Source organism: Ruminiclostridium hungatei, from assembly GCF_002051585.1.
Taxonomy (GTDB): Bacteria; Bacillota; Clostridia; order Acetivibrionales; family DSM-1351; genus Ruminiclostridium; species Ruminiclostridium hungatei.
Window position 1 is genome coordinate 57,672 of record NZ_MZGX01000005.1, and the last position, 57,671, is coordinate 115,342.

43 protein-coding genes (2 of these 43 cut by a window edge) are annotated in these 57,671 nt (G+C 41.0%); 37 read left to right on the forward strand and 6 right to left on the reverse strand.

Going from position 1 to position 57,671, the window contains the following annotated elements:
* The 4 genes from CLHUN_RS04960 to CLHUN_RS04975 form a co-directional block, all read left to right on the forward strand.
* Window positions 1-171 carry the end of an SDR family NAD(P)-dependent oxidoreductase gene (locus tag CLHUN_RS04960; protein WP_080063466.1) on the forward strand. The gene continues 594 nt to the left of window position 1, outside the view, so 171 of the gene's 765 nt are visible here — the last part of the coding sequence; the start codon falls outside the window, past its left edge; its stop codon occupies window positions 169-171.
* A gap of 142 nt (window positions 172-313) precedes the next feature.
* Window positions 314-883, forward strand: a complete 570-nt coding sequence (locus tag CLHUN_RS04965) for a DUF4256 domain-containing protein (protein WP_080063467.1) — start codon at window positions 314-316, stop codon at window positions 881-883.
* Between the two features lie 277 nt (window positions 884-1,160).
* On the forward strand, window positions 1,161-1,340 hold the full coding sequence (locus tag CLHUN_RS04970) for a transcriptional regulator (RefSeq protein WP_080063468.1): 180 nt from the start codon (window positions 1,161-1,163) through the stop codon (window positions 1,338-1,340).
* 126 nt (window positions 1,341-1,466) lie between these two features.
* Window positions 1,467-2,069 carry a class I SAM-dependent methyltransferase gene (locus CLHUN_RS04975; protein ID WP_080063469.1) on the forward strand — a complete coding sequence of 201 codons (603 nt, stop codon included), beginning with the start codon at window positions 1,467-1,469 and terminating at the stop codon, window positions 2,067-2,069.
* Window positions 2,070-2,258: 189 nt separating this feature from the next.
* Here CLHUN_RS04975 and CLHUN_RS04980 read toward each other — a convergent pair whose 3' ends face one another.
* On the reverse strand, window positions 2,259-2,738 hold the full coding sequence (locus CLHUN_RS04980) for a glutathione peroxidase (protein WP_080063470.1): 480 nt from the start codon (window positions 2,736-2,738) through the stop codon (window positions 2,259-2,261).
* A gap of 206 nt (window positions 2,739-2,944) precedes the next feature.
* On the opposite strand from CLHUN_RS04980, the gene CLHUN_RS04985 reads away from it, so the two are divergent.
* From CLHUN_RS04985 to CLHUN_RS05130, 31 genes are all read left to right on the forward strand, one after another.
* Window positions 2,945-3,937, forward strand: coding sequence for a DUF4180 domain-containing protein (locus CLHUN_RS04985; protein WP_080063471.1), 993 nt, complete (start codon window positions 2,945-2,947; stop codon window positions 3,935-3,937).
* A 35-nt stretch (window positions 3,938-3,972) separates the two neighbouring features.
* On the forward strand, window positions 3,973-4,341 hold the full coding sequence (locus CLHUN_RS04990; RefSeq protein WP_080063472.1) for a DUF4180 domain-containing protein: 369 nt from the start codon (window positions 3,973-3,975) through the stop codon (window positions 4,339-4,341).
* A gap of 513 nt (window positions 4,342-4,854) precedes the next feature.
* Window positions 4,855-5,532, forward strand: coding sequence for a spermidine synthase (locus CLHUN_RS04995; protein ID WP_080063473.1), 678 nt, complete (start codon window positions 4,855-4,857; stop codon window positions 5,530-5,532).
* A gap of 262 nt (window positions 5,533-5,794) precedes the next feature.
* Entirely contained in the window at window positions 5,795-7,732 is a 1,938-nt protein-coding gene (locus CLHUN_RS05000; protein WP_080063474.1) for an ABC transporter ATP-binding protein, read from the forward strand.
* Window positions 7,733-7,774: 42 nt separating this feature from the next.
* Window positions 7,775-9,568: an ABC transporter ATP-binding protein gene (locus CLHUN_RS05005; protein WP_165755658.1), complete on the forward strand. Its 1,794-nt coding sequence runs from the start codon at window positions 7,775-7,777 to the stop codon at window positions 9,566-9,568.
* Window positions 9,569-9,634: 66 nt separating this feature from the next.
* The gene (gene asnB / locus CLHUN_RS05010) at window positions 9,635-11,503 is read left to right on the forward strand and encodes an asparagine synthase (glutamine-hydrolyzing) (RefSeq protein WP_080063476.1); all 1,869 of its coding nucleotides are present in this window, start codon (window positions 9,635-9,637) and stop codon (window positions 11,501-11,503) included.
* A 31-nt stretch (window positions 11,504-11,534) separates the two neighbouring features.
* On the forward strand, window positions 11,535-13,319 hold the full coding sequence (locus CLHUN_RS05015) for a non-ribosomal peptide synthetase (protein WP_080063477.1): 1,785 nt from the start codon (window positions 11,535-11,537) through the stop codon (window positions 13,317-13,319).
* Window positions 13,320-13,389: 70 nt separating this feature from the next.
* Entirely contained in the window at window positions 13,390-14,343 is a 954-nt protein-coding gene (locus CLHUN_RS05020; RefSeq protein ID WP_080063478.1) for a cysteine peptidase family C39 domain-containing protein, read from the forward strand.
* A gap of 53 nt (window positions 14,344-14,396) precedes the next feature.
* The gene (locus CLHUN_RS05025) at window positions 14,397-16,187 is read left to right on the forward strand and encodes a non-ribosomal peptide synthetase (protein ID WP_080063479.1); all 1,791 of its coding nucleotides are present in this window, start codon (window positions 14,397-14,399) and stop codon (window positions 16,185-16,187) included.
* Window positions 16,188-16,218: 31 nt separating this feature from the next.
* Window positions 16,219-17,148 carry a hypothetical protein gene (locus tag CLHUN_RS05030; protein ID WP_080063480.1) on the forward strand — a complete coding sequence of 310 codons (930 nt, stop codon included), beginning with the start codon at window positions 16,219-16,221 and terminating at the stop codon, window positions 17,146-17,148.
* Window positions 17,149-17,174: 26 nt separating this feature from the next.
* Window positions 17,175-18,653 (forward strand): class I adenylate-forming enzyme family protein, encoded by a 1,479-nt coding sequence (locus tag CLHUN_RS05035; RefSeq protein WP_080063481.1) that lies wholly within the window; start codon window positions 17,175-17,177, stop codon window positions 18,651-18,653.
* A gap of 58 nt (window positions 18,654-18,711) precedes the next feature.
* Window positions 18,712-18,948, forward strand: a complete 237-nt coding sequence (locus CLHUN_RS05040) for an acyl carrier protein (protein ID WP_080063482.1) — start codon at window positions 18,712-18,714, stop codon at window positions 18,946-18,948.
* 88 nt (window positions 18,949-19,036) lie between these two features.
* Window positions 19,037-19,267 (forward strand): acyl carrier protein, encoded by a 231-nt coding sequence (locus CLHUN_RS05045; RefSeq protein ID WP_080063483.1) that lies wholly within the window; start codon window positions 19,037-19,039, stop codon window positions 19,265-19,267.
* Between the two features lie 12 nt (window positions 19,268-19,279).
* Window positions 19,280-20,530, forward strand: coding sequence for a coproporphyrinogen-III oxidase family protein (locus CLHUN_RS05050; RefSeq protein WP_080063484.1), 1,251 nt, complete (start codon window positions 19,280-19,282; stop codon window positions 20,528-20,530).
* Between the two features lie 17 nt (window positions 20,531-20,547).
* Complete coding sequence (locus tag CLHUN_RS05055; RefSeq protein ID WP_080063485.1) at window positions 20,548-21,318, forward strand: SAM-dependent methyltransferase; 771 nt, start codon at window positions 20,548-20,550, stop codon at window positions 21,316-21,318.
* A gap of 34 nt (window positions 21,319-21,352) precedes the next feature.
* Window positions 21,353-22,753, forward strand: a complete 1,401-nt coding sequence (locus CLHUN_RS05060; protein WP_080063486.1) for a condensation domain-containing protein — start codon at window positions 21,353-21,355, stop codon at window positions 22,751-22,753.
* Between the two features lie 17 nt (window positions 22,754-22,770).
* Entirely contained in the window at window positions 22,771-24,402 is a 1,632-nt protein-coding gene (locus CLHUN_RS05065; protein WP_080063487.1) for a PhpK family radical SAM P-methyltransferase, read from the forward strand.
* A 37-nt stretch (window positions 24,403-24,439) separates the two neighbouring features.
* Window positions 24,440-35,596 carry a non-ribosomal peptide synthetase gene (locus CLHUN_RS05070; RefSeq protein ID WP_080063488.1) on the forward strand — a complete coding sequence of 3,719 codons (11,157 nt, stop codon included), beginning with the start codon at window positions 24,440-24,442 and terminating at the stop codon, window positions 35,594-35,596.
* Complete coding sequence (locus CLHUN_RS05075) at window positions 35,589-36,668, forward strand: oxidoreductase family protein (RefSeq protein ID WP_080063489.1); 1,080 nt, start codon at window positions 35,589-35,591, stop codon at window positions 36,666-36,668. Before CLHUN_RS05070 ends, CLHUN_RS05075 begins: the two co-directional genes overlap by 8 nt.
* A gap of 144 nt (window positions 36,669-36,812) precedes the next feature.
* Entirely contained in the window at window positions 36,813-38,207 is a 1,395-nt protein-coding gene (gene pabB / locus CLHUN_RS05080; RefSeq protein ID WP_340148324.1) for an aminodeoxychorismate synthase component I, read from the forward strand.
* 51 nt (window positions 38,208-38,258) lie between these two features.
* Entirely contained in the window at window positions 38,259-38,822 is a 564-nt protein-coding gene (locus CLHUN_RS05085) for an anthranilate synthase component II (RefSeq protein ID WP_080063490.1), read from the forward strand.
* Between the two features lie 74 nt (window positions 38,823-38,896).
* The gene (locus CLHUN_RS05090) at window positions 38,897-39,736 is read left to right on the forward strand and encodes an aminotransferase class IV (RefSeq protein WP_080063491.1); all 840 of its coding nucleotides are present in this window, start codon (window positions 38,897-38,899) and stop codon (window positions 39,734-39,736) included.
* Between the two features lie 415 nt (window positions 39,737-40,151).
* Window positions 40,152-41,135, forward strand: coding sequence for a hypothetical protein (locus tag CLHUN_RS05095; RefSeq protein WP_080063492.1), 984 nt, complete (start codon window positions 40,152-40,154; stop codon window positions 41,133-41,135).
* A 94-nt stretch (window positions 41,136-41,229) separates the two neighbouring features.
* Window positions 41,230-42,474, forward strand: a complete 1,245-nt coding sequence (locus CLHUN_RS05100; RefSeq protein ID WP_080063493.1) for an endo-1,4-beta-xylanase — start codon at window positions 41,230-41,232, stop codon at window positions 42,472-42,474.
* 104 nt (window positions 42,475-42,578) lie between these two features.
* On the forward strand, window positions 42,579-43,760 hold the full coding sequence (locus tag CLHUN_RS05105) for an inositol-3-phosphate synthase (protein WP_080063494.1): 1,182 nt from the start codon (window positions 42,579-42,581) through the stop codon (window positions 43,758-43,760).
* 269 nt (window positions 43,761-44,029) lie between these two features.
* Window positions 44,030-44,581, forward strand: coding sequence for an AAA family ATPase (locus CLHUN_RS05110; RefSeq protein WP_080063495.1), 552 nt, complete (start codon window positions 44,030-44,032; stop codon window positions 44,579-44,581).
* 508 nt (window positions 44,582-45,089) lie between these two features.
* Entirely contained in the window at window positions 45,090-46,511 is a 1,422-nt protein-coding gene (locus tag CLHUN_RS05115; RefSeq protein WP_080063496.1) for a radical SAM protein, read from the forward strand.
* Between the two features lie 45 nt (window positions 46,512-46,556).
* Window positions 46,557-47,762: a radical SAM protein gene (locus CLHUN_RS05120; RefSeq protein WP_165755659.1), complete on the forward strand. Its 1,206-nt coding sequence runs from the start codon at window positions 46,557-46,559 to the stop codon at window positions 47,760-47,762.
* Between the two features lie 32 nt (window positions 47,763-47,794).
* Window positions 47,795-47,935 carry a hypothetical protein gene (locus CLHUN_RS22040; RefSeq protein WP_165755660.1) on the forward strand — a complete coding sequence of 47 codons (141 nt, stop codon included), beginning with the start codon at window positions 47,795-47,797 and terminating at the stop codon, window positions 47,933-47,935.
* Window positions 47,936-48,022: 87 nt separating this feature from the next.
* The gene (locus tag CLHUN_RS05125; protein ID WP_080063498.1) at window positions 48,023-49,306 is read left to right on the forward strand and encodes an insulinase family protein; all 1,284 of its coding nucleotides are present in this window, start codon (window positions 48,023-48,025) and stop codon (window positions 49,304-49,306) included.
* A gap of 17 nt (window positions 49,307-49,323) precedes the next feature.
* Complete coding sequence (locus CLHUN_RS05130; RefSeq protein ID WP_133051086.1) at window positions 49,324-51,195, forward strand: ABC transporter ATP-binding protein; 1,872 nt, start codon at window positions 49,324-49,326, stop codon at window positions 51,193-51,195.
* A gap of 91 nt (window positions 51,196-51,286) precedes the next feature.
* On the opposite strand, the gene CLHUN_RS05135 is transcribed toward CLHUN_RS05130, so the two are convergent.
* The 3 genes from CLHUN_RS05135 to CLHUN_RS05145 all read right to left on the reverse strand — a co-directional run bounded on the left by CLHUN_RS05135 (window position 51,287) and on the right by CLHUN_RS05145 (window position 55,358).
* Complete coding sequence (locus tag CLHUN_RS05135; RefSeq protein WP_080063500.1) at window positions 51,287-52,294, reverse strand: radical SAM/SPASM domain-containing protein; 1,008 nt, start codon at window positions 52,292-52,294, stop codon at window positions 51,287-51,289.
* Window positions 52,295-52,326: 32 nt separating this feature from the next.
* Window positions 52,327-54,231 (reverse strand): sensor histidine kinase, encoded by a 1,905-nt coding sequence (locus tag CLHUN_RS05140; protein WP_133051087.1) that lies wholly within the window; start codon window positions 54,229-54,231, stop codon window positions 52,327-52,329.
* A 410-nt stretch (window positions 54,232-54,641) separates the two neighbouring features.
* A complete protein-coding gene (locus CLHUN_RS05145) occupies window positions 54,642-55,358 on the reverse strand; it encodes a hypothetical protein (protein WP_080063502.1) in 717 nt (238 codons plus the stop codon).
* A gap of 200 nt (window positions 55,359-55,558) precedes the next feature.
* On the opposite strand from CLHUN_RS05145, the gene CLHUN_RS05150 reads away from it, so the two are divergent.
* Window positions 55,559-56,311: a LytR/AlgR family response regulator transcription factor gene (locus tag CLHUN_RS05150; protein WP_165755661.1), complete on the forward strand. Its 753-nt coding sequence runs from the start codon at window positions 55,559-55,561 to the stop codon at window positions 56,309-56,311.
* Between the two features lie 30 nt (window positions 56,312-56,341).
* Window positions 56,342-56,518 carry a Nif11 family protein gene (locus CLHUN_RS21760; RefSeq protein ID WP_117387022.1) on the forward strand — a complete coding sequence of 59 codons (177 nt, stop codon included), beginning with the start codon at window positions 56,342-56,344 and terminating at the stop codon, window positions 56,516-56,518.
* Window positions 56,519-56,631: 113 nt separating this feature from the next.
* Here CLHUN_RS21760 and CLHUN_RS05155 read toward each other — a convergent pair whose 3' ends face one another.
* Both CLHUN_RS05155 and CLHUN_RS05160 read right to left on the reverse strand, forming a co-directional pair.
* A complete protein-coding gene (locus tag CLHUN_RS05155; protein ID WP_080063504.1) occupies window positions 56,632-56,958 on the reverse strand; it encodes a hypothetical protein in 327 nt (108 codons plus the stop codon).
* 23 nt (window positions 56,959-56,981) lie between these two features.
* Window positions 56,982-57,671, reverse strand: the 3' portion of a protein-coding gene (locus CLHUN_RS05160) for a hypothetical protein (RefSeq protein ID WP_080063505.1). 564 nt of this gene lie beyond the right edge of the window; the window shows 690 of its 1,254 coding nt (coding positions 565-1,254); the start codon falls outside the window, past its right edge; it ends in the stop codon at window positions 56,982-56,984.

Here is a 57,671-nt window from a genome sequence, read left to right on the forward strand (position 1 = left end):
GGTATTGTAACACCTGAAGAGGTTGCAGCAAAGGCACTGAAAGATGCCAGGAGAGGAAAAGACATGTCTGTTTGTACACTGTATGTCAAATATGAACATTTCCTGTCAAAACTGTTTCCTCAAAAGATAATAATGAATACATGGCTGCGCAAGATAAAAAAATATATGTGACACAGGTGCGGGGCATGGAATTTACATGTTTCCAGTGGATATATTCAGCCGGTTTGGCAAAGGATAAAGGGTATATATACTTTGAAAATATGAGAATCCAGACTGATAAGCAGCGGTTATGGTAATACAGGAGAATTAATTTATGAATAATGATAAAAGGGAGCTGCTCCCGGAACAACGCGAAGAAATACTCAGAATATTGAAGGGCCGTTTTGAGAAGAATATGGACCGCCACAAAGGACTTGAATGGGATCTGGTGCAAAAAGAGCTGGAGGCAAAGCCGGAAAAACTGTGGTCCCTTTATGAAATGGAGAGAACCGGCGGGGAACCTGATATTATCCATGATAAAGATAAAAATACTGACCGGTGCATTTTTGTTGATTGTTCCGCAGAAAGTCCAAAGGGCCGCAGAAGTGTCTGCTATGACCATGAAGCACTGGAGTCCAGGAAAGAGCACAAGCCGCAGGACAATGCCGTTGATATGGCTGCCCACATGGGCATAGAGCTTTTGACGGAGGAACAGTACAGGGAGCTTCAGAAATTTGGACAATTTGATATTAAAACTTCAAGTTGGGTGAAAACGCCTGATAATATCAGAAGGCTGGGAGGCGCCATCTTCTGTGACCGCCGCTATGACACGGTCTTTGTGTACCACAATGGGGCTGAATCCTACTATGCTGCCAGAGGGTTCCGAGGCCTGTTAAGGGTCTGAATTTTTAAAGGCTGCCAATAAATAATAAGTTCAGAAATTCAATTGACTTTTTGTTTTCAGATGTTACTTGAGGGGTAATATAAATATGAAAAGTTATAAAGTCAATTACGGTTGAAACCTTCGCCTTCCAGGCGAATATGTGCTTTTAAGCATTTTATTTAAAGGTTTCAACGGTTTGGGTTTTAAGGAGTCTGTACTTCAGGAGGCTTTATCCTCAAACCCAAACTATCGGCTTTCAGCCGATAGTAATTGACTTTTGGCAAAGGAGATAAAAAACATGAGTGCTAAGGAACAGGTGTTGGAAGTTATGAAGTCGGCAGGGAAACCTTTAAGTGCCGGAGAGGTTGAGAAATTATCAGGCCTGGAGCGCAAAGAGGTTGACAATGCATTTAAGGAATTGAAAAAGGAAAATTCCATCGTTTCTCCGGTTCGCTGCAAATGGGAGCCTGCAAAATAGATTTGGTTTAATGCCGCTGGCGCTTCATCAGGCTCAGGCGGCTTAATTTTTGTTCCGGCAGGGTAATAGTGGGAGTCTGAAAGCCGGGCGGCAACGGATTTTTAATTTTTTTGAAGGGAGAAATTAATGGGGAATACGGACAAGTTTGAAATGATAGCTGATATATATGACACTTCTGAAAGGATTCAAATCGCCAAGGTGGCTTCAAATGCCATTCGTAAATGCCTTACTGATGCCAAAGGCAAGACAGCCATTGACTTCGGGTGCGGAACAGGCTTGGTGGGAATGGAGCTTCTGGACGATTTTAAATCCATGCTTTTTCTGGATACGTCACAAAAAATGCTTAAGCAGATAGAGCAAAAGATTTCTGCGTATAATATACAGAACGCAGCAACATTATGCTTTGATTTTGAAAGGGACAGCCTTACGGGTTTAAAGGCCGACTATATTTTTATGGCTCAGGTTCTGCTTCACATTAAAGATATTGAGCCGGTTTTATCCAGATTATATGAGGTTCTGAGCCAGGGAGGGCATCTGCTTATCGTAGATTTCGACAAAAACGAGAAAATAGACTCGGATATGGTGCATAACGGCTTTGATCAAAGAGAGCTAAGTGAAACCATGACTGAAATAGGATACCGCAATGTTCAAACTGAGACTTTTTATACCGGCAGCAAGCTGTTTATGGGGCAGGATGCGGCTATGTTCATTCTGGATGCTGTCAAATAGAGCCGGAAGCAATTCAGGAAGCTCATAGAAAATTTACATGAGCTGAACGCAGCCTAGTGTTTTCCTATTGCAGCTTCATACCATTGCTCGAAAGCAGCTACTAACGAAATAGTACCATAATTTTCTATATATCGAAATAAAAGTTTATCGAAGAACCCGTGGAAACAATGAACCTGCTCCGTTGCAGGCTCACTCCGCCAGCAGCTTGACGATATGCTTCTCAATTGACTTGGGGCTTTTTACCGGTGCAAAGCGGGAGATTACCTCACCTTTTTTATTTATGAGAAATTTAGTGAAATTCCATTTGACATTGGTGCCGCCAATTCCGCCTTTTTGAGACTTGAGCAGGGAATAAAGGGGGCTTTCATTCTGTCCGTTCACTTCGATTTTGTCGAACTGCCGGAAGGTAATGCCAAAACGACCTGTGCAAAAGCTTCCTATTTCCTCGTTTGAACCGGGGGCCTGGTTGGCAAACTGATTACATGGAAAATCAAGAATTTCAAAGCCCTGGCTTTTATATTTATCATACAATTCCTGCAAGCCGCTGTATTGAGGCGTAAATCCACAGCCTGTGGCCGTGTTGACCACCAGCAACACTTTGCCCTTGTATTCGGACATGTTAACCTCGTTACCCTTCGCGTCTTTTACCATCAAATCATAAAGTTTCATTTTGTTCACCATTCTCCTTAGCCTTTAAATTTTTAAAACATATTTTATACAATTAAATTATATACAATTTAAATATGGCAGTCAAGCTATTTGTTTAAAGTATAGCCTGGAAATACTTGCTCACTCATTTTTTTGACGAATACATTTGACACTTTTGTTATCATATGTTACTGTTAACATATGATAACGAAAAATGAGGTGCGGCTATGTCAATCAATCACGCTATTTTGGGAATGCTTAGTTACAGGGAACTGACAGGATATGACTTGAAAAAGATAATTCAGGACTCTTCTTTCATGCACTGGTCCGGGAACAACAATCAAATATATAAATCTCTTACCGAGCTTCTGGCCAAGGGCATGGTGACCAATGTAGTCAGGCATCAGGAAAGTGCTCCCACGAAAAAGGTATATATGATAACCGATAGAGGACTTGCTGCTTTAAAAGAATGGGTGCTGTCCGAAGCTGAGCCCATGGAAATTAAAAAGCCATTTCTTGTGCAGCTTGCATGCTCCAGGCAGCTCAATACCGGTGAAATGAATATAATGCTTGATGGATATGAAAATCAGGTTAAAATGCAGTTGCTTATGGCACAAAAAGGCAAACAGGATATAACGGCAGGGGGAAATGCGCTGGAAGCAGCAATATGGAGTCTGATTAACGATAATATAAGAAGAACATTTGAAAATGAGCTGGGGTGGCTTCAGGACCTGCGAAAGGCCATAGCCCATATTCCCAATGAGAATGACGTCAAGGCTGACAAAGCCGGTGAGAATACGGCGGCAGAAACCAGCCATGGAGAAAAAGGCCATAAGAGTATGAAATATACCGTTAACAGCTATAAAGAAATAAGGTACGTTCATTTTAATGAACCGGAGACAAAGCTGGAAACTGAAAGAAATATTCTGGACGTAATCGGTGCACTGGTTGAAAATGATATACAGTTTGCACTGTTTGACAGTGAAGTACTTTCAAGGGATTTTCTTGAACTCAAAAAAGGCCTGGCCGGAGCATTGCTCCAGAAGTTTGCCATGTACCGGATTAAGTCTGCAATCGTTGTCAAAGGTATCGACGGCCTGGACAGTAAATTCATGGCTTCCATCTCCGAGAGTGCAAAGCATAATATCGTTAAAGTATTTACCGATACAGCCGATGCGGAGAAGTGGTTCTTAAGCCGGAAGCAAAATGAGGGACTATAAAGGAAAATTAAAAAAGTTGAGAGGAGGATCAAATAATGAATTATACCTTAACGGTAAAGAACGACCTTATTGTGAATATCAACAGCGCAGATATCCTGATAACCGATGCCCAGTCCGCTCTGGACCTTATGATGAATGTGAAATATGAGACGGGCTGCAGCCGGCTTGTGCTTGACAAGTCAGCAATAAGTGAAGAGTTCTTCAGACTCAGCAGCGGAATGGCAGGAGAAGTCCTTCAAAAATTTATAAATTATCATATGAAGCTTGCTGTAATAGGTGACTTTTCCAGGTACACAAGCAAGCCCTTGCATGATTTTATATATGAAAGCAACAGAGGCAGGGATATTTTCTTTGTGGACAATATGGAGCGAGCGGTAGAAAAGCTGGAGAATGCCGGAGTTTGAATAACAACGAAATACCATCTAATCGCAAAAAAACGTAAAAAAAGTAATTGTGGATAGGCTTGACAATTAAGGGATGTTTAGTTAAAATTGAAATGTCATTCCCAATTCACAGCAAATATGCAAGAAGTAGAAATATAGATAAATTTCAAAGAAAAACATAAAAAAGAGATGAGATACGTGTATTTTGATAATTTGGGGGTTGTTAAAGGCTGGTAGTGTACAGATGAACTATTGATTTATTAATCTGTACGAAGCTTTATAAATATCTTTAGAATGATGTAGCTTACCCCATTATCTGTATGCTGATGGGAGTGGGCTTTTTTATATGTAAAAATTCTGAATGTGCTGATCGTCGCCGGGTCGCGTTAGCATATGATGATGTTATAATTTATCTGGTGTAGCACATTTCTGTGTGAAATGGCGAAGCTATGTCCTCTTATTATTGGAGGCAAAACTGACGAGGCTTTTTTGGCAGTCAGCAATTATTGATAAAATGAAAGGATATTTTTTATAATGGCGGATGAGCGCAAAATAGTCTTTGAAAGAGAAGATGATGTCGGGAAATTACTGTTGTGGGAACATTTTATAAATGGTAAGAAGGAGTATGAACTCCTGATAAACGGAGTATTCATTATGGCCACATACAATTCCTTATCCTCTGAGCTGTTAGTAAAAAATGCCGTCGATAAATTAGATATCAGAAATGGCAGTCTCCTGATTGGAGGCTTGGGTCTGGGATACTCAGTCAAGCAAGGCTGCCAACACAGTGACAAAATTGAAAAAATAAAGGTTGTAGAATTTAACCCTTATGTCATAGAGTGCAATTTGTCAGTATTGCATGAATTAAATGGAAGATTCCTATCCGACAGTAGAGTAGAATTGTTAAATGACGATTTCATAAAATACATAAGATTTACCCGCGAAAAGTTTGACATCATATGCATGGATATTGACAACGGACCAATGCTGATTGTTAATGAAGGAAACAAAGATGCTTACGCCACTCCGTTTTTCAGCAGAATCCTGGAGGTGCTGAATGAGGGAGGGGTATTTGTCATATGGTCCTGTAACAGTGATGACCAACTGCTGAGTGATATGCAAAAGATATTCCCTAAGTGTCATGTGGAAGAAGTGTATGAACAGCACAATGGTGAGGCTGTGCCTTACTATTTGTACTTTGCATTCAAGTGACATTATGTGAATTTTATTAAATAATCAATTATCAAATAATTTTTTTATTTTAATCTGATATCAATCAACAACAGGACAACAGTCATATCCCATAAACTATAATCAGTTATAATCAAAAAAATCATACTGTCATAAATATTCAAAAAGCAAGTTCTGCTTTCAATCTTAGAGAGAATAGTGTTCTGCCTTTTTCAAGGTCATCAGGTATCTGACCGCTGAGCTTTTTAGGCGCATAAACAACAATAAAAAAGTGGGTGGTATTTTGATTTTTACAAATAGAAAATATAACATACTGGACATTGTAAGGCTGTCATTCCAGTGTGCCCCGGTACAATCGGCCATTTTATTATTTAATACTGTTATCGGTGCACTGGTACCTACTTTTTCAGTATTGGTAACAGCGAGTTTTATTGACAAGGTTCTTCTTATGCCAAAGGGCGAAAAAAACTTCAGTCATATAAGTATTTATATTGCGCTTATTGTAATCATATTGAGTTACGAAAAACTGATCGGTCCCTCTATAGGGCTGGTCCGCATTGGATATGACAAAAGGCTCAGGCTGACGGCGAAAAAAGAAATGCTCTATCAAAGAGCACGACTAAAATACAAACATATGGAAAACGCCGAGACCCAGGATCTTGTAAACCGCGTATGTGATGGCTGTGAAGGCAAGCTTGCAGGCTTGTTTGAAAACTTCATGGGTTTACTGAATATCATACTCAGGGTTGTAAGTATTGTAGGAATACTTGTGGCATATATATGGTGGCTGATCATAATACTGGTTGTTTTTTGCATTCCACTTTTTTATATTGGCTATAGGGCCGGAAAAAAGGAATATGTCGTTAAGAAAGAAACAACAATACTTGAGAGATTAGCCAGTAATTTCAGCAATATGTTATCAAACCGTGAGAACATAGATGAAAGGTATGTTTTTGGATTTGAAAGGCATATAAACGAAAAGTATTACGATGCATATGAAAAAAGCAGAAAGCACAGGCAGAAAGTTGAAAAGCGCAATTTTATAGCGATGAAGGCAAGTAGTATCCTGCTACTGTTGTCAACGATAATTATGTGTATTCCTCTTTTATATGCCGTGGCAAACAAGCAAATAACCTATGGACTGTTCATTTCATTTATTCCTGCCATCAACAATTTTGCACAGATGATGTCCTGGTCGCTGACAAATAATATAAGCCGTATAAAGGAAAGCATGGAATATCTTAAAGACCTGACAGAATTCATGAGCCTTTCAAAATCAGATTCTGCACTTGATCTGCCTGCTATTCCTGAAATTGAATTCCAATCGCTGGAATTCAAAAATGTGTCGTTCCGGTATCCCAATAATGACAATTTCGTATTACATAATATGTCGTTTCGGATGGAGAAGGGGAGACACTATGCAATTGTGGGGGCCAACGGTTCCGGAAAAACCACAATGACAAAACTTATAACCGGATTGTATGATGAATACGAAGGTGAAATTCTTATTAATGAAAAAAATATTAAGGAATACAGTTTGGCAGAGCTAAAATCTCTTTGCAGTGTTGTCTTTCAGGATTTTTCCAAGTATAGTATATCCCTTGGAGAAAATATTGCCATTGGAGATATCGGCCTGCTGGAAAAAGACAGTGTTTCCATGAAGCTCCCCAAAAAAGACATTAATAAAAGGGGCAGAAAAACAGATGGAGAGTACATACTGGATTTTAACCATAACATAGATAAGACCGAAACAGGAAAAAAGGTTAGAGAGGCTGTAGAATTATTCAGTCTGAACAAAGTTATTGACAAGCTTCCCCAAAAATATAATTCGGCACTGGGAAAAATAGAAGAAGAAGGTGTGGATCTGTCCGGAGGAGAGTGGCAGCGTGTTGCTATGGCAAGGGCCGTTATTTCGCCGGCTCAGTTAAAGATTCTTGATGAGCCCACCGCAGCACTTGACCCCATAAGTGAGAGTGAGATTTACACGGAATTTGAAAAGATAAGCAGGGGGTATACTACCATTTTCATATCACACAGGCTGGGATCTACAAAGCTTGCCGATACCATATTGGTTGTAGGCAGCGGAAGTATCCTGGAGCAGGGTTCACATGAAGAGCTGATGAGACAGCAGGGTATGTATTCACAAATGTATCTGTCACAAGCTGAGTGGTATAAAGAGGCCGGCAAAAAAACTGAAGATTCAGATATGAAAGTGTGGTGAGGCAGGATGGGAAAGAATTTAAACCGGTCGAAGGTCAAAAAAGTGAAAGATTCAATTGGTTTTATAAAAATGATAAAAACTGCATTCCCCATAATATACAGGGTTTGCCCGGTGTACTTTACCATACAGCAACTGGTATCCACTCTGCATGGCCTTTCCCATGCCGTTGTAGTAACTGTGACGGCTATCTTTTTTGATAATGTTTTAAAGGTGGCTAATGGAGAATATACCGTATCGGATATACTGATCTGGTTTGTTATATACAGCGGCATTATAATTGTTGTCCAGATACTGAACGGAATGCACAATTACATGTATGGTGTTGTTGCAAGAAGAGTACAGGGCTACACAACGGTTAAAATTCATGAAAAGTCGTCTAAAATAGATCCTGTAATGTACGAAGATCCAAAAAATCTTGATGATATAAATAAGGCTTTTAATGGTGCCGGAGATATTTTTTCCTTCTGTATGACAATTACTACCCTTTTAACTTTTTATTTACCCTACTTTATATACATGAGTTTTTATTTATATAAAGTAAATCAATTTTTGCCGGTGGCTGTTTTTGTTGCGTTTATGCCGTCTATGCTGTCAATGATAACCAATACAAAATTCATGAGCAGGCTGGAAGACGAAGCTGCCCCTATAAGAAGAAAAATGGATTATTTCAGCAATGCCATCGTGGGTATTGAACATATGAAGGAAACCCGCATTTATGGATTGTTCAATTATTTCTACGGCTATTTCAAGGACGCAATCAAAAAGTTCAATAAAAAAGACAGTTCTGCCAGAAGAAAGGTGGAATACATAAACCTTGGACTAAACAGCGTTTCATTGGTAGCTTACGGAGTTGTTATATTTTACATACTATATCTGTTTGTAAATTCCAGCATAAGTGCCGGTGCCTTTGCTGCCGTTTACAGCTATATGGGGCTGGTGTTCGGCATAATGAATGAAATCGTGACCCTGCATATCGGCAATATGTCAAAAAATTACGGAACCATACGGAATTATATCAGGTTCATGAACTTACAGGAAATAGGCGGGGAAAAAGGGGAAATGGATGAAAACCCGCAGGTGGAATTGAAAAATGTTTCATTCAGGTATCCAAAGGCTGACCAGGAGACCCTGGTTAATATCTCGCTGAAAATTAACCCCGGAGAAACTCTTGCTATCGTCGGACAAAACGGGGCAGGCAAGACTACCCTTGTCAGGCTCATAACAGGTATCTATAAGCCGGTCAGGGGCAAGGTGGAGATTGGTGGCCTTGATAGTGCCAGGATATTGTCAAAAAGCATCTATGAATCTGTGACGGGTGTATTTCAGAAATTTCAGAAATATAAGATGACATTGGACGATAATGTTAAAATAGCGCATTTTGATAAGGAAGAGCCCATAGAGGGATATACCTCCAAAATCGGAATTGATATTAATAATTCCTCTGCTTATCCTGACGGCATCAACACTATGCTGTCACAGGAATTTGGGGGTATCGACCTTTCCGGGGGGCAATGGCAGAGAATTGCTCTTGCAAGGGGATTTTACAAGGATCACAAGCTCGTGGTTCTGGATGAGCCCACTGCGGCAATAGACCCTTTGGAAGAGTGTAACATATACAATATGTTTATGGAGATCGCCAGGGATAAAACCGCTGTCATAGTGACACACAGGATGGGTTCGGTAAAGCTTGCAGACAGAGTTGTGGTTTTGGATAACGGCAGGATTGACGACATTGGCACACATGATGAACTCATGAAGCGCGGGGGTCTTTACTATAAGATGTTTACGGCGCAGTCCTCCTGGTATGATAAAGGATCGGATGCAGAGCCTCAATAGATGTGCAAGAGATGTTTTGTTATTGTACGGGAGGATTTATGGAGTACAAGTTAGGAGAAATCTGAAATGTGTGGAATTTGTGGGGTTTTTGACACGGATATGCAAAATAGGGGCATTTCTCAGGAGCTTATTAAGAAAATGACATCAAAGTTAGTCCATCGGGGCCCGGATGCCATGTGCAGCTTTGTTCGTCCTGATATAGCACTGGGGTTTACCCGCCTCAGCATAATTGATCTGGATGGAGGTATGCAGCCCTTATTAAATGAAGACGAGTCCCTTGTCCTTATTTGTAACGGAGAAATATTCAATTACAAAGAGTTGAGGGAGGAGTTGATATGCAAAGGGCATCGATTTAAGACCAATACGGACGTGGAAGTTATTTTGCATTTGTATGAGGAGTATCCGGATAATTTTCTGCTGAAACTTAATGGACAATTTGCTTTTATTATATTTGACTTAAAGAATATGTCAATGCTGTGTGCAAGGGATCATGCGGGAATAATCCCTTTTTTTTATACAATTTCTGAGGGAGTATTTTTGTTTGCCTCAGAAATCAAAGCTATATTGGAATATCCGGGTGTGAGAAGAGAGGTGGATTTAAAGGCTCTCGACCAACTGATGACTTTTCCGGGCATAGCTAACCCACGAACAATGTTTGCCGGAATATATAGTCTGCAATGTGGCAGCAGCCTGCTGGTAAAGCCGGGAAGGATACTGGAACAGAACTCCTTTTGGAGACTGGAATACCCGAAAGAAGATGAGATAGAGTATTCAAACGATGAAAATTATTATGTTGAAAAGCTTGATGCTTTACTTACGGCTGCAATAAAACGTCGGCTCCAGGCGGATGTTCCTGTGGGTTTTTATGTCAGCGGTGGTCTGGATTCCACCCTCATAGCATCCAAGGTTGCAGCCCTCTGTCCATCAGAAAGTAAGCATTCCTTTTCCATAGATTTTACCCATAAGGGTATATCAGAGAATAAATTTCAGGAAATTGCCGTCCAGCATGTGAAATCCCTTCACCATAGCAGGCTTTTTGGAACCGAAGACATATGCAGATATCTCACCAGAGCAGTTTATTATTCCGAAAGCGCTTTAAAAGAGACATATAATACATCCTCAATGGTGTTGTCTGAAATGGCCAGAGAAAATGGAATAAAGGTAATCTTGACAGGAGAAGGAGCCGATGAGCTTTTTGCAGGATATGTAGGTTATAAATTTGACCAGTTAAGAACTAAAAATCAACAAGAGGACGATTCAGAGGAACAGGAATTAAGAGGACTTATCTGGGGGGATAAGTCTTTTGTGTACGAAAGGAATTACGGGATATTTGAAAAAAGCAAGGGAAAAATTTATTCACCAGATATCAGGCAGATGCAGAATGTAATCTCATGTTTAAATCACAGGTTGATAGATAACAGTTTAATTGAATCCAGAAATATCATACATAAGCGTTCATTTATAGACTACTATTTAAGGCTGTCCAACCACCTCATTGCCGATCACGGTGACAGGATGTCCTATTCCAATTCTGTTGAGGCCAGATATCCCTTCCTCGACATAGACCTTATAAGCTTTGCAACCAGGATACCACCCCATTTAAAGCTTAAAAACATGAGTGAAAAGTACATACTTAAAAAAGTGGCACAACTTAACGGATTACCCCAGGAGATAATAAAAAGGCCTAAATTCTCTTTTGTCGCTCCTGGAAGTTCCAGCATTATAAAGCAAAACAAAGAGTTCGTAGAAGATATCCTATCTTATAACACGGTAAGGCGGCAGGGCTATTTTGATCCTGATACCGTGGAAGCTTTGAAGAAGCAATATATGAAAGAGGATTTCAGCTTGAATGTACCTTTTGAAAGTGACCTTCTGATAATATTGCTGACCTTCGGCATTTTCCTTAATGAGTTCAAAATGCCTGGACTCAAATAAGCAGATTATCCAATTACCAGGGAGATAGAATATGATTTATACCAATATACAAGGTGCACTGAAAGAAAGCTTCCGGAATGGGAGCAATAGAATAGCTATAGAGTATGGAGAGCAAGAATATACATATGCACAAGTTGACAGGGCATCTGATGAAATTGCCAAAAGTTTGCTGGAGTCGGGTGCATGCAAAAATTCCCATATTGGTGTTTTAACATATGACAGAAGTGTTTTGATAGCAACCGCCATAGCAATCTGGAAGGTGGCAGGCATATTCATACCCCTGGACCCCGAATATCCTCAAAGACGCTTGCAGCTCCTGGCTGAGACGGCAGATATCGAATACATAGTATGTGGCGGAAATTCTTTTCACCTGCCTGGCAACAGGGAAGAGAGAAAAATAAGGTATATGGAATTTGATGATAAAATTTTTCATGGAAAGGAAATTGAAACCTTCATTCCAGCTCTTGACTGTACCGGAGAAGAGCCCATATATATCTATTTTTCATCAGGAACCACTGATAAGCCAAAGGCTATAATCGGTTGCAATAAAAGCCTGATGCACTTTATCAACTGGGAGATAGAAACATTCCATATGGATGGGGATACCCGGGTAAGCCAGTTGACACCTCCCTGCCATGACCCCTTTCTGAGGGATGTATTTACCACACTTGTGGCCGGAGGAACAGTTTGTATTCCGGAGGGAAGGAAAGTGATATTATCACCCTTTGAACTGACCAGATGGGCGGATAAGTCGAGGATCAACATGATACACTGCACACCGGGAGTATTCCGCATACTTTGCAGGGGTGATCTGGACCGGAACGGGCTGCAGGAGCTCAGGCACGTTTTGCTTGCGGGTGAAAGGCTGTTATCTGGTGATTTAACTGCCTGGTATGCCAGGTTCGGCACCAGAATACAACTGGTAAATCTTTATGGACCAACGGAGACAACCTTGGCAAAGCTGGTTTATTTCATAACTCCTGATGACCTGGATAAAAATTACACACCCGTCGGAAAAGCTATGAAAGGGGCCGAAGCATTGATTCTGAACCCAGCTATGCAGGTCTGTAAATATGGAGAAATCGGCGAAATCCATATACGTACACCATATGGGACCTTAGGCTATTATAAAAATGAAGAATTAACACGGCAAAAATTTCTGAAAACCCCGACGGATAGCGATTCGGAAGCAGTCATTTATAAAACAGGCGATTTGGGCAGGCAGGCGCCGGATAATAATATTGAATTCGTAGGAAGGCTTGACAAGCAAGTTAAAATTCGTGGCTTCAGAGTCGAGATTGACGAAATAGAAGGAGCATTATCCAGATACCCCGGAGTAAGGATTTGTGTAGTTCATTTTTTCGAGCGCAGTTTTTCCGAAAGTGAAGGGTGTCTGGCTGCTTATTATGTTTCGGACGAGGTTCTTTCAAGAAATTCCATGCTGGAATATATGAAGGCTTTGCTTCCGGAATATATGGTTCCAGCTTATTACTGCCAAATGGATGCCATACCGCTGACAGCTAATGGGAAAACCGACTACGGCAAGCTGCCCGATCCCAGAAAAACCGTTATAAAAGAAGCTGTTTCAGAACCCAGCTCACTTGAGGAAAAATTGCTGGAGCTTTGGAGAGAAATACTTGAGATTGAGACTATCGGAACAGATGATGTTTTTATTGGGAGCGGAGGAGATTCAATGAAAATTATGCTGCTGGTTTCCAGAATATATACGGAATTCAATATGGAGCTGCCTCTCGAGCACATATTTGATGATTTGACAGTGGACAAGTTGGCCCGGCTTATAAAAGACGGCACATAAAGATAATTATGCTGGAATTTGCCGGAGGCGGCCAAAAAAGGTAATGACAATATTACAGGGGAGATAGAAAGTGTGGAATATAAACCTTGATAACCTGGAAGGGAACTTTTGCTTTGATAGCATGATACTGGCACTATTGAAGCATTATGGCCTGGAAAGTAAGCTCTACTTGCTGAAAAAATATTATTCTTCATATATATCAGGTTCAGGCCCACTAGCCGAAAGACTTAAAATAAGTGATGAAACTGTTTCAGCAAAAGTCTTGCGTGAACTGATAGGTGTCGAACTCAAATACCGTGGGAAAAAGGATATATCAGACATATATTCTTTTTTAATTTCCGAGCTGGAAAAGTACCCTGTGGGAGTATTCGCTGACCCATTTTACTGTAGCTGGACGCCGCTATATAAAAAAGCGCATTTCAATCATTATTTTCTTATACTGGATATTGACAGCAGAAGAAAACATTGTACCTGTGCAGATATTTACTATCCCGGCACAGGGCTTATAAGCATGCCCGTTGACGAATTGCTTGATCTGGGTAAATGGTTTGTAAGCTTTGAAGCAGGGCCGCCTCCTGAGTTGACAAAAGGGGAGGTATTCCGCTTTATGAATGAAACTTTATTTATAGGCCACGAGGAATCCATTAATGACGAGCGATTGTCGTTTATGAAGCTTTTGGAGGAAAAGTTTGAGCTTTCCTCTGAAATTGGGGATATAAGTAATGCCGATACCTCAAAGTTATTATTGAAGTTGAAAATAATAGCCGGAGATAAAAATGCTTTCATCCAAGGACTTCAATATGTTGAAAAAAAATTTGGGCTTTCAGGACTCGATAATGTATGCACGGATCTTTTGGCATCGGCAGATAAATTTGAATTTTTAAAAGGCTTTCTTATAAAAAGTACGATAAAGAACCGGCTGGATATGGATAAGCTGAAACAGATTATCAACAGTATCTATGACTTGGATATAAGCATTACAAATGCCATGCAGAAGATATTGAGCCGGAATGGTATCATTTGAATGTTTGTTTGTAAAGCTTGGAAATTATCGACTATGAGCTGCGAGGATGTCTTATGAATGGAAAAACAATTAATGTCTTTTTTGAGGAGCAGGTGAAAAAGACCCCTGACAGAATTGCTGTGGAAGATTGCGAGCAATTCCTTACATATAGCCAGCTTAATAAGAAATCCAACCAATTGGCCAGGGTACTGCTGGAAGAGGGTGTCAAAAATGAAGATATTGTGGCTGTTATCATGGAACGCAATATCAATATGATAATCAGTATTCTCGCAGTCATAAAAGCCGGTGCGGCATATCTGCCTGTAAATAAGGATTATCCCAGGGAACGGATAGGCTATATGCTGGAAAACAGCGGCACAAAGGTCAGCCTGGTATCCGGGACTGTTGATTTGCCCGATTGGCAAGGGAGCTGCATTGATGTCGGTACAATTGAGCTTGAAGGCGAGGATACCAATCTGAACTTGGGATTCCCCTCATCCAGCCTAGCTTACGTCATATACACCTCAGGCTCCACTGGTATGCCTAAAGGTGTTATGATTGAGCATCATTCCGTGATAAACAGGCTGGTGTGGATGCAAAACCAGTATAAAATATCGGAGCATGATATTTTGCTCCAAAAAACTCCATTCACATTTGATGTATCGGTTTGGGAAATTTTCTTATGGTTTTTTGCCGGTTCACGTTTGTTTCTGTACCAGCATGGACGTGAAAGCGATGTGGAGTGTCTGATAAAGACAATTGAAGAAAGGAATATTACAATCTGTCATTTTGTTCCGTCAATGCTGAATGTATTCTTGGAATATGCAGCCCATAAGAATTGCAGCAGCAGATTAAAAAGCTTGAAAAAGGTTTATGCCAGTGGTGAGGCACTGAGCTTTGCAGTAGTTGAAAAATTCGAGGAAGTGCTATACCGTACAAATCACACCGAACTGCATAATCTGTATGGACCCACTGAGGCCACGGTGGATGTAACCTATTTTGATTGTACCGCTTATAGCTGTGAAAAAAAGATAATACCAATAGGGCGTCCTATTTCAAACACGGACATATATATACTTGATGAGAACCAACGCCTTTGCCGCCCGGGTGATGCGGGGGAGATATATATTACCGGACAAGGTGTGGGCAGGGGATACATAAACAATCCAAAACTCACTGATGAAAGGTTTCTGGACAATCCCTTCTGCATCGGTGAGAGAATGTTCAGGTCGGGTGATTTGGGCAGGTGGAGCAATAATCAGGTTGAATATATCGGACGAATAGATAATCAGGTCAAAATCAGAGGTAACCGGGTTGAACTAGAAGAAATCGAATGCGTCCTCCAGCAGCATGAAGCGGTATTGCAGGCCATTGCCTGTATGATTGACAACAATGGTAGCATATATCTTACGGTTTTCTATAAAAGCAAAAAGCAATTGAACCCCTCAGAGGTAAAATCCCATTTGCTGAAAAAGTTGCCTGATTACATGATTCCTGATGAATTCGTAGAAACTGATACCTTTTTATATACATCCAGCGGGAAAATTGACAGAAGGGGAATGATAAATAATTACCTGTCCTCACACTGCGCCAAAACCCATGAATTACATGAGAATAAAGAGCCGGCGCCTGTAGAAAAAATCCTTCTGCTGCAAATGGAAAAGCTCCTGAACAGAGAGCTTATGCCGGAAATTGTCATGAATTCATCAATATCGGATATTGGCATTGATTCCATTATGTTTGTCACATTGATTATAAATTTGGAGGCAAGGTTCAATATTGAATTTGATGAAGATAAGCAGATAACCAGAGCTTTTCCCACAATAAGAGATATTTCGGAATATGTTAAATCGAAATTACCGTGAAAATATCAAATCCATATAAGGAGATTCTAAATTGGATGAAATAAATAAAAACCTGTACGATTGCTATTTCAGTTGCATAACCGATTTAAGCAATTATTACGGACAAAAGAATGATGACTATCTATTCATCGATTTCTTTACGTATCGTTACGAAAGAAAGAATCCAACCGTTGGAGAGAACCTTGCCATCCGCTGGATAAAAGATGACACAATGCCAATCAACAGCCAGTATGATTACCACATAGAGGATATACCCCCTGTCAGGGAGGAGTTGTCCGTTATAAAGCAGTTTATCAGCAGGGAAATGAAGGCAGCCAGGCCGGTTATAGTGTCATGTGATATATACGACTGTCCCTGGACGGATTACTATCACAAATATCACATTGGACATACTTATCTGGTTATGTCGGAGGATGAGGAGCACTACTTTTGCAAGGATCCATATTTTCAATTACAAAAATGTGTGCTGAGTAAGGAAGAACTTATCAATAAAGCCTTAAACTTAAGGTTCATACAGCTTCGTAATAAAAGTAAAAGTCTCTTGGACATAAAGGAATTGTTTTTACGGTATTTAAAGGGGATTGACACATCCGCCCTGCTTTCTGAAGGCCGTCTGTTTGCCGAGGATGTCTTTAACATGGATATCAAAAGAGAAATTGATATGGCTGATTTTTACACCAGTATTTTATTACGTAAATTAAAAAGTTTTTCCCGGTACAGAATATTGTATGCCTGGATGCTGACCAGATTTGACGCTGATTACAAAATCGGGCTGGAAGGTGAGATCAGTGATATAAACAGGTTAAGCGAGCTATGGGATAAATTTGCCATGTCTGTCTTAAAGACATTTATAACTGATACCTTTCAAATAAAAAGAGACGGGATTAACACCCTGATCGGGGAAATCTGCTCGTTGGAATATGAGATTATAAACAGGTTGATTGTGGCATTCTCAAAGTAATTACAACTGGAAAGGAAGTGTAATTAATGGTTTGTGAACTGATTAAAGATGCATTCGCCGGAAGTGAAAACAAAACAATAATTGAGTATGAAGATAAGAAAATCTCTTTTCGGGAATATCTGGAGCTTGTAGAAATACTGAAAAAAGGCTTTTGCCAATCCGGGTTAGGGCCTGATAACAGTGTAGCCGTTCTGTTGAAGAAAAGCTATCTTGGTTTTTTTTCCTTTAGTGCGTTGAGTGAAATGGGAAGTATCCAGCTAATGATGGACCCTAACCTTAGTGAGTATGAGTTGGAAAAACATTTAGGAGTTTTTTCTCCCGATTACTTTATTACAGATACCGCCATCAATATTAATGGGAAGCCGGCATCTTACAGCAGGCTAGAATACGGAACCGGCATCAAAGATGCTCCAATATTTATTTATAAGAATCAAAGCATGGATGGAAGCTGGAAAGGCCTGTGCAATCAAAAGGATTTAAAAGGCGCGGTCATATTTTTCTCATCGGGTTCCACAGACATGCCTAAAGCGGTTATCAGAACACAAGACAATATTTTAAAAGATGCCATAAATAATATAGAAACCTTCAGTATTGTCCCGGAAGATAAGGTGTTATGTGCTGCCTCGTTTTCGCATGTGTATGGATTTGGAAGCGGCAGTATTCCTTATTTTGCAAGTGGTGCCACAGTTAAGTTCATCAATCCCTTCACCACCATCAATAAGCTGCATAATGAATTGAATAATAACGGATATACGGTTTTTGTAGGATTGCCCATCCATTATAAATTACTGATGGATAACTGTGAGGACAAGTTGAACTTAAGAATTGCTTTTTCTGCCGGAGGGGCCATCAGCAGTGAGATAGTTAAAAACATATACGCCAAAACGGGCATAAGAATCAACAATATGTATGGAATGTCCGAACTGGGCGGCATTACCACGCTTTATGAAAATATTAGCGAAGATAATCTATTCAGCGTGGGAACGCCTCTGTCTAACGTGCAGGTAAGATTAGGCGAGAAAATAAACGATGAAGGTGACGAATATCCGCTGTTTGAGATATATGTAAAATCAAACACTATCTCTCCAGGTTATTACGATACAAATAAAAAAGGTATAACCGGAACAAGCCTGGAAGACGGCTGGTTCAATACAAATGACCTGGGATATATGACAGAGGATGGTTCTGTATATATAAAAAGCAGAAGGCAAAATATGATCAACACATCCGGCAAAAAAATCAACCCCTTGGAGATTGAAAGTGTCATATGCCAATTTCAGGGCATCCGGGAGGCTGTTGTAATTGGGAAAAAGGATGAAGAACGCGGCGAAGTGCCGGTTGCGTTTATTGTTGCGGAGCCATCGATAGACAAACAGGCTTTATTGTCATTTTGTTATACAAAGCTGCCAATGCACAAGATACCTAAAGAAGTTACCGTAATAGACGAACTGCCCAAAACAAAATCCGGAAAGGTAAAAAGACATGATGTGGGCAGGGTGGTTTAGTAAACAGGGTTGATAACCATACAAAACTTAAAAAAATCTAGGGAAAAGGAGGAGTAATATGGAGCAGATTAGCGAAAGAACGATTGGAATCATAAATGAAGTATTAAAAAAAAATGTAAAGCCCGGTGACAGTCTCCTGGATGCAAAAATTGATTCCATAAGCATGATACACATCCTGGTACAAATTGAAAAAGAGTTTAATATCGATTTGGAAGACGAGAATTTAATTTTTACAAGATATCAGTTTGTAGAAGATATTATAAACATGGTTTCGGAAAATACCAAAACGGCTTAATTCACAGCAAGGTATTTTTTCATGCACCAAACCGGTGGTTGTTAAAGTCCGGGAACTTTATAAAAATACATAAAATGGAGGTAATAACTTGAACATTATCAGTGAGGAAAGACTGATTGAATTAATCGGTCAATATATCAAAGAGGGTATGACTGTAACTATGGAAAGCAGTTTAGAGGATTTGGGGTTTGACTCCTACAAATTTGTCAAGCTCGTTATTGACATAGAAGAAGAGTATGGTATGGAATTTACGGATGATGACTTGTCTTATAAAAAATTCGACAAAGTAAAATATTTATATGAACACATATGTTCGTAGGAGTAGGTGAAAATGCGGTTTAATAATGCATCACAGGAAGATAACAATTCAGTCTTGTCTTTTCAGCCATTTTCAAAGCCGAGAGATAGCAATATTGAAGTGGATAGTATCATACGACATGATATAGATGTATATATACATATCCCCTTTTGTGAAAAAAGGTGCTTTTTCTGTTCTATTGATACAGATTTACATTTTACCGGTATGGATATGGAAGCCTATATTCAGGCGCTGAAGAGGGAAATTGAATATTATGAGGATTTATTCAGACTCTGCAATATCCAATGTATCCATTTTGGCGGCGGAACGCCTTCGCTGCTTTCGGCGCATCAAATCCTCGAAATAGTAATGGCGTTTAGCCGGTTTAAAAACGATATAAATGATATTGAGATTGTATTTGAATCCAATCCGTTGTCATTAACTCCTGAAAAGCTGAATTTGCTTTCGTCGTTGGGTAATGTCTCATTGAATATAGGCATACAGACATTTGACAGCCACGTATTGAAAACCATCAACCGCGGATACAATTTCAAGCAGGTTTACGACTTGATTGACAATTTGGCTGGAAAACCGTTTAATTCTATCGGCATTGATCTTATTTGCAATTTACCCATGTCAAATCTGGATACAACCATAAGGGACATTGATATCACGAAAGAATTGGGTATTAACCATGTTTCACTTTATCCTTTGAGAATAGAGCCCAATTCTGTATTCTATGATAATTATATAAAGTATCAGGATAATTTTTTGAATTCGGCTGATCAAAAGCACATATTGGAGGAAGCCCAGAAGTATCTTGTGGATTGCGGCTTTGAGCAGTACATGCTGTACCACTTCATCAGTCAGAAAAAGCGTGCGTACCAATACAGCGCAAATCAGGTATCCGGCGGAGAGTGGATTGGATTAGGCGCAGGAGCATATAGCTATTACAGAAATCATGTAATAGCCAATGTTGATAATATTGGTGAATACATACAAAACTGTTCGGAAAGGGGCTCCTGCTCCAAACTGATTGAAAAGCTTGACGGAACCGGGCAGTTGGTCAGGGAATTTCTATATAGCCTTAGAGGGAAAAAGCTTGAAAAGCTTTACTACAGGAATAAATACGGAAGTAAGAAATACGAAATCCTGCTTGAGCTGTTTGAAGGACTAATTAGAGATGGATATGCAACAGATAGGGGCAGCTTCTTCGAATTAACCATGGAAGGAATATTCGGACTTGCGGATATAGAAAAGAAACTTGTTAACAGTAATTTATAAAAAACTGGGGGTTTACTATGAAAAAAATTGATTATGATTCATTTTTAGCAAGAATATATGATGATTCACCTTCCTTTGGAAAAGTAAAGATAAATAACCTGGAAAGGATGAATGCATTTTATATGGAGGGCGCCAAGCTATGCGAGGGACCGGTGCTGGAATTCGGAACTGCCACCGGCATGCTGACAATTCAACTGGCCCGGGAGGGATATAAGGTTCATAGCGTTGATATTTCTCCATATATGCACGAGGTGGTTCGAGAGAAGATTGAAAAAGAGGAAAAGCATGTTTCTGACAACATAACGCTTATTCTTGGGGATGCTTTGGAGTACAGGCATAGCGAATTATACAATATGATCGCCATCCCGGATGGTCTCTTTCTGGCCATAGCAGACCAGGAACAGCAATTGACGCTGCTGCATAACTGCAACAGAAATCTGAATAAGGGCGGCAGGCTATATCTGGATATATTCCAGCCTATGGAAAAAATCATATATGACAGAAAGCTTAGTGAGTGTACCAGATTCAGAACAAAAAACGGTGAACTTTATTTAATGACTACAAATTATACAGTTGACCCTTACCCTCAGATTCAGTACTGTAATTTTGTCTATGCAAAGATGAATAAAGGCAAAGCCATAGAAGAATTCAAGGTAAATATCGTATATAGGTATGTATATCACAGTGAATTGGAATTAATGCTCAAGCATTGCGGTTTCAAGGTCATTGAAATTGATACTGCCTATATAGATAACAGAGGGTTTGCCGTTATTGCAGAAAAAATATAAAAATTATACTTGAATGAGAAGCTTGTGGTGAAATATGTGTAAACCAGAAAATAAAAATGTATATTCAGCCGGATCAGGTTCAAATGATAATACTAGTGGTATGGAGTTCTCAGATGAGTTTCAGGCTGTTTTGCCCCTCTCACCTGTACAGCAGGGCATGCTGTACCACTATATGCTCCGCAAGGACAGGGCCTATCTTGAACAGGCTGTCTGCCTGGTGGAAGGAGAGCTTGACCTTGAAATACTGGAATACACTGTTAACAGGCTCATTGAAGAGAATGAAATATTGAGGACAATATATGATTATTCTCAACCTGACAGTCCGCGGCAGATTCTTTTAAGGAAAAGACTTATCAAACTGGAGATGATCGACCTGTCCGGCATGGAAGACCAGAAGAACCGGATTAATGTATTTATAGAAAATGATGCAGACAGAAATATAGATCTTACAAGGGAAACCTTCAGAATTGCGGTTATGAAGCTGGGTGAAAGCAGATACAAAATGGTTTGTACCTATCATCACATCATTATGGATGCCTGGTCTATAAAACAACTTGAAAAATTATTTTTTTCAACTTATTACAGCCGCATGAAAAACCTTGTACATAACAATACCAACTACCAGTACAGTTCATACCTGGAATGGATAGCAAGACAGGATTATGAAAAGGCAAGAGAGTACTGGAGTCTCTATCTCAAAGAGGCTTCAGCTCCGATTTATCAGGAGCAATTGTCTGAAAAGACAGAAATTACTTCTATCAATATTGATATATCTGAATACCCGGATAGAATTATCAGGGATATAGCCTTATGCGGAAAGGTGACTTATAATACGGTTATACTTGCGGCATGGGGAATTTTTGTGCTTAAAAACTACTATAAAAGTGATGCTGTTATTGGCTGTGTAGTATCGGGCAGAATGATTGATGTCAAAAATGTAGAAAAAATCTGCGGCTTGTTCGTAAACACTGTGCCTGTTCTTATTCCCGGCAATTTGAGCTTTATTGAACTGCTGAAAAAAATACAGGGTGACATTCTCAAGTCGTCCAAATTCAGCTATTTGTCATTGGGAGAAATAATGTCCTGTGCCAATCTGAAGACAAATGATAACTTTATGGTCATAAATTTCAATATAGATTCGGAGGAGCTGATTGCTCCTTATGAGGATTTTCCATTTGTAATCAAGGATATTTACTACAGGGAACTGGCAAATTATGAGTTGTATCTGGATGTGAAAAAAAAGCAGGAAACATGTTCCATTAATATTAACTATAACCGGCATAAATTTTATTTCGATGCCGGGGATTTGAGGGACGAAATTACCGGAATACTTGAATATATGAAAAATCAACTATTTTCATCTGTACAGGATTTTATATCAACAGGCAACAATTCTGATTTTATAGCAGCGGATGTAGAATTTAACTTTGAATAGATACAGGAGTGGTAACTTTGAACGGTGAAAGAATCGACTGTCTCCTGATTGGGAACAATCAGATGGTTTTCAGTGAATACGTGGATAATATTAAAAAAATGGGCGTTGGATCAGGTGCATACCGTGACTTGAATTTAAGCTTTATAGAGTCGGACGGGAAAGCCTGTTCATTAAGCGATTTATATAACAGGCAATTTCCTGCCAATGTGCATGGGTTGTTGAATTATAACAATATTTTCAGCGCCACTGTCGGATACCTGGGGACATTTCTGCATCGTAAGGGCTTATCTTTCGATTTTATAAACTCTTTTCAGGAAGAAAAGGAATATTTGGCAGATATGCTTGTACAAAGAAAGGTTATGGCCATTGCCATAACTACTACATATTATGTTTCCGTACTTCCAATCCTGGAGATAATGGATTTTATAAAAGCCAGGAATACGCATGTGAAAATTATCCTGGGAGGTCCGTTCATAGCCAATCAGATAAAATCGCTTGATCAGCCTTCCACGTATTATCTTCTGAAACAGATAGGGGCGGATTTCTATATAAACAGCTCTCAGGGTGAGCTCGCTTTGACAAAGCTGCTTTATGCAATAAAAAACAACACCTCCTGCAATAACATTGATAATGTGATATACAGGGAGGCTGATTCATATATTTCCAATAAAATCAGCCGTGAGGAGAATGACCTTAAGAGCAACCTGGTGGACTGGAATCTTTTTAAAAACCTGGGAAAGAGAATGGTTTCAGTAAGAACAGCCATATCCTGCCCTTTTTCCTGTGCTTTTTGCGGTTTTCCCCATAATGCAGGAGAATATACTTATATTGCTCCTGAATATATCTGCAGTGAACTTGATCTGATTGATATGCAGCCTCATATAAACAGTGTGAATTTCATCGATGATACATTTAATGTACCTGTAAATAGATTTAAAGAAATCCTGAGATTATTCATAGACAAAAAATATAAGTTTAAATGGAATAGTCATTTCAGATGCCAATATGCTGACGAGGAGACTATTTTACTTATGAAGGAAGCCGGCTGCGAAGGCGTTTTTCTGGGTATAGAATCCGGGAGTCAGAGGATTCTGGAAAATATGAATAAAAAGACTTCAATTGAAGCCTATTACAGGGGTATCGAGCTGCTTAAGAAATACGGCATAATTTCATATGCATCGTTTATTGTGGGCTTCCCCGGTGAGACAGATGAGACTGTGAAAGATACTATTAATTTTATTGAAACGGCTAAGCCTGACTTTTACAGAACCCAGTTGTGGTATTATGATCTGATGACACCCATACATGAACTGAAAGATAAATATAAGCTCAGGAATTCGCAGTTCGAGTGGACCCACTCTACCATGAATGCAAAAGAGGCGGCAGATTGGATTGACTATATTTTTCTCAATGTAAGGAATTCAATCTGGCTGCCTCAAAATGATTTTGATTATCCTGGGCTTTTCAACCTCTTAAGCAGAGGTTGGCCCATCTCTGAAGTAAAGGCATATATTACGTCCTTTAATGAACTGGTAAGACAAAAATTTGAAGGTTCATATAAGACTTCTCGCAGCATTGAAGACAACGGGGCTGACGATGACAGTTTTGCAGGCAGCCTGTCCGGACTGGATGCGGAGTTTGACTTTTAGAATGTAAACGGAGATTTTTTAAAGCAGGGGGAAAACAATGTCCACTATTAATGAAATGAGAGATAAATTAAGTAAGCAAAGGCTTTTTTGGGAGAGTAAGGATTTCTCAGCAGCATTTGAAGGACCATTTATAAAGCTTTACCGCAAAAGTTCAATGAGCCCTGAAAGGACTTCAACTATAAAAGATATCAATATCAGCATACCTGAGGAGGCAACTGCAGAAATACTTAGAATATGCAGCAATTCAGATTTATCTCTGTATATTTTGCTATTATCCTTGTTTAAGTGTATTATCTGGAAATATACCGGAGAAACACAGATGTCGGTTTTGTCTCCCAAATACGGCTCCGGCGGCGGACTTGTTCTTCTGCAGGGAGGTCTGACCCTTCCAAATGACTTGAGGGGCACTATTCTGGAAACAAAGAAAACGGTGACTGATGCCTATTCCAATCAAGACTTTCCAATAGAAAAAATACTTGATGACATGTTTGAAGAGCAGGAGCTTAACAGGTTCTTTGAAAACAATATATTGTTTTCACTGGAAAACATACATAAGGCAGGACCAACCGGCAGCTTTGACCTGGTTATAGCCTTTTCGAGACAAAACGGCAGACTTACCGGTAAAATATCATTTGCCAGCGAAAAGTTCCATGAGAATTTATTAATGAAACTGTCACACCAATTTGTAAATATTATAAAGTCTGCCAGTCAGAACATCAGGCAGGATTTATCACTGCTTAAGTTGCTGACACCGGATGAATACCGGGAAATCCTGAGCATATCTCGCGGAAATGAGGTCCCGGTTGAATTTGCAGGTTTACATCAGCTATTTGAAGCTCAAGCCCATAAAACTCCCGATGCAACTGCATTGATTTATGATGAGGAATCCATAAGCTACGTGGATTTGAACAGAAAGGCCAACTTGCTTGCCCGAAGACTTGCCAGAGAAGGCGTGGAACGTGGGGATAAGGTTGTTTTGCTATTTTCACCGGGAATACATATGGCTGTTGCATTGCTGGGTGTCCTTAAATGCGGTGCGGCTTTCGTACCGGTTGATACCGGAAATCCATACGAGCGGATAGGCCATATAATACGTGAAACAAATGCCAAAATAGTGCTGATGGATAATGGGGCTGAGAATAAGCCCCGTTACGATTTGAAGCAGGTTGATATTTCTTCTGGGGAGTTCTGGGAAAATATCCAGGATATGAACCACGGCAATCTTGAACTGCCTGTGGAGAAAAACGACCTGGCCTATATTATTTTTACATCCGGTTCCACAGGTCTGCCAAAGGGTGTAATGATAGAGCACGGGAATATTGTCAATGCAATCAGTTGGAGAATGGAAGAATACCGTCTGGGAACTGACGATGCAGTTCTTCAACTGTTCTCCTACTGTTTTGACGGCTTTATAACGAGTTTCTTTACTCCCATTGTTTCGGGAGCAAAAATTGTACTGTTGAAAGATGAAGCTGCCAAGAATCCGGCATTTATAGCAGAAAGCATAAAAGGACACGCCATAACGCACTTCATTTCAGTACCGGCTTTATACCATTCGATTCTTGAGCATGGAACCCCGGAATATTTTCGCTCGCTTAAAAAAGTTACGTTAGCCGGAGATATTACCGACATAAAAACCATAAGACTCAGCAAAATCAGAAATAAGGATATTATCTTGATCAATGAGTACGGGCCCACTGAAAACGCAGTAGTCACATCCTTCAACAGACATATGACTGAAGAAGCAATCAGCAATATTGGAAAACCTATTCAAAACGTAAATATTTACATACTGGATTCTCAACTTGAACTGCTGCCCCAGGGTATTTTTGGTGAACTGTATATTTCCGGTGCCGGAGTGTCCAGGGGCTATATAGGCAGCAGCTCCCAAAATAATGAGAAATTCATGGAGAACCCATTTTGCAGCACTGAACGGTTGTATAAGACCGGTGATTTGGCAAGATGGCTGCCTGATGGTACGATTGAATTCAAAGGCCGGAAGGATAATCAGATAAAAATCAGAGGGTTTCGTATTGAAACTGAGGAGATAAAAGCCTGCCTGCAATTACACGAAAATGTCAAGGAAGCAGTAGTGCTGCCTTTGGGGGAAGCTGCAAACACTTATCTGTGTGCCTGTGTTTCAATTAATAATGAGATGGATATGGAAGACTTAAAGGACTTTTTAAAGAACATGCTTCCACATTATATGATACCCAATTTAATAATTCCGTTGGAAGATATACCTAAGACAGATAGCGGCAAGGCAGACGCAAAGGCTGTCCGCAAGCTCATTGGCATGCAGCTTTCAGCAGATGACAGGGAGAAGCCGGAAAATGCTGTTGAAGAGACTTTAGTTGAAATATGGAAGGAATTACTTGAGATAAATGAAGTGGGAGTAAACCAGAGCTTTTTCAGGTTGGGTGGACATTCCTTGAAGGCCACTTCACTACTGTGGAAAATACAGACCACATTCAATGTGGATTTGCCACTGAACCAGGTACTTGAAACAGATACTATCAGGAAATTGGCAGAAATAATCGCCAATACCGGCAGCAGTAATTTTGACAAGATAATACAGGCATCGGTACAGGAAAGCTATCCCATATCCTCAGAGCAGAAACGCATGCTGCTTCTCAGCTCTCATAAGGAAATAGGAGGAAGCTACCATGTTCCGGTAGTTATACATATACAAGGCCGACTGGATGCCAGACGCATGGAAAAGGCCTTAAGGGCGCTGATACTGCGGTATGAAATACTAAGAACCTCTGTTGTGTTAGGCAGCGTGGAGCCGATACAAAAGGTAAATGAAAATTTTGAATTCAGCTTATTGCATGAGACTGTTGAAGGTGAGACAATTTCCGAGGAACAAGTTTTGAGATGCCTGGAGAATGTTGAACTGGAAAGTGAAGTCCTTTTTAAGGCAAGGGTGCTGACACTTAACGAAGAAAAGCATTATCTCATAATGAACTTTCATCATATTACCATAGATGAGCATTCACTGGCCATACTTTTAAATGATTTAAGCATGCTGTATAACGGTATATTTCTAGCCAAGCCTGCTTTACAGTATAAAGATTATGCACTGTGGCAAAAGCACAGGAAAGAATCCGAAGAATATGCCGAAAAGTTAAATTATTGGAAAAAAGAACTTTCCTCCATAGAGCTTCCTTTGCTGAATCTGCCTTATGACTTCATAAGACCGGAGTACAGGTCCTATGAGGGTAAAAGGCTGCGCTTCCATCTGGAGGAGGCTTTGATGTCTTCCATAGGTTTAGCTGCGAAACATAATGGTGTTACTCTCTATATGTATTTTTTGGCAGCTTTTTATATATTGCTGTATAAGTATACCGGGCAGCGCAATATCATTGTCGGCAGTCCCATATCGGTGAGAGAGCGGCCTGAACTGAAGCAAATGGTAGGATTGTTTGTAAACACAATTCCGTTGGCGGGCACTATTGATCCTGAGGTGTCATTTCTGGATTTCTTATCAGAGGTGAAAGCCAAGGTACTGAACGGTATAGGTAATGGTGAAGTGCAGTTTGAAGATATAGTTCAGGCATCTGAAGTCAAGGCTGATCCAAGCCGCCATCCGCTGTTTGATGTCATGTTTGCAATGCAGAGTCTGGATATGCCCGGTATGAAATTCATGGATATGGACGCGGAATTTCAACTGGTTAACAACAACAGCTCCAAATTTGATCTGATGCTTGAACTCAATGAATCAGAGGGTTCCTACAATATAGAATTTGAATACTCTCCAAAACTGTTCAAGGAAGAGACAATTACCCGCTTTACCGGCTGCCTCGTAAACATTCTGACTGAAATTTCATATGCTCCTGATATGAAAATCAAGGACATACAATTGCTGAGTAATGAGGAGAGGGAGGAAATAATCCGCGTATGCAGAGCAGAAGCCGGACGCTGTGAATACAGTGACACGATCGTATCTATATTTGAGAAGCAGGTAAGGAACACCCCACAGAATATTGCTTTGGTACTTAACAATGAGGCATTGACATATGATGAGCTCAACAGGCTTTCCAACAAGCTATGCTGCGGCATAAGACAATATATCAAGCCGGGCGACATTGTTGCCATGCTTTGTGATTATTCCTTTACAATGATTATAACAGTATTGGCTATAATGAAAGCAGGAGGCGCCTATCTTCCTTTAGACGTAAATTATCCAAGGGAGAGGATTAACTACATATTGAGAGACAGCGGAGTCAAGCTGCTGATAACCAATACAGCTTTCATACCTGACGGGGCATATACCGGAAAAGTAATCAGCACACAGGAAATAGATATGGGAGCCGATGTTCCCGGACATAATCCTGAGCCTGTGAACTCCTCAGACAGCCTGGCCTATGTAATATATACCTCAGGCACAACCGGAGCGCCTAAAGGAGTGATGATTGAACATGGCAATGTGGTCAACCTCATATTTAACAGCCGTACTCCGTTTATGTTCAATGCGCAAGATGTCTGGACAATGTACCATTCAATCTGCTTTGATTTTTCAGTATGGGAGATATATGGAGCATTGCTTTCGGGAGGGAAATTGATCCTTATTCCCAATGAACTTGCCCGTGATCCCAAAGAGTTCTGTAATGTCCTTAAGAACAATAAGGTTACGGTGTTAAATCAGACTCCGACAGCTTTCTACACATTGTCAAATGAAATGCTGGATAGCTGCCAGGGCGAGAGTATCAGGTTAAGGTATGTAATCTTCGGAGGAGAAGCCCTTAATCCACATAAGCTGAAGGAGTGGAATCAGAGATTCCCCAATGTCCGGCTTATAAACATGTATGGTATTACCGAAACCACAGTGCATGTCACATATAAGGAAATTACCAGGGAGGATATGAACGACGGCAGCAGCAATGTAGGTCAGCCGCTGCCCAAGGTCTATACCTATATATTGGATAATGACATGAATTTATGTCCGGTGGGGGTAGCCGGAGAGATTTATGTTGGTGGGGCAGGTGTGGGAAGAGGGTATCTCAATAGGCCGGAACTTACCGGCGAAAGATTTATAGAGGACCCCTTTTTACCGGGAGAGAAATTATACAGGTCGGGTGACCTTGCAAAGCTATTACATGGCGGGGATATGGCATACTGTGGGAGGACTGACCGCCAGTTAAAAATCCGCGGCTACAGGATAGAACTCCAGGAGGTTGAAAGTGTCCTGATCGATTATGAACTCATCAGGGAAGCCGTTGTGACAACATATAAGGACAAAGAGAATAACGCAAATATAGCCGCTTATTTCACGTCTGATAAAAAGGTCCCCGTTAATTCCATACGAACCCACCTGGAACAGTTTTTGCCGCAATATATGATACCGGCTTATATTATACAGCTTGAGGGCTTCGTTTTTACAAAGAACGGGAAACTGGATATGACAGCGTTACCTGACCCGCAAATGCTCCAGGAAAAGGATGTGCCGGCAGCCCCCCCTGCTACCGGTCTGGAAAAGCAGATGACAGAAATATGGTCTGAAGTGCTTAATATCCAAGGTGAAAAAATCAGTATGCACGATAACTTTTTTCACTTAGGAGGGGACTCAATCAAGGCCATAAAGCTGTTATACCTAATTAATTCCCGGCTGAAGCTGAATCTGCAGATTGGAGATTTGTATAAAAAAAGTATCGTAAGGGAGCTTTGCGATTATATTGAGAGTAGTGGAGAAATAGTTGACGAGAGTCTTGGACAAAGGGTTGAAGAGGAGCTCTCCGCTCTGAGGAGCAGTATTTTAGAAGCTTGCTCTCATAAGGGAATAGACACGCTTGACTTTGAAGATGTATATCCCATGAGTGATATAGAACTGGGAATGATATATCATTATGTGAAAAATAATAACGAACGGCCATATCATGACCAGTTTATATTCCAGGTGCCATGCAATCCGGAAGAGAACGAATTCCTGGACCGGGCACTTGGGAAGGTTGTTTTCAGGCACCCGATTTTAAGGTCCATCTTCAATATTGAAGACCATGAGATTCCTGTACATATAGTGCTCAGGGGGAATCATATCCAGCCTGGATGGATTGACCTGAGGCAGTATGATGATGTAGAGCAAAGGGAGCTGATCCTGCGCCATATGGAAGCTGACCGGGCAAAACCCTTTGATTTCCGGCAGCCTTTTTGGAGAATAGTGTTCTTCCGTGTATCCGGCAGCAGTGTATTAATATTACTGGTGACGCACCATGCCATTTTGGACGGCTGGAGTGTAGCATCCCTGCGCACCGAGCTTATTAATACGTTTTTCCGATTGGCTGCAGGAGATAGTGGTGATTTGTCTCCTTTAAAAAACAGCTACAGGAAGTATATTGTTGAACAGAAGTGCGTGGAAAGCAAAAAGGAAGTACGGCAGTTCTGGAGGGATGAATTATACGACTACAAAAGGCTGCAGTTGCCGCTTGCACCCACTGAACAAAGGAGTGGAAAATCTTCTGTTTCCGTTGTTCTTGAGAATAGTATCCAATATGGACTGACAGAGGCTTCTCTGAAATATCAAACCGATATGAGAAGTATTTGCTTTGCGGCGTATATTTACATGCTCAATATGTATTCATATGAAAACGACTTTATCGTGGGTCTTGTAAATAATAACAGGCCCTTATGCCAGGACGGTGAAAAAATACTGGGCTGCTTCCTGAATACAATTCCGTTCAGGGCTGTAATAGACAAAAACAATACCTGGGAAGATATCATCCTGAATACCAGCAGAAAAATAAGGGCACTCAAACCCTATGACCAGCTATCTCTTACAAAGATAGTAAATTCCATAGGGGAGAGCGAGGAGCAGAACCCCTTATTTGATACAACCTTCAATTTTGTCAATTTTGATGCTCTGCGGGATACCCATATCAAAAACGGATTTGGGATAAAGGACATCGCCTATACCAACACTATGCTGGATTTTACCGTTGACCTTACAAGCGGGAGTATTTTGGTGGATATGGCATTCAGCAGTCTTGTGGATGAAAAACATATTCTCGCAATGCTTGGCTATTACAAAAAAATACTGGAACTTTTCATAACCGAAGCCTCTGAACCGGCTCGGAAGGACAAGGTTATGCCGCAGGATGAACTGGATAAGATAATGTGGGACTTTAAGGACAGTTTCAGGGAATACCCCAGGAACAAACCAATTCATCTGTTTTTTGAAGAGCAGGTTTCAAGGACTCCCAATAAAATTGCAGTTGTCTGTGGAAATCAATGCCTTACATACTCAGAACTGAACCAAAAGGCAGATAGTATTGCATGCCTGATCAGAAGAAGAGGCGGGGAAGTCAATACGGCTATTGCGATTATGACCGGCCGGGCGTGTGATATGATAATAGGATTACTGGCAATACTGAAAGCAGGTTGTGCATTTTTGCCCATTGAACCAGGTACACCTGAGGATAGGGTCAACTATGTTATCAAAAACAGCAAGGCAGGGTTAATGCTGACTCAGGGAAAATATGTGAAGAACGCGTCTTATCCGATACCATGTATTTTGTTGGAGGATAGCAGCCTTTATGATGAAAAATCCTGTCTTCCTGTGGAAAATATCAATACAGGAAGAGACCTGGCATATATAATATATACCTCGGGAACTACCGGAAATCCGAAGGGAGTCATGGTGGAACACCGTTCGCTGGTGAATCTCTGCCTCTGGCATATAGATGAATACGCAGTAACTGCAGAGGACCGTGCAACGAAATATGCCAATTTCGGGTTTGATGTATCAGTGTGGGAAGTTTTCCCTTATCTCATTTGTGGTGCTGAGCTGCATATTCTTAAAAAAGAGCTGTTGCTGGAATTGGAGCAGTTGAATAAATATCTGGAGCAGCACAGGATAACAATTGCATATTTACCCACTCCAGTGTGTGAACAGTTTATGGAGTTGGAAAATGATTCGTTAAGATATCTGCTGACGGCAGGAGATAAATTAAGAAAATATAAAAAAAGGAATTACCGCCTTGCAAACAATTATGGCCCCACAGAAACAACTGTCATATCCACGGCAATGGTTGTTGATAAACCCTATGACAATATCCCCATAGGAAAAGCCGTATATAATACTCAATTGATTATTGTGGATAGGAACACCAATTTACAGCCCTGGGGTGCTGAAGGGGAATTGTGCATTGCAGGAGATGGCCTGGCACGTGGTTATATGTATAATGAAGAGCTGACGGATAAAAGTTTCCGTACAGACATCTTCAAGGGTATAAGGATGTACAGAACAGGAGATTTAGCCCGCATTTTGAAGGACGGAAACATCGAATATCTTGGAAGAAACGACCGCCAGGTAAAAATCAGGGGGTATAGAATAGAGCTCTCTGAAATTGAAAGCAGGATGCTTGAGTTTACCGGTATAAAAAAAGCTGTTGTTGATAAAAACTCAAAGGATGAGATAGAAGCATTTTACCAGGCAGAAAAGGTAATAAATATTATTGCTCTGAAGGATTTTCTTTTGACCTGCCTGCCGCAATATATGATTCCTTCCCGTTTTACAAAAATTGAGTCTGTGCCGTTGACTCCCAATGGTAAAATTGATTATAGGGCATTGTCCAAAATGACAATAGAGGTAAAGCCGGCCACAGCCGTTACAATCCTGCCGCAAAACAGCAAGCAGGAAGTATTGTTGGAGGTCTGGAAACAAGTACTCAGGACCGAGGTTATGGGCATAGCAGATGACTTTTTTGATATGGGCGGGGATTCCATAAAAGCCATGCAGGCTGTAGCAAAGCTTAACGGGCTTGGCTTTGACTTAAAGGTAAATGACTTGTTTATTTACAGGACAATTGATAAGCTTAGCAGTTCCATAAGAAATAAAGTTGACTCAATCGAGCAAAAGATGATTGCTGGCAGCAGCAGGTTGAATCCCATACAGGCATGGTTCTTTGAAAATGAGTTCCAAAATCCGCACCATTGGAATCAAGCTTTTATGCTGTATAGGCAGGAGGGTTTTGATGCCGGTATTCTCAGAAGTGTCTGGGAAAAATTAATAGAGCACCATGATGCGCTTCGGTCTACTTTCAGAAAAGAAAACGGAACCTTCAGGCAATTTATATCAGACAGCGGCAATAACGGCTTTACTATTGAAACTGTAGAAATAAATCCTCTCGAAGACCACATTGCCAAAATCACCGAAAAGGCTGAAAATCTGCAAAGAGGCCTTAACATTTTTGAAGGTCCTTTAATTAAGGCAATGCTGTTCAAAACAAAGCCGGGGGATTATTTGGCAGTTGTGATACATCATCTTGTCATTGATGCGGTATCATGGCGGATATTATTCGAGAGTTTTGCTGAAATGTACGGACAGAAACTTGGTGGTACTGATGTAAAGCCCAAGGATAAGACAAATTCCATATTTGATTATATGGATGCGCTCAATAGCTTCACGTCCGGCGGTAACCTTCCCGGCGAGGCAGAGTATTGGAAAAAAGAGCTTGGGAAGGAATTTTGCGTATTGCCCAAGGTGAGTGACTGTCCGCAAAAATTTGCCAGGGATTTCAACAAGATAAGTCTGTCCATATCACGGGAAAAAGTAGAGTTGCTTGTCAGCCAGGTGTGCAGGCTTCTGGATACAAATTTATTCGAAATATTGTTAACTTGTCTGGGTGCAGCATTAAAAATGTGGACCGGTGGAAGCAGATTCAGGATAACGCTGGAAGGACATGGACGGGAGGAAGCTTTACTGAATCTGGAACTGTATCGAACCGTAGGCTGGTTTACCATCATGTATCCCTTCAATCTGGATGTGGGAAATCTGGAGGATTACGAGGATAATATAGCACAGGTGGGCAGAAGTCTTGAAAGTGCATCCCGTCACAGGATGAGCTACGGTGTTTTAAAGTACATGTCTGATTTTGCAGAAGATTTGTACATGTATGAAAAATCCAGAAATGATGTTATATTTAATTATATCGGACATTTTGACAGTGATGTGGATACTGATGTTTTCAGCATATCAGATATATCTTGCGGAAACTCAACAGATGCAGAAAACCATGTCCAGGAGTCCCTTAATATATCGTGCTATATTCTGAACCGGGAGTTTCACCTGGATGTGGTATATAATAATTACTGCTATCAGGAAGAGACAATACGGGCGATGTTGAAAAATTATGAGGCTTACCTGTATGATTTGATGGATTATACGATGAAAGCAACAGGCACTGAAAAGACGGGCTTTATATTCAGCGGAATCAAGCCCTTTAATGCTGTATTTTTTAAGGATTGCTTCTATCATGCCTTGATTTCCGCTTTTGGACATAAGGATATAGATCCTCTGATACTGTTTGCAAATAGCGTTTCTGTCTTTGAAGCAGATTTGGAGAGAAAAGATATAAATTTCTCAAACCGGTATCTGGATGCTTTGAATGATGATGAATTGCTGGAGTCCCTTAATATTTCATACAAAAAAAGGTGCCACAGTGATACAATATGCGAGGATATTGTGAAATTCATCTCTGAAGGCTACTTGCCCATAATAAATGTAGACTGTTATTGGTTGGAGGGCAAAAAAGATGCCTTCCAAAAAACACATTGGATGCATACCTTGCTTGTATACGGATTTGATGCCGGTAGGAGGGAGTTCAGCATAGTGGATAATGTGGATGTGTTCAGCTTGGATTACCATGAAATGACTATATCCTATGATAAGATAGTTAAGGCCTTTGATTCTTATAGTACTTATTTTAACACTAATAGAAAGCAAACGAGCATATTCGCCATCTCTTTTGAAAGATACTTGCCGGGAAAAAGTACAAGGGAGGATATCAGTCAATCAGCAATAGCCAATATAAAAAATACCTTTGACCTGAGACGGAAAAGCATTGAAAATACAGATTTGATTTATGATGAATTCTGCGCCATACTATTGGATGAGAACAGCTTAAAATTAAATATCAAGAATCTCAGCTTTATTTTTAATGATATCTTGTCCGCTAAAAGAATGGAAAAATACAAAATTTCTCAGTTGTTTGCCAACCTTGAGCTATGCAGTATACTTGAGGAGTTAATTGGATATTACAGCAATATAAGCAATGTTCTGAGAAAGCTGGATTTTAAGTTCAGCCTTAAAAAGGGCTTCCACAAAAATTTGACGGAAAGCTTAAAATGTGCTTTTGAGCTGGAAAAGCAATATAATACAAAGCTTGATAAATTTATTTACGAGGTGAAACATGAATAGCCAGATATATCAGATTTATAAGGACATGATGAGTCCCGACCCGGTTTTTGATTTTGATTACCTCGCATATATTATGCAGTTGGGCTATGATCAGTCAGTAACCGGCGTTGATGTAATAAAGGTGGAACAGTCAAATACAGCACTGAACCTGTATATTGAAGTTATGGCTGACGGTGGGAACAACGCGGAAAAAAGGCACTTATTTATTAAAACTGTAAAGGGCCATATGCCTGGAGATGTATATAACGCATTGTCAGTCAGGGAAGCAGGCTTCTACAGCCTGCTTCGCCAAAACAACAGTTTCCAGCCTCCTGTCCCGGTTTGCTATGATGTATTTGTATCAGAAGAAAAAAATGAATTTCTCATTGCTTTGGAGGACATTTCCCAAACCCATGCCAAACCTTCCGAAAAGCAATTAGAAGATAAAAATACCTGGTTTTTATGCGCCGAATGCCTTGCGGGCTTCCATGCCGTCTTCTGGAATTATCATGAAAAGGGATTATACGGCCTGCCCCTTATTACAAGTAGTCAAATCGAAAATGATATGGTTTCGAACGACTGGCAGTTGCAGCAATTCATGTCACATGCGGGCGGTTGTTTTGACGAAAAGACCCGGAGTATATTCAATAATGCCCTGAAAATAAGTAATGCAGCCCGCCGCCAGCTACTTGACTGCAATAACATGACGCTGACTAATGGAGACTCCCATGTCTATAACTTCATGCTGCCCAGGAATAAGACGGGTGAAGCTGCATTAGTGGACTTTCAATTCTGGAATACAGGTAAAGGAGTAGCTGACCTTGCACATTTAACCAGGAGCTCTTTTCCTGATACTTATAAGAAGAGCCTGCACAGGCCGCTAGTAGAGCACTACCACAAAACGCTGGTAGAAAGAGGAGTAACAAATTATCCTCTGGAGGAATGCTACAGGGATTACCGTATGCAGGTAGCTGCCATGCTGCTGCTGCCGGTGTGGCAGTACTCCCTTTTCGGAAATGAACAGGACTGGAACAACATGGTTAAGGAGCTTGTGGATAATTACAATATTCTCAATTGTGAGGATCTGCTATAGTCTTTGCTGGTTAATGCATCTCGTTTTTACAAGGAGGCGGTATATTGGAATACCGTCCTTTTTTCGTGTTCGTATTTTGTCCGATAGAGTATGAAAGCCAATTATTGTAACATTATACATTTTAAATAGAAAGGGTGTAATAACTTGGGGACTATAGTTATTGAGGAAATTAAGACCTCCTTATCAGCGTTTGATGTTTATAAAATGCTGCATCATAAGGAAGGAAGCTTTATTCTTGACAGTGGAATGGATCACCGGAATCTTGGAAAATACTCCTTTGTGGGAATGGAACCATTTATGACAGTTACCTGCAAGCATAATCAAATAGTCATAAACAAGCCGGAAGGACAAGAGACCATTTCTGGAAATCCCTTTGAGGTACTTAAAGAGCTTATTTCCGCCTACAGGATAGAGAATGATACCGGATTACCCTTTGTAGGCGGAGCAGTCGGTTTTTTTTCATATGATTTATGCCATTATATAGAAAAATTACCTCGGACGGCTATAGATGACATTAACCTTCCAGATATGATCATAGGATTTTACGATACTGTGCTTATATTTGAGCATTTCAGCAATAAAGCATATCTGGCCTATGCAAATTTTCCAGGTATACATGATATGGATTCAAAAAATACGGCCATGCAGTTCAAAGCTTATATCGAACAAGGCAGGACTGCTGATACCAATGACCTTGATTTGCCCTATGCAAATAATACTGTAGAACTAGTTTCAAATTTTACATATGATCAATACTGTCAATCCATAGAGAAGGCTCGTGGGTATATTCAAAAGGGTGATATCTATCAGATGAACATGACCCAAAGGTTCTCTACCTGTATAAAACGGCATCCTATTAACATATATACGTATTTGAGAACTATAAATCCGGCTCCTTTTGCTGCATATATGAATTATGGAGATATGAAGATACTGAGCAGTTCTCCGGAGAGATTTATCAGATTGAATAATGGCGCTATTGAAACCAGACCTATAAAAGGAACTATGCCAAGGGGAAAAGTAACAGAGGAGGATGCTGCTAATATGAACCTTTTAAAGAGCAGCATCAAGGATAAAGCTGAAAATCTGATGATAGTAGATCTCATGAGAAATGATATTGGAAAGGTGTGTAAGTTTGGCAGCGTTAAGGTTACAGAACTTTTTCATATTGAAAAATATTCAACTGTATTCCAGATGGTATCCAATATAGTGGGAGAAGTAAAAGAGGATTGTGATGCTGTAGACTGTATTAAGGCTACTTTCCCGGGCGGCTCCATAACAGGAGCTCCCAAGATCAGAGCCATGGAAATCATTGATGAACTGGAGCCCACTTGCAGAAACGTATACACCGGCTCTATAGGTTATATAGGCTTTGATGGAAATATGGACCTCAACATAGTAATACGTACCATACTCATAAACAAACATAATGCCTGCTATCAAGTGGGAGGGGGGATTGTATGGGATTCCACACCTGAAAAGGAGTATTTGGAAACGATGGATAAGGGAGCTGCTTTGGAAAGAGCGCTTAAATATTGAAGAGAGTATGTCAGTTCTGGGAAGCAAATTTGAAATTATGGAGGGAAAGCCGTGATTTGTTTAATTGACAATTATGATTCATTTACATATAATCTGTATCAATATATCGGGGAATTTGATCCTGATATAGTTGTCAGGCGCAACGATGAAATTACAATAGAAGAAATTGAAAGAATATCTCCTGATCGTATTATTTTATCTCCTGGCCCCGGACATCCCAGTCAGGCTGGAATTACAGTGGAACTTATACTTGAATTTGCCCATAGGATTCCAATATTGGGAATATGTCTTGGCCATCAGGCAATCGGCCTTGCTATGGGAGGAACTGTAGATTCTGCAAACAGTATTGTTCATGGTAAACAATCCAATATTTATCATGAGGGGGAAGGCTTATTCAAGAACATACCCTCACCCTTCCAGGCAGTCAGATACCACTCGCTTGCCGTCATGAAGGACGATTTTCCGGACTCTTTGGAAATACATGGTTATACAGATGACGGAACCATCATGGCCCTTAAACATAAGGAGTATCCCCTTTACGGTCTGCAATTTCATCCTGAATCAATTCTGTCGGATTATGGAAAGGAATTACTTAAGAATTTTTTAGCTTTTTAAAGTAAAATATAATTTTCTTCTGTTACAGGAGGGATTACCTAAGTTAAGAGTATATTGGAAAGGTGGAAATATAAATGGAAAAGTTGAATATTGCTTTTTTTAATAATCAGATTATATCTGCTGCGGATGCGGTTATTCCCATACTGGATCAGTCCGTTCAATATGGATGGGGGCTTTTTGAAACAATCAAGGTCAATAAAGGTATACCAATCATGTTGGAAGAGCATCTCCGGAGAATTTTTGCTTCGGCGTCCCGGCTCAAAATTGAGAACAGCATAAGCAAGGCTGACTTGACCGGAAATGTTTATAAATTCCTTGAAGCTATGAACAGCAATACATTTGTATTGAAAGTAGCAATCACAAAGGGAGTTAACCATACTCCCAACATATTTTTTACTTGCCGTGAAATAGGGTACTCAGAAAAAGATTATGTAAAAGGATTTTCCGCAAAAACAACTGACATAAGACGAAACGAATCTTCACCACTGGTATACATGAAAACCCTCAACTATATGGAGAACATAATGGCGAAGCAAGAGGCAAGGGAAAGAGGCTATGATGAGGCTATATTCCTGAATTCCAAGGGGTTTTTAAGTGAGGGGAGCGTCAGCAACCTCTTTTTTATACGAGACCTTAAGATATATACCCCGAAGCTTCAGTGCGGGTTACTCCCAGGTATTGTAAGGGACTGCCTGGTTAAAAACATCATTCCTCGAATGGGGATGGAGCTATGTGAGGGAGAGTATGAACCGAGCCATTTGTTTGATGCCGAAGAAGCCTTTTTAACAAACTCTATAATGGAGATCATGCCCTTGGTCAAAATTGATGAGGTTGTAATCGGAAAAGGTTCTAAAGGAAAAATAACTGATATGCTTTCCAAGGAATATGAAAAGTTTGTATATGGTCAGGGGTAATTCCTGTTCTTAACTGATTTTAAATATTTATCTGTACAGTGCACAAGAAATTTGTTTACAAAAAACTGATGGATAAAGTTGACATTTTAAAGAAAAAAAGTTAGAATTTGTGTATAGATGCCATATATTGATGAAATATACATGGCTAGAATCTGAAAATATGAGCAGATATGGGTTATATGGCGAAAAGAGTACAATAATGTCCGGACATTTATATTTTCATTGGTACAAAGCTTATATGCAGGAATGAGATGTGAACCTTACCCCATTTGTGCTAAGCATTAATGGCGTAGGTTTTTTACTTATGCAGCTTTTTTGAAGATTTAAAATTGGTTCAGTTTGATTATATGAGTGAAATTCAGAATAACCATATTGATAGTTTAAAGTGACTTGAGTTCCGGGGGAGTAGATATAAATGGTGAAATATGAATTACAGAATATTGTTCCTTACAACAAGGTATATTATATAGATTGTATCTGCCTGTCTTTCTTTACTGCAGTAAGTTATTTCAACAGCAGTGTTTTCAGTTACATGGCTAATGATTATCTGGTATATAATCTGGGGAAAACTGCAAATGGCTTGTCTCTGAGTCTGGATAACCTGCAGATTCAATCGTTTGAAGAAATAACAAAGAATAACGGTATGGAAATTGAATACTGGAAGGGCTACTACAACGATATCGTTGATAGGGTAATTGACTCAATCTTAAAAGGATATATTATCATACTGACTGTTGACGGGTTTTACTATAAACATGCTTATCACGATTTATTCTATCAAAAAGAACATCACGCATACCACATACTGGTATATGGGTTCGATACCGAAAGAAAAATTTTTAATACTGTTGAGGTCAATGGACTTGAATGGAATACAAGTAATTGCTGCTATAGGTATGAAATGAGTTTTCAGGATATGGTCCTGGGTCATGAGGGAATCATTAACCATGTACCGGGTGGGCCGACCTTGATGAAATTATCAAGGGATAGTTCCCGGAATATAATAAGTGACGATCCATATTCTTTTAAGGGTTTAATGATAGACAACATGAAATCACACAAACCCCAAATACTAGCAGGATTGCAAAATATTCTCACGCTTTCAGAGAATATAGGAGAATTTGATATACCCAAACCCACCGCTTTCAGTAATAAAGTCGCATCTTTGTCAAATCAGTATAAAATTAACAGCATATTGGGAGAAGATCATAACTGCGGGCAGCTTTTTAAGGATATAATTGAGAGCTGGGTGGCCATTGAAGCCTTAATGTATATGAATGAATTTAAAGGGGTTTCTGAAAAGAAAAAGTTTGTTTCAAAGCTTGGCAGATTATATGAGCTGGAATGCAAGTTGTATGAAAACCTGTTCCCATTATTTGATAGAATCCAGCCTGTGTAAATATGAAGTTTTATTGAAGAACTTAATAATTAATATAACTTAATGCTGATATGTCGTAATTAACTATTTAAGGTTTTTTAAAGAGGAGAAAAGGATGAGTCATAGTTGCGATGCAGTGTACAAACACCGATTGGGGACCAAAAGGTTAAAACTGGTGGGGACTGATGGTAATCCGCTGGGGAATACGGAAGTGGTCATCAAACAGAAAAAACATGAATTTCTTTTCGGATGTGGGGAGTTCAATTCCATAGCCTATGCTAACAATGAGCTTGATGAAAATGGCAGACTGAAAGCAGAAGATAAGTATAAAAAATTATTTGATTTGTTTAACTTTGTTACATTGCCATTTTATTGGGGTGATTTTGAAAATATAAAGGGCCGGCCCCACACCCAAAGGCTGAAAAAAACAGCCCAATGGTTGATTTCCAGAGGATGTGCTGTAAAGGGACATTGTCTATGCTGGCATAGCTATTCTGCACCATGGCTGCTGGATATGAGCAACTCTCAAATCCTTTCAGCCCAGCTCCAACGTATAAGGCGGGAGTCGCGTGATTTTGCCGGATTAATTGATATATGGGACCTGATAAATGAAGTTGTAATCATGCCCATATATGATAGGTATGATAACGGAATAACACGTATTTGCAAGGATGTGGGACGTATACGCCTGGTGCGTGAAGTATTTGCGGCGGCAAAGGAAGCTAATCCGGATGCTGTGTTTTTGATAAATGATTTTTTTAATACAACTACCGATTCCTATGATGTATTAATTGAAGCCTGTCTGGAAGCAGGAATTCCTATCGGTGCGATTGGAATCCAATCACATATGCATAAAGGATACTGGGGCGTTGAAAAGACGCTGAAAATCCTTGAGCGGTTCTCAACCTTCAATCTGCCTGTTCATTTCACAGAGAGTACGGTACTTTCAGGTCATCACATGCCCCAGGAGACAGATGATTTCAATGATTATGTGCCTGAAAAATGGCTATCCACCCCGGAGGGTGAGGAGCAACAGGCTAGAGAGACAATCCTGCATTACAAGACCCTCTTCGCACATCCTGCAGTAGAATCCATAACCTGGTGGGAATTTGCAGACGGACAATGGCTTGGTGCACCATCGGGCCTTCTGACTTGTGAAAACAGGGTCAAGCCTGCTTATGAAGAGTTACATAAGCTTATAAAAGGTAAATGGTGGACTGGCCCGGAAGCTGCAATATCTGATGAAACAGGCTTAATTGAGTTTTCAGGCTTTCGTGGAGAGTATGAACTTAACTGCCATGGCAAGAAATATAGCTTCATATTGGACAAAAAAGGCGGGGAAACCGAGATTGTGGTATAAAATGCAACAAATCCCTGCTATATGGTGAATGTAAAAAAGTAATTTGGTTCAAGGGTTAGAAGAAGGCAATCTTGTGCCTTAAATTAAATGAAAGGAAGATAACGATGAAAAAGCTGAAAATTTGCGTAATTGGTATTAAAGGAGGAATATCTACAGTTTTGATGTCAGGATTGTTTAGAAGTATTAAAAGAGGTGTTCCTGCCGGAGGCTTGCTCACGGATACGCCATTATTTTCCCAATGCTCCCTGCCTGATGTTGATACTTTTGAATTTGGTGGCTTTGATATCCGTCAGATAGATTTGTATGAATCTGCGCTTCAAAATGATCAGTTCAACGTATTAAGACTGGATACCGAACCTGAAATCAAGGAATGGCTTAATTCCATACCCATATACAAAGGAGTGACTTTAAACTGTGGCAATGCCATATCGAATATAGCACAAAATGGGTTCACCCATAACCATAGCAATCTCCGTGAGGCGGTCAGCCAGGTATGCTCTGATCTTAATGATTTTCGTGGGAAGGACGATTGCGTGGTGGTGAATCTTTCATCTACGGAAGAAAGATTTGTTCCCAGTGAAAGTCATTTGAGCCTTGAAGGTTTTGAAAAAGCTCTTGACAATAACGCTTCTGACATAACTCCAGGTCAGATTTATGCTTACTCAGCAATAAAAGAAGGAATTCCATATGTGAACTTTACACCTTCAACCTGCGCAGATATTCCGGCTTTGGTTGAATTATCAAATTTAAAAAAGATTCCACAGGCAGGCAAGGATGGAAAAACCGGAGAGACACTTGTCAAGACTGTATTATGCGACATGTTTTCAATAAGGAACTTGAATGTTGACATGTGGTACGGGACAAATATACTTGGTAATCTTGATGGTAAAATTCTTGATAACAGTAATAATAAGTCTTCAAAAATCGAATCCAAGAAAAGTGTACTGAAGGGTTGCCTTGGGTATGAACCGGCAAGTGAAGTAAGGATTGACTACATGAAACCTATGGGAGATAACAAGGTGGCTTGGGACTATATACTATTCAGTGGTTTTGGAGGTGCGAAAATGACCATGACATTTACCTGGCAAGGAATTGATTCCTTTCTGGCCGCTCCTTTGGTTGTAGACCTGGTCAGGTTAATACATCTGGCTTCAAAAAAGGGATTTTATGGCATCCAAAATCAGTTTGCAGTATTTTTCAAGTCTCCTCTCAACTCTGATGTAAATAGTCTGGTCAGGCAATACGACATTCTGAAGGAATGGGTGGAAAAATTGAAGGAAGCCTGAGCTTACCCCCGGATTTCTTTAGGATACATACTGAATATATTGGGTTTATGTTATATTAAATAAAGAGGTGCTTAAGCCTTTGCAGCCGTTCAGATAACTTGGTTGCAAAGGCTTTTTTAAAGCGATTTTTTGATTTCTCCGGAAGCAAAAAGGCTGCAGGTTTATTCCCACTGATACTCCTTGTGGGAATTCGGTTGTAAAGCCCGGGGCAAATATTATATAATTCAAAGCATCAAGCTTTTATTTTCCAAAACGAGGAGCTGAAAATATTGAACAGGCACATTCACATTTTAGGTGCATCCGGCTCAGGAACTACCACACTTGCCGGAGAATTGAGCAAGCTGCTCGGTTATGAGCACTTTGATTCGGATGACTACTTCTGGCTTCCTACCATACCTCCCTTCACTGAAAAGAGACCTGTTTCAGACAGAATCCAACTTCTTGAGAAGGATTTGAAAGGGGTGGATAGCTGGATTCTGTCCGGTTCCAACTGCGGATGGGGAGATTTTCTTATAAGCAGCTATGATCTGGTGGTTTTCCTGTATGTACCTCCGGAGATACGTATTAAACGACTGATCCAGCGGGAGATTGAGAGGTATTCCATAGAGCGCATTTCACATGGAGGAGACCTGTATGAGAGTCATAAGGCATTTATTGAGTGGGCGGCAGCATATGATACCGCCGGCCTGGAAATGAGAAGCCTGGCCTTGCATAATGAGTGGCTGAAAAGGTTGAACTGCGGGGTAATCCGGCTTGAAGGGACTCAGAGTGTTGAAGAGAGAATAAGGGCAGTACTCAGAGAACTGGAGAGGCAAAAATGAGCGAAAGAAGGATAGGATACTGCGTATTGCCCGTATTCCGACAAAATGCCTCACCCCTTGACCCGGAAATTATGTATTTTCCATCCTCTGTCACAAAAGAGGCCGCCTTCTTGCTGCTCACGTCATAGACATATACTTCCCGGCAGGACAATTATAATCCAGTGTAACTATTTCGCAGAGTTTAAAATATTGGTTCCAATACGAAATTAATACATCAATAAATTATTTACCATATATCCATTTTACAGTGGAAACGGTAAAGTGGATATATATCTTGATATAAAAAAACCTGACATTTATTGAATCAAAGTAAATCACAAATTCAACACAAAATTTACAAATATTTTCCAAAAAACCACTTGAAAATGGTTATATAAGTGCTATTATTATATATAGTATCAATTTCATAAAATTACATATTTACCAAAATTATGAAATAGGTCGGATGTTCATATACAAGAAGAGAATACTCCTACGCACCCATTAAAGCAAGAGGAGGACAGACAACATGGTTACCGGCATATGTATGAATGATTATCTGATTTTACGTGATGACATTAAAATCGAGGTTGAAGATAATTTGATTAAGATTAAAGCAACTCCGATTTATGGTAATGAGGATACGCTGGTCTTTATCTCAAAGCCCCAGGCGGTAATTCTATTGTTATTTGACGGCACATCCAGCGTGGGTGAAATATGTGAAAAGGTAGCCCGCCTGTTCAATACCGACCAGGAGAAGGGTGAGTATACCATTGTCAAAACCCTTGAGCTGTTCGGCTCACTGCTTGCACCTCTGAACGGAGGTATTCCCAAAAACAATTTAAATTTAATCAAGGCTATAATCAGCAATTCCAACATACGGCTGCCCAGGCAAGAGAGCCTGGAAATCGAGAGAAAACCACAGGAATTGATATTGTTTCTGACAGATGATTGCTCTTCAAGATGCATTTACTGCTATATGGATTCACAGGCAGCGGATGCTTTCAAGGATAGCGGCAAAGTTCTCACCTTACCGGAAATATGCAAAATCGCTTCCCAGGCAAGGGATTTTGGAATACGCCAGGTTCAGCTCACCGGAGGAGAACCGTTTTTGCACCGGAATATCCTCGAAATCATTGAAATATTTATAAAAGAGGGCTTTAAGGTAAGCATATCAACCAAAAAGCCCTTCGAGGAGGCGTTTGCACAAAAATTAAAAGCAGCCGGCCTCACCGAGCTGCAAATCAGCCTGGATACCCTCAAGCCACAAACCTATGAGAGGCTTGTAGGAATACCCTCCAAAAATCTTGATAACACCTTGAAAAGCATAAAATATATTATAGAGCAGGGAATATCCTGCAAGATAAAAACCACAGTCACTTCTCTCAATATAAAAGAGGTGCCGGAAGTTATTGAATACCTGTTTTCAGCAGGCTGTGAAAGCTTTGAGCTCCAGGCCTATTTTAAAGGCCACAGGCATGATGCAGCGCTTTATCCCGAAATAGAAGACTATGAGCGCCTTTTGGAAGGTGTCAATCAGTTAAGGGACAGGCATAAAGGCATAAATATTATTGAGGGCTTTGATCCCGAGTATGTAAGAGGCTCGGAAAAGTTCCGCAAGGTAACCCGTATGGATTGCCTGGCAGGAAAAAGCTCTGTGGTCATATACAGCGACGGCAGCTATGGCTATTGCGGGCATTCCTCCCACAGACTGCTGCGGTTTGGCAATTTCCGTGAAATGAGCCTTGCAGAGAGCTGGAACTGCCAGGAGCTTAAAAGCTTTATCAATCCGGACAGAAAGCTGTATGCCGGAACCCGGTGCGGCAACTGTGCTGATTTTGAAGCCTGCAATCTTAAGCGCTGTTATGTCAGAACCATAATTCACTTCAACAGCTTATATGAAATGGACCCAATGTGCCATCTTAGTGAAATCAACTACAGTACGACCTGAAAATACAGGTTTTGGGAATAAAAGTTTTATATGAGGGGTGGTCGGATGGATAATTATATTGGCCTGTCTCCATTATGCAGCGCATATATGCATGGGGGATTAATAACCTTGGAGAACTATCTTACCGAGTCGTGCAGGTACGTGGCTCCCAAGCTGGGAATTGTATTGTGCCTTATGAAGGAGTGCATCAGAGTGGATGAGCTGGCTTCCCGGCTGAGTTATGTTTCCAACTGCGACAGAACTGTTTCTGAAAAAATAATTGAAACGGCTGCTGCTGAATTAAAAGGCTATGTTGTTTACGAGGAAAAGCAATTTTCCACGGGCAGAATAGAGCTTGAAATAAAAGATGTTCTCAAGGCTAAAAGCCTGGAGGTGCAAAATCTCAAACCTTCATTCCCGGAGGAAATCATCTTTAACGTGACAAATAAATGCTTCAGAAGATGCATATATTGCGAGGTTTCGGCAGAATACAGCTTGTCCGGAGACCTTGAGGAGAACAACTTTTTCGACTCGGAGGAAAATATTCTTAAAATAATCCATGAATTCAGTGAAGAGCTCCGGCCCAGAATTGTTTCCGTGCTTGGAGGAGAGCCCTTGCTCCATCCCAGGCTTCCTTTCATTGTGAAAAAGCTCAGGGAAAAAAATGTCCGCATAAACATTTCCACAAAGGGGACAGGCAGGTATGAAGTCCTTGAAGAGGTATTGGAGGCCGGAGCCCATGAGATAAGCTTCAGCCTGGATTCCACAGACAGGGCCATAGTTAATGACATGGTGGGAAGCAAAACGGCATATGATGAAATAATGAGCTGCATTGAAATTGCCAAAGGCTATGATACCGAGCTTTCAGTGACTTCCATTCTCACCTCTGCCAACTTCCGTGAAATCCCCCGGCTTATAGAATTCTGCCTGCAAAACAATATGAATCATATCCATTTCATCGCCGTGAGGCCCCAGGGCCGCTGCAGCGGTAAACTGGCCATCTCCGCTGAGCAGAAGGTGGAAATATACAGGTGTCTTTCAAAGGCAAGGGAGCAATGCCGGGGGGCTTTAAAAATACTTTATACCTTCAATCAGGATAACTGCAGCGATGGAATATGTGACGGCTGCATGAACAAAATCAAAAGAATCGCCGTCAGACCTGACGGGCAGTTGATGTCCTGTGACGGGAGAGTGTGCGGCAATGCTTTAAGGGATTCTATCAGCGGCGTTTGGAATTCGGATATGTTTGCTTATAATATTTCAAGCTTGTAAAACCATGGCCTCTTATAGAAAGGAGAAAAACAATGATGGAGTTGAACGAAATAAAGTCAATGCTGGAAAGCAACAATGTAGAGTTAAGCGACCTGGATAATGTATTATCAGTAGCAATATGCAGTTCATGCTGTGCCGCATCAAGCGGTGGAAACACAAAACAGCAGCGCTAAGCAGCCTGGTCTTAAATTACTTAGAAACACAAGAATAATCTGAAAATAAGAGGCCGTGGTTTTTACTTACAAGAAGGAGCTTCAATTATGAATTTTAATGCATCAGTCTGCGGAATTCCGGCAATGTTTAAAAACACACCCGACAGAAGTCTGATTTCCAGTTCCCTCATATTCAGGAACGGGTTTCAAGCGGATGATTTCAAGGCCTTAAGCATTGCACATATTGCCGAGCACTGCGCCATAGTGCAGTATATACGCAGGCATATAAAAGACCATCCCTGTACACATGTCATAGAGTACTTTTCCGGGAGGACCAGCTACGATTACACGGCTTTTTCCATAAATTCCCTGAGAAAGGGATATCCGTACGTGCCGGATATATTCAGCAGCATACTTGAGACACGCAGGGTGGAGGAAGATATTTTCAATGAGGAAGTAAAAAATGTATTGCTGGAGTATCCTCCCGTCACCTTGGATTCTTTCAGCAGCAAGTGCAGGAGGTTTGACGCATTTATAAATGATTTGGAATTTGAACCGGAGGCTGAAAAAATCATAAGGGAGATAAATATCTCAGAGGTAGAGAAATACCTTAAGGATTATTATGTAGAAACAAATTCCCTGGTAACCTTTCTGGGCGATGTAAAGGAAGCAGAACTCATGGATTCAGGAAGGTTGAAGCTGGATTTCAAGCCTGCGACTGCACACGGAAACAAGCGGGAGGACGTTAAAATGCATGAAAGCAAAGCAGCGGCCTCAAAGGGCGACAGAATCTTAGGCGCCGGTACAGCCTGCGACGGAAAATGCGAACTGTGGTTCGGCTTTAAAACCGGACCCGCAGCCGGCATAAAAGAATTCTTCACACAGGATATATGCTTTCTGCTTATAGCGAGTATTTTTAAAAATAGCTACAACAGCCTTCTGAGAAGTGACAGCCGGTACAGGAACATAGAATTTCAGAATATAGGCTGCTCATACCGGCAAAATGCAAATTATGTAGTATTCAGATATGCTTTTGGTAGTGAAATGCTGCTGGCCGATGCGGCGGCAATGCTTGAGTCTGCACTCCGAGACCGGGACTCCCACCGGGAAAATATTGCAAAAATCAAGCAGGAGTATATGGACTCTGTCTTGATGAAGCTGGATGAGCTTAAATATGCAAATCAGTTTTTGGCAAGGATGAATTTCCTTTTTGACAGCTATAGGGTTGATTTTGAGTATTATGAGGAAATCATGGAATCCATTGCACCGGAGGATATATGGGCGGAAACAGTTGAAATTCTGAAATGGAATTATATTTATTCCTTTTCCCGGAATACTACCGTTGACATGCTGCCCCTGTATTTCCCCAAAAAAGTCCTAAATTGTATATAACCGGCGGGGATGATAATATGAAGGTTTTTAAACTGATTAAAGAAATTGCATATAATAATTTGCTGGTATTGAAATATATCAGGAAATACAGCAAATTTTACATACCCATAACGGTGCTGTATGCGTCCACTGCATTGATAAGCCCGTTTACAGACACCTTGGCTCCAAAGCTGATTGTAGACTTTCTTGCCCAAAGGCAGCCGTTTGCCTGGCTGCTTTTTGTGGTGGGGGGAATTGCCCTTGTGGAGCTTACAAAAACTGTTATATACCCGTGGTATGACAATGTGGTGCGTCCAAAGGCGGAGAATTCCATAAAGGGCGGAATGAATCTGGAACTTATGGACAAGGTAGCTTCTCTGGATATAATATGCTATGAAAATCCGGATTTTTACGATAAATATACACGTGCTGTAAAGGAGGCCGACAGGTGTGCCCTGGATGTGGTAAATACCATAAGGAACATTCTCTACAATTTATTTTATATGAGCTCCCTTTTTGCATTGATTTTTACTCTGGACTCAACCCTGTTCATAGCTGCGGTGGCGTGTATGATTTTAATGCTTGTATTTGACACGGTGAAAAGCAGGCGCAGGTACGATTACAGTCTGAAACAGACTGCTTTTGAACGCAGGGATGGTTATATAAAGCGTGTTTTTTACGAGGTTCAATATGCCAAGGAACTGCGCCTTTTTAATATAGGAAATATGCTGCTGGAGGATTTCAGGGAAAATGTGAGCAAGGTGCAGGGCCTGCTGAAAAAGCAGGGAAGAGTGCTGGCCCTTCTGGAATTTCTGGCTGAATTCATCAGGGTAGGAATATTGATTATAGGAGTATCCCTATATCTCATATGGAAAATATACAACGGTATATTGAGCCCGGGAGACTTTTTTGCGCTTTTTATTGCCACCATGCAGTTCAGTGCACAGCTTCAAAGCCTTTTAAGCGGGTTCGCCCAGTTCTATGATCACAGCATGTACATCAACAATTTAAGAGAGGTTCTGGACTACAGGCAGGTTATAGAAAAAAGGGAACCTGCCGGGAAGGCTGCGGAAGCCGGAAAATTGAAGGATATCCATGTAAAGAAGGATATTCATGTAAAGGATGTTGAATTCAAATATGCCGGCCAGGCTGATTATGCCCTGAGAGGAATCAACATAGAGATAAGAAGCGGGCAAAAGGTAGCATTTGTCGGCCGCAACGGTGCGGGGAAATCCACTCTGGTGAAGCTGCTGGTCCGGCTGTACGACCCCACGGCAGGAGCAATGCTGTTTGGCGGAGAAAATTTTGAGGCACTGGAGGTCAATTCCCTGAGGGCAAATTTCGGACTGATATTTCAGGACTTCCAATACTACGCGGCCAGCATAGCTGAAAATGTATTGCTGCATAAAGTGAGAGGACCGGAAGACGAAAAAACCGTTCTGGAGGCTCTTGAAAAAAGCGGTCTGATGGACAAGGTTTCCTTGCTGAAAAATGGCATACATACAATGCTTTCAAAGGAATTTGACGAGGAAGGCATAATGCTGTCCGGCGGCGAAATCCAAAAACTGGCACTGGCACGGGTATTTGCAAAGGATTCCGGCATAATCATACTTGATGAGCCTTCCAGTGCGCTGGACCCTATATCTGAACATAACCTGTACAAAAATGTCATGGAGCTGGCTGATAACAAAACAGTCATATTTATTTCACACAGGCTGTCCACAACTAAAACGGCGGACAGAATATTCTTTTTTGAAAATGGCAGGATTACCGAAGAGGGCACCCATGACGAGCTGATGCAAACCGGCGGCAAGTATGCCCAGATGTTCAATCTGCAGGCCAGCAAGTATGTGGATCAGGAATTCTGTTTGGGCGGTGAAGCAGAAGCTTCCTTTGAATATGCCGGCTGAACTGCTGCGCAAGGTATCTCAACAAGGCATACGGCAAAGCAGCCGGTCTCTTGAATATACGGGTTCATCCCGCAGCTCCGTCCATAGGATATTAGCCGTCCCCCAGAAAACCGGAAAAGATTTCCGCAATTTCTTTAGCCCTTTGAATGTCCTGACGCCATGCGGCTATGGCTCTGTCAATTGCATTATTGTGAGCACTGTTACAGGAAGCGCAGCTTTTAAAGACAGCGCTGCACAAATGGCAGGTGTCCACATAGGGCTCATTTGACAAATCCACTCCCTGCTCCTTAAGAAAGGGTATAAAATAACCCGGTCCATGGGACAGAAGTATTTTAAGGTGCAAAGCCTCCTTCAGGTTTTTATAAATGTCCTCCAGTGAATCTGAATGGACGTTTCCCAGGCGGAGCACTTCTGAAAAAGCCGGGCAGCAGCAGGGATACACATCTCCGGTATTTGTAATCAGCAGATTTCCAATGCCCTGGCATTTGCCCGGCGGTATTCCGGCACCGTACAGGAATACAGACTTATCAAGCTTTTCCGCCCTTCCCAGGGGCAGTCCCGGAATCTCGTCAATAGAAAAACTTTTCCCCGGGGTTATGTCCGAGATATTCTTCAAGAAGTCATAAGCCCTTTCCGAGTCCTTAAACAGAACTATTTTGAATTTGACCCGGATTCCGTTCTCTACGGCAGCAATAAATGCATTTTTCAGATGTACCACATCTACAAATTTGCCGTGATAGGGGTCGTAGCTGAAGGAAAGGTGGTCGATGCCCGCATTGCTTGCTTTCTTCAACACCCTTGCCGCGTCAAGGGCCTCTCCTGCCCAGAAGCAGTTTGTGACGCAATCAATTCTTCCGGCATTGTTTCTTTTGGCGGCTGCGGCACATAACAGTAAATCCTCAAAGTGCAGGAAGGGCTCTCCGCCTGTAAAGCTTATTCGCAAATTCTCATCCCCGGCTTCTGATAACCGTCCGGCAGCATCAATAAGCCCTGTTATTTTTTCTGGGGCAAGTCTTTCCGACTGATGGGGGTCCGAGTTTTCAATACAATGGCTGCAGTAATAATTGCATTTGTTGCTTAGCATAATCGAAATGTGCATACCGACTCCTTTTTAACCGCTGAAAGCGGAATTTACTGCGGGATTTCCAGAGTGAAAACAGTACCTTTGCCTTCGGTGCTTTCTGCCTTGAGCGTTTTTCCAAACTGATGCTTAAGTCTCTTGTTTACATTTCTCACACCTACTCCATACCCGGACAAGGCTTCATCAAAGAGACCTTTCAGGCGTTCCCGCGGCATTCCCACCCCGTCATCCTCAATTCTTATGCTCAGACACCTGTTTTTTATTGAAGCTGAAATCCTGACACAGCCGCCTTCCTCCTTTGGAAGTATCCCATGCTTCAGGGCATTTTCAACAAGGGGCTGCAGCAGGAAGGGAGGGATTCTGGCAGAAAGGCCGGCTGGAATGTCAAATATGACTTTCAATCTTCCGCCAAACCTGGCTCTTTCAAGATTCAGATAGGAGGTGAGATTTGAAATTTCTTCACTTAATGCTACAAGTTCATCGCTGTTCTTAAAGCTGAAGCTGCTTCGAAGGTGTCCGGCCAGGTCCTGAAGCAGTGACTGGGCCCTGGCATCGTCTTTTCCCGTATAGTAGGAAATTGTATTTATAACATTAAATATGAAATGCGGTTTTATCTGGGCCTGAAGTGAAGCAATTTCCGCCCTGTAAAAGAGTTCCTGCATTTTTAAGGTGCCTGCGAACCTTTTTGCCAGTATGACCGTGAGCAAAATAAGGAATATGAAAATACCGTTGGTGATGGTCAGCCAGCCTTTAAATATATGGAAATCCCTCAGCACATCGTTGACGGAGGAAAGGAACACGATTAAAGAGCCTGCCACTATTACGGCATATCCGGTGAGCCTCTTTTTTACAACCTTTACAGTAGCTGCTGCAAGCATTATGAAGGTAAGCAGGGCAAATACCTCAAAAACAAAGACCAGCGGGTACAGAAGGCTGTAGGAAAATATCAGCGCCAGAATATTGAAAATCATGCCGCCAATCAATACAGCCCTGATCAGCAAGGGGTTTATTTCATAGGGAAAAACCTTGTGATAATACATTACAAATGCCAGGAGAGAAAGGCAGAGGATAACAAACGATATTTTATAGAATACTTGGGGCTCATGTCCTGAGAAGACCGTATAAATTGCCAGTTCTCCAAGAAACAGTCCTCTGAGTGCAACAAGGATGCACAGGATGCCCAGGTACAGGCTGTAGGCTTCTCTTTTCCCCATAACGAAGAGCAGTATGAAGAACAACCCCATATATAGAGTAATTGCAGTCTGAAAATTCTCCTTCATAAGCTTTCTATCGCGGAAATTTTGAATCTGCTTTGGAGTTCCAACATAGATGTTCCTTATGATTCCTCCGTTGCCGCCTATAAAATTTGATGCCTGTATGGTAATGGGAAACTCTTTGCCTCCGGCTTCCGGAAACTGATAAAATCCAATCAGGGCTTCCATGCCGGCTTTTGAATTATCTCCGGAATTTCCGACTTTTCCGCAGGACAGTACCAGCTTTTCTCCAATCCACAGCTTGTAGGCCGAAAAGATTGCGTCAACCTTTATGGCCAAATCAGGCATTTTTTCCTGTGAGCGGACAAGCAAGCGGTAGGTGGAATAGCCATTGCCGCTGACGCCGCCTGCAATGCCGGCTTTAGAAGCCGCGGCATTCCAGTAGCCGGGAACACGGATAAAAGACCTTGAGTCCTCAGTCCTGTCCTTAAAGTCTGCGGGTGAAAGAAGCCGGTTCCAATAAAATTCCCAGTTTCCGTCCAGAGCCAGCAGCCCATCTCTTTCAAAATTCCAACTGCCCAGCTCCAACCTGCCGTTTTCCACTTCCAGGGAAGGGCTTTTAAAAGGCAGCTCAAACAGGGCAAGGAGCATTATTACAAGGAGCACGCTGATTATTACCGGATTAGACAGACTTCTTTTTACAAATGCTATGGACTTATTTTCTGACAATATGTTTTTCAAAAAAATCAATCCCTTGTACAATAATCATGTTAAATTAACCTGCTGTGCCAGTTAAGTAACAGGCAGAAAGCTGCTTTGATGTTGCCCACTCCCGGACGAGCTTCAAATAAATGCTTGTATATAACGCTTTTGGCGAAATAGTACACCTTACAGCATGCTTTTTTAGCCGTCGCAGCAACTCGACCATCCAGGTCTCGGGTGCTGCTTAAATTGACATCCTTGTCAATTTAACTGCCAAATCAGCATGCTGTAAGCCTACAATTTCAGCGAAAAGCTTTTAATCATACTGCGCATTTCTTTAAAGTCGCCCTCGCGTGACTTGCAAATTTATCTGTTTAAAATTTTATTAACTGGCAGAACAAGTTAAATTAACCTGTTGTGCCAATGCCTCAAGCGCTGCAGTGCGGCGGCTAGAAGACTATGAATATCTCGTCTTCCAGCTTTGCATTGTTCATAAGATTGATGTCTCCCTTGGCTGAAAAGGTCTTGGGGCTGTAACTACCGGCAACTTCATACCTGGGGAGAAGCCCCATTTCAATATAGCTTTGTGCAATCAGCTCACTGCAAAAATATGTATCTACCTTACAGGCGAGAAACTCTGCCTGCTCTTTTTTGAATAAGCCCGCCAGTTTTTTTAAGAAATGTACAATTTTAATTATGGCATGTATTATTTTTTCTTTTATGGTCCCTTTGATAAACTCTACTGCAAGCTCGCGTATGGAAGGAAAGCCGTCCATATGCACCTTGTTTATAAAGCTGTTGAGCTTCACAAGCATGGTTTCGGTCCTGGGGGCGTCAAGCCTTCTCACTGCTACGGTGTAATTATAATTCTTCAGCAGGTCCAGCAGCTCATCCAGGTATACAAGTTCAGGGCCGCAATTTCCAGGCTTGTTTTGTACTTCCTTGATATCCAGTTCCGGAGAGGATTGCCAGAGGAGCGGTTTTGCCTCACATTCCATCGGGGGCCTCATATCCTCCGGCAAAATTATCATGCCCACGTGGGACCATATGGTATTTTCAAGCGTTTCAATAACCTTGCTTATTTTGCTGCCGCCGCCAAACAAAATGATATCCCCGGTTTTTAAAGTGTTTGCAAGCAGCTTGTAATCCTGTTTTATTCCTATCATAGCTAATCCTTTATACTGTTTTTGTTATAGTTTTTTACATTTTAAGTCTGTTAAAATATTCTTGCAGCCCATGTCTAAAAATGTTACATTTATAAAAGAATATGGTAATTATACCATTTAAACCATATGGGTACAATAATTGCATGTATGGGCATAAATTTGACTGCCGCTGTATATTTTAGTAAAGGTAGGTGTTCTATGTGCGTGTAATACTGGTTGACGATGAAAGCATTGCATTGGATGCGCTGTCTGATATTCTGGACAGCTTTGACGGCATAGAAATTCTGGAAAAATATAGTTCACCGAAAAAATTCCTGGAGGAGGTTTCCGGCAAAAAACCGGATGTAGTGTTTCTTGATATTGAAATGCCGGTATTTGACGGTTTTACAGTAGCGGAAGAAATGGCGCATATGCTTCCCGACACCAGGATAGTATTTGTTACGGCCTACAATGAATATGCCATCAAAGCTTTTGAAATCAATGCAATAGATTATGTTCTAAAGCCAATTTCAAGGGAAAGGCTTTCATCCACTGTGAACCGCATCAAAAGCAGCGGTATACAGTGGGACAAAATTCATAAAACCGTTCAGGAGGCGGGGCTTTCTACACTCAAGAAAGGTTTGAAAAAGGTCACGGTGTGGAAAGACGAACGCATTTTTCTTATTAATCCCGCAGACATCCTGTACTGCTTCGCACAGGACAAGGAAGTCAATGTGATTACAAGGCAGGATTTGGTCTACAAAAGCAAATATCCTCTGGGAACATTGGAGGAAAAGCTGAAAGCATATAAGTTTTTCAGGTGTCATAGAAGCTTCATTGTAAATATTGATAAAGTGGAGGAAATCGTTCCGGATGTGAACAGCATATATTTACTGAGGCTTAAAAACCTGAAGGAGGAAATACCAGTGAGCAGGAGCTATATGAAACAGTTTAAAAACCTGCTGGACCTTTAACAGCATATATTACATGAGGAGGTGATTTGGATGTCCTTGCAAAATGCCAGGGAATTCCTTGATTATGTGGGCAAAAATCCCGAGCTGGCGGAAAAATTCAAGGGTTTCACCCTGGAGGAGCTTCGCCAGGCGCTGGAGGAAGTAAAGCTTTCCGCGGATGCCGAGAATAAGAAGCCAAACCAGGCAATGCCTATTCTGCCCATCTGATGACAAGTATTTAACTCATATTTTAAAGATACATAAAACAAACTTTCTCCGTGAAAGTAGGTTATTCATACCATGGGTTTTCACGGAGAAAAGCTTGGTTTCAGCAATCAATGCTATCTCACGATGTATATGTAGCCGTCCTTCAGGCTTTTGCGCAAGCCTTCTTTAAGATCCTCGATATTTTCCGCATCAGTGTTTAACAATACCACTGCCACAGTCTTTCCGAGACCAGTCCGATACTGTATGTCCACCTTGTACACACTGTCTCCTGAAGGCATTGCATCCAGATGAAAGGTATCCGACAGCAATATGCTGTTTTGTCTGACCATGTAATCATTTATATTTACCATCTCTCCAAGGATATCATTTTCAATTTCCCTATTCAGCCTGGAATTTGTAGTACCCATGTCTCTTCCCTTTTCACCGCGTACAACCGGCATGACCACCCCTCCTTGTAAAAGCACTATTTGTTCCCGTTGAATTCCACCTTCGAGGTGACGCCAAGTATCTGAGGCACGGCATTATCAGGACTTCTGAAGGTGAGAGTCACCGTGTTGTCCCCGTTGTCAACCGGCTGCAGGGAGGCAAGCCCGTTGAAGCTGAATCTGAAGCCTATCATTTCAATCCAGTTTATATCCAGGTTTGCATTGGCCTCAAACTGCTGCTTGTAGGTCTGAGAGGATATAGTAAGAGTTATGGTTGGCTTATACATTACGAGTATGGATTCCGGAATCATATGCAGACAGCCATTGAGTCCAAAAAAGCTGTCGTTTGTCAGGCTTGTGGCACCCTGGACGATTTGTGCGTCAGGAGTGACAAAGGCCGGGTTGTACCAGCGTCCTCTCGTTATCTGATAGCCCTGGATTCCCACAGCCTGGACCTTCAGATTGTAGTGGTTGTCTGTTATTATCCTGAAGGTGTCTACCTTTGTTTCAACGGAGGTGCTCCAGCACTTCTGCACCACCTTGGTGGAATAGACGGTTTTCCAGGGGCTTTCTATTACACTGTCTGCATTTATCACAACGTCAAAATCATACTGCCCCTTTGGATAGCTGTCCCAGCGGAGCTTATCTCCCGAAAGGTTTCCTCCAAGGGTAACCGAAGGCACTTTTATTGCGGTGCCGCCGCGGCTGATGGGCATCGTGTCGGTGCC

Coding starts and splice junctions, on each gene's coding strand:
- CLHUN_RS05105 (WP_080063494.1), top strand. CDS start 42,579: ATGAAAAAGCTGAAAATTTGCGTAATTGGTATTAAAGGAGGAATATCT.
- CLHUN_RS05125 (WP_080063498.1), top strand. CDS start 48,023: ATGAATTTTAATGCATCAGTCTGCGGAATTCCGGCAATGTTTAAAAAC.
- CLHUN_RS05050 (WP_080063484.1), top strand. CDS start 19,280: ATGCGGTTTAATAATGCATCACAGGAAGATAACAATTCAGTCTTGTCT.
- CLHUN_RS21760 (WP_117387022.1), top strand. CDS start 56,342: ATGTCCTTGCAAAATGCCAGGGAATTCCTTGATTATGTGGGCAAAAAT.
- CLHUN_RS22040 (WP_165755660.1), top strand. CDS start 47,795: ATGATGGAGTTGAACGAAATAAAGTCAATGCTGGAAAGCAACAATGTA.
- CLHUN_RS05100 (WP_080063493.1), top strand. CDS start 41,230: ATGAGTCATAGTTGCGATGCAGTGTACAAACACCGATTGGGGACCAAA.
- asnB (WP_080063476.1), top strand. CDS start 9,635: ATGTGTGGAATTTGTGGGGTTTTTGACACGGATATGCAAAATAGGGGC.
- CLHUN_RS05130 (WP_133051086.1), top strand. CDS start 49,324: ATGAAGGTTTTTAAACTGATTAAAGAAATTGCATATAATAATTTGCTG.
- CLHUN_RS05090 (WP_080063491.1), top strand. CDS start 38,897: ATGGAAAAGTTGAATATTGCTTTTTTTAATAATCAGATTATATCTGCT.
- CLHUN_RS05115 (WP_080063496.1), top strand. CDS start 45,090: ATGGTTACCGGCATATGTATGAATGATTATCTGATTTTACGTGATGAC.
- CLHUN_RS05120 (WP_165755659.1), top strand. CDS start 46,557: ATGGATAATTATATTGGCCTGTCTCCATTATGCAGCGCATATATGCAT.
- CLHUN_RS05075 (WP_080063489.1), top strand. CDS start 35,589: ATGAATAGCCAGATATATCAGATTTATAAGGACATGATGAGTCCCGAC.
- CLHUN_RS04995 (WP_080063473.1), top strand. CDS start 4,855: ATGGCGGATGAGCGCAAAATAGTCTTTGAAAGAGAAGATGATGTCGGG.
- CLHUN_RS05070 (WP_080063488.1), top strand. CDS start 24,440: ATGTCCACTATTAATGAAATGAGAGATAAATTAAGTAAGCAAAGGCTT.
- CLHUN_RS05155 (WP_080063504.1), bottom strand. CDS start 56,958: ATGCCGGTTGTACGCGGTGAAAAGGGAAGAGACATGGGTACTACAAAT.
- CLHUN_RS04970 (WP_080063468.1), top strand. CDS start 1,161: ATGAGTGCTAAGGAACAGGTGTTGGAAGTTATGAAGTCGGCAGGGAAA.
- CLHUN_RS05135 (WP_080063500.1), bottom strand. CDS start 52,294: ATGCACATTTCGATTATGCTAAGCAACAAATGCAATTATTACTGCAGC.
- CLHUN_RS04985 (WP_080063471.1), top strand. CDS start 2,945: ATGTCAATCAATCACGCTATTTTGGGAATGCTTAGTTACAGGGAACTG.
- CLHUN_RS04965 (WP_080063467.1), top strand. CDS start 314: ATGAATAATGATAAAAGGGAGCTGCTCCCGGAACAACGCGAAGAAATA.
- CLHUN_RS05015 (WP_080063477.1), top strand. CDS start 11,535: ATGATTTATACCAATATACAAGGTGCACTGAAAGAAAGCTTCCGGAAT.
- CLHUN_RS05095 (WP_080063492.1), top strand. CDS start 40,152: ATGGTGAAATATGAATTACAGAATATTGTTCCTTACAACAAGGTATAT.
- CLHUN_RS05040 (WP_080063482.1), top strand. CDS start 18,712: ATGGAGCAGATTAGCGAAAGAACGATTGGAATCATAAATGAAGTATTA.
- CLHUN_RS05055 (WP_080063485.1), top strand. CDS start 20,548: ATGAAAAAAATTGATTATGATTCATTTTTAGCAAGAATATATGATGAT.
- CLHUN_RS04990 (WP_080063472.1), top strand. CDS start 3,973: ATGAATTATACCTTAACGGTAAAGAACGACCTTATTGTGAATATCAAC.
- CLHUN_RS05035 (WP_080063481.1), top strand. CDS start 17,175: ATGGTTTGTGAACTGATTAAAGATGCATTCGCCGGAAGTGAAAACAAA.
- CLHUN_RS04980 (WP_080063470.1), bottom strand. CDS start 2,738: ATGAAACTTTATGATTTGATGGTAAAAGACGCGAAGGGTAACGAGGTT.
- CLHUN_RS05060 (WP_080063486.1), top strand. CDS start 21,353: ATGTGTAAACCAGAAAATAAAAATGTATATTCAGCCGGATCAGGTTCA.
- CLHUN_RS04975 (WP_080063469.1), top strand. CDS start 1,467: ATGGGGAATACGGACAAGTTTGAAATGATAGCTGATATATATGACACT.
- CLHUN_RS05025 (WP_080063479.1), top strand. CDS start 14,397: ATGAATGGAAAAACAATTAATGTCTTTTTTGAGGAGCAGGTGAAAAAG.
- CLHUN_RS05145 (WP_080063502.1), bottom strand. CDS start 55,358: ATGATAGGAATAAAACAGGATTACAAGCTGCTTGCAAACACTTTAAAA.